Genomic DNA, 57,671 nt, shown 5'->3' with positions numbered 1-57,671 from the left:
GCATCGGGCACGGCCCCTGCCAGCGGGGCGTGGGCGAGGGCCAACGCGGCCAGCTGACTGCCTTCGTCCTCCACACCGACCTGACCGGCGTGGACGGCCGGCAGCAGATCGGGGTTGACGCCGTGCACGCGCAGCGCGTACGGACTCCACAGGCCCATCCGATATTCGGCGTGGTCCGGCAGCTGGTCGATCAGCTCGTCCATGGCGATCAGTCCGGGACGGGCCACGAGGGTGACCGGCGGGGTCGCGTTGTCCGCGGCGAGCATGTCGGGCAGGGCGGCGGGATCGTCGGCGTAGCCGGCCGCACGCCATGCCGCGTCCAGTTCGTCCACGATCCACTCGGGGTGGGAGTACCGCACGGCCAATCGGGCGTGCGGACGGTCCTTGGGTACGCGGGAGACGACCAGCGACTCCCATTCGTGACGGTCGCGGTCGGCGACCTTGTGCATGGCCGCGTTGACGAATCCGGCCCGGCCCCGCCCGTACAGGCGGCGGGCCAGTTCCACGGTCTCGTCGACGGCCGCGTGGGCAGGCACGTCCATGAACAGCGTCTGATAGACGCCGAGCCGCAGCACGACGAGCAGACCGGGGTCGATGTCCTCGATGCGGCGTCGCGCGGCGGCCGCGACGACGGCGTCGAGCAGGCCGCGCCAACGCTGGGTGCCGTACACCAGTTCGGTGACGAATCCTGCGTCGGAGCCGCTCAGCTGTGCGGCCGCCAATGCCTTGGGCAGCAGCAGGTTGGTGAAGCCGTCCTGCTCCTCGACTCGCATGGTCACCTCGTAGGCAAGGCGTCGAGGATTCGCGTGACGCAGGCTAGCGCTGTTCGTCCGTTTGCGGCCGGAGGCGCCGTGATGGTTTTTGGGCTCGCGTCCCTGGGCCGCGCGGTTGCGTCCCTTGGGGCTGGATTTGCCGTTAGGCAAGATGCGCCCCCTCACCGAGTCGTGCACCACGGGCCCAGTCGGCGGCCCTCATGGCCTTCTTGCCCTGCGCCTTGACCTGCGTGAGTTCCAGCACGCCGGTTCCGGTGCCGGCCCAGACGTTCTTCTTGCCGGCGAGCAGCGCTCCGGCTGCCAGCGTTTCGGGTACGCGCGGGTCGTCGGCGGGGGCGGGCGCCGCCTGCAGGATGTGCAGCACGGTCGGCTGGGCGTCATCCTCGGCGACGTACAGTTCGGCCCAGGCTCCCGGTTCGGGGGTGCAGGCACGGATCTGACGGTCCACGGCCTCGAGCGGCGCATGGAAGTCGACGTGGGCGTCGTCGGTGCGGATCTTGTCGGCGATGGTCACGCCTTCGGCCGGCTGGGCGACCGGTTCGGCGGTGCCGTCGGCCACGGCGAGCATGGCCTCGACCAGCAGGGGCGCGCCGAGTTCGGCCATGCGGTTCAGCAGTTCGCCGGAGGTCTCGTGCTCGCCGATCTCGTTGGTCGACTGCAGCAGGATCGGGCCCTCGTCCATGCCGCGGGTGATGCGGAACACCGTGGATCCGGTCTCGCGCTGTCCGGCCCAGACCGCGCGCTGGGCGGGCGCGGCGCCACGCCACTGCGGCAGGCGGGAGAAATGCAGGTTGTACCAGCCCTTCGGCAGGGCGTCGAGCACGTCGACGGAAAGGATCCGACCGTAGGCCACCACGGCGGCGGCCTCGACGTCCAGGGCCTTCAGCCGGTCGATGAATCCCGGGGAACGGGGATCGTCGTCGATCACCTCGATGCCGAGTTCGCCGGCCGCCACCTTCACCGGGCTGGGGGCGAGCCTGCGGCCGCGGCCCTTCGGCGCGTCGGGACGGGTGAGCACGGCCGCCACCTCCAATCCTTCGGTCGAGGCCAGTGCCCTCAGCGAGGGGACGGCCACGTCGGGTGTTCCGGCAAACAGCATGCGCATGGGGTTGAACGCCTTTCCTGATGGTCTGAATGGTCTGTGATCTGAATGATCCGATTGATCTACGGGCTGAATGGTCTGATGGTCTGGATAATCCGGTAGCGATCCGGGCGGTCGCCTGCGGTCCGCCGGTCCGGTGACCGCAGGGTCCGTCGGAGGCCGGCGGATCGTCGGTCTGTCACCGCCTTACTGCTGTGCGGCGGGGATGTTCACGCCGGCGTCGATGAGCAGCTGACGCAGCGCGGTCGGACTGGTGAACTGCACGCCGCGGATGCCCACGGCGTTGCCGCCGGCCACGTTCTCGGACTTGTCGTCCACGAACAGCGCGGTGTCGGCCGTGATGCCGAACTCGTGCAGCGCGTGCTCGAAGATGTCGGCGTGGGGCTTGCGCATGCCGATCGGGCCGGAGATCACCTTGCCGTCGAGCATGTGCAGGATCCGGAACTGATCGTAGGCGGCGGGGAACAGCTCGCCCGACCAGTTCGACAGGCCCCATACGCCGACGCCGGCCTGCTTGAGATCGGCGACCAGCTTGCGCGCGCCGGGCACCACGCCGGCCAGCGAATCCTGGAAGTTCTCGAAGTAGTAGCGGAACACCTCGGCCCAGCGCTCGCCGTGGTGCTCGCGGGCCCAGGCCACCGCCTCCTCGATGCTCGCGCCGCCGTCGGTGAGGTTGCATACGTCGTAGAAGCCGGACTGCTCGTTGTCGAGGAACTCGTCGATGGTCTTCTGCGAATACCGGCTGATCAGCGCGTCCTCCGGATGCCAGTACACGAGCACGTTGCCGAAGTCGAAGATCACGTTGTCGATCGGCTTGCCCGCGGCCGATGCCGCCTCACCGTCGGCGATGATGACGTCCTGTTCCATTTCCGGCTGATCCGGCCAACCCTGCATGGTGGTTCCTTCCGTTCGCACGATCCAACTACCGTCTCCATCGAAACACGCAATCCGGACGAACCGCATGATTCGGGCGAAACGCTACAGCACGTCCTTGGGATTGATCTTGAACCGCAGCTCCCCCGGCTCCCGTCCGGCCACATGCGTCGAGACCGCGATACGCAGCCGCTTCGCCAGCTCCTCCGAGCGCTCCCGCCGCACTCGCACGATGGCGCGCACTCGGTCCTGCGAGCCGTCCAGCGTCCGGCCCGGCCCCGGTTCGGGGGCGATGGGCACCGGACCGAGCACGGCGGGCCACTCCATATCCAAATCAGTGTCCAAATCAGTGTCCGTATCGGCGTCCGGATCGCCCGTATCGTCCATATCGACCGTACCGGGATCGGCACCGGGCATGATGCCGGGGTTCCCGTCGCTGACCGTCATCACCGCCATGTCTCCGGTGAGCGCACCGATCCGGTCGAGCGCGGTCATCACCGCCTTGAGGTCGCCCCACACCGCGGCCGCGGCCACGACCGGCGGCAGTACGGTCTCCTCGCGCTCCGCAAGCTCCCTAGACGCCAGAATCCGCGGATCCCAGACCACCAGCGAGTGGGCGAGCGCCGGATCGGCCTCGCCGACCAGCAGCACCTGTCCACCTCTGGTCCTCGGCGCGCACAGGGCGGCGGCGCGCATCCATGCGGTCAGCGCGTCCACACGCGCGTCGATGCCCGGCGCGTACAGGCTGGTCCACGCGTCGAGGATCACCACCGCCTGATACGCGCTGGACGTGGCGGTGCCGGCTGCCCCGGCGGATTCGCCTGACGGGCCGGGCCGCATGGGCACGACGCGCGGCTCGGCGCCCGGCGTGGCGATCACGATCTGCGGTTTGCCGACCACGTCCTCGATGATGCCGCGGGGCTGATTCGGTGTGGACACCATGATCGGCACGCCGCGGAACAGACCCCTCAGCTCCTGCATCGTGCCTTCGGCGCCGATCCGCACCGCGCGCATCCGGTCGCCGCCGCATTCGCGGCAGGTCCAGTCCACGGCGGCCGCGCCGCACCACCGGCATTGCGCGGCGGCGTCGGGCATGGCGGTGAGCGGTCCGGCGCATTTCGGGCATCGCGCCTGCCGATGGCATCGGGCGCAGGCCAATACGGTGCCGGCACCGCGATACGGAACGGACAGCAGCACCGGTCCGGTCTTCAGGGCGCGGTTGATCACGCTCACCGCCGTGTGCGGCACCCTCGCGCCGATCGCCGGGTCGGCCAGTCGGGCGAGTTCCTCGCGGTTGAGCCACCGGATCCACGGCGTGGCGTCCTTGGCGACCGACGGCAGGGCGTGCAGTTGGACGACGTGGCGGCCGTGATCGGCCTGCCATTGGCTTAGGGGGCTGCGGGCGTGTCCGGCGGCGATGAACACGCCGCCGTGTTCGCGGGCCCGCAGTTCGAGCACGTCCCTCGCGTTCGCGTAGGGCATCAGCCCGTCGGCGTTCTGATAGGCGGCGTCGTCGACGATGGCGAACAGGGCTGGCCCCTCCACCGGCGCATACATGGCGGCCCGTACGCCGATCACGCATCGCACGGCCCCGGTGGCCACGGCCATGTACGAACGGTATCGCAGTTCCGGGGCCATCGAGGCTTCGAGGGCGGCCACGTCGCCCGACCACACCCCGTTGTCGGACGGCTTGTACGGCTTGAGTCCGTAGGCGGCGAGCGAGCGAGCCATGTCGGCGACGTGGCGCATGTCGGGCAGGACCACGACCGCGGATCGGCCGATCATCAGCGTATGGGCCACCGCCCAGGCGAGGTCCTTGGCCCACAGTCTCGGGCCGGGAAGATCATCCCAGATCACGGTGGAGCCGGTCCGGGCGTTCAGGGCGTCACGAAGGTCGCGCGCGCCCGAGTAGCTGGATTCGATGCGGGCGAATCCCTTGAGATCCGGGTCGGCGAGCATGGCCGCGAGCTCGTCGGCCCGACGGCGCACGGCCCTGTCCCCCGCCGTGTACTCCCGATCCACCTTGGCGCTTCGCGGGGGGACGGCGACGCGCAGGATGTTCGCCACGGTGCCGCCAAACGTGTCGGCGATGCGGGTGACGTCCCGGCGCATCTGCTCGGAGAGCACGACGCGCGGCGAGATCACCCGTTCGAGGAAGCGCAGCGAGGAGGAGGGGGTGTCGCTGCGATCGGCCCGCTGCCAGACGAACCCGTCGAGCAGCTTGTGGCCGAACCGGACGCGCACCCGCACGCCGGGCTGCGCGTCCTTACTGGACCGCTCGTCGACGAGATAGTCGAAGGTGCGTCCCAGATGGGTGGCCTGCACGTCGATCATCACGCGGGCGATGGGCAGGTGCTCGGCCGGGGTCTTCTCCGCGGGCGCACGACGGCGGCGCTTGCGCGGGGCCAGCCCGTCAAGCGCCGGTTGCTCGGCATGCGTCCCGCTTCCGCTCATGCGCAATCAGCCGCAATCAGTCGCGATCGGCCGTGGTCAGCCGGCGATCGCCTGCTTGAGCTCGTCGACCTTGTTCGTCCGCTCCCACGGGAACTCGACGTCCTTACGGCCGAAGTGGCCGTAGGCGGCGGTCTTCTCATAGATCGGGCGCAGCAGGTCGAGCTCGTCGATGATGGCGGCCGGGCGCAGGTCGAACACCTTGCGCACCGCGGCGACGATCTGGTCGCGGGTCACGCCGATCTCGGAGTTGAAGGTCTCCACGTTGATGCTCACCGGGTCGGCCACGCCGATGGCGTACGCCACCTGCACCTCGATGCGGTGCGCGAGGCCGGCGGCCACCACGTTCTTGGCCACCCAGCGAGCCGCGTAGGCGGCGGAACGGTCGACCTTCGACGGATCCTTGCCGGAGAACGCGCCGCCGCCGTGGTGGGCAGCGCCACCGTAGGTGTCGACGATGATCTTGCGGCCGGTGAGGCCGGCGTCGGCGGCCGGACCGCCGAGGATGAACGAGCCGGTGGGGTTCACGAGCACGCGGAAGTCGTCGTGCTTGACGCCTTCGGGCAGTTCGGCGTCGAGCACCGGCTTGATCACGTGCTCGGTCAGGTGCTCCTTGAGCCACGCCTGATCGACCTCGGGATCGTGCTGGGTGGAGACGAGCACGGTGTCCACGCGCAGCGGGTTGCGCTTGTCGTCGTATTCGATGGTGACCTGGGTCTTGCCGTCCGGGCGCAGATGCGGCACCTCGCCGCTCTTGCGCACCTCGGTCAGGCGGTAGGCCAGACGGTGGGCCAGCGTGATCGGCAACGGCATGAGCACGTCGGTCTCGTCGGAGGCGTAACCGAACATCACGCCCTGATCGCCGGCGCCCTGCGCCTCGTAGCGCTCCTCGCGGGAGGCCTCGGACTCCTGTTCGGCGTTGAGGCGGGAGACGCCCTGGTTGATCTCGGCGCTCTGCTCGCCGATGGAGACGAGCACGCCGCAGGAATCGGCGTCGAGGCCGATCTTGGAGCTGGTGTAGCCGATGCGGTGCAGGGTATCGCGCACCACGCGCTGGATGTCGACGTACCCGTTGCTGGAGACTTCGCCGAAGACGAAGAACTGGCCCTTGGTGGCGCTGGTCTCCACGGCGACGTGGGAGTGCGGATCCTGGGCGAGCATGTCGTCCAGCACGGCGTCGGAGATCTGGTCGCAGACTTTGTCGGGGTGGCCTTCGGTCACCGATTCCGCGGTGATGAGACGCGGTTCACTCATGACATACCTCTTCTGGTTGCTTGTGTTGGTCTTCAGACCAGCGCCCTATCAGGTGTCAGGCCCTGTGGTCGAAGAGATTGCTTGATTGGATTCAGTTATGGGGTCATGCCCGCGGACGACCTGTGGGAAGTTCCATGGGGGAAGTCTCGTGAGGAAGTTCCGTGGGCACATGTAGGAAAGGCCCGCCGCCAACCGGTTCGGTATGGTGCGAGCCTTTCGTACTGGGTCTAGTTGTATCCGATCGGGCCCGAGCATTCAATGCGTGTTTCGCTCACGGCGACACGATTCGATAACGATTTGATCGCATCGGATGCTCGGCCGGATCGGAGAGTATCGATCGGATCGGAGTCAGCCGGATCGGAAAGTGACCAATCGGCCGGGATCAGTTGCCTTCGTTGACGTCGTCCTCGCCGAGGGTCTCCTCGAGCAGGCCCTCGTTGATCTCGCGGAACGCGATGGACAGCGGCTTCTCCTGATTCTGGTACTCCACCAGCGGGCCGACGTTCTGCAGCAGGCCCTCGTTGAGCTGGGTGAAGTAGGAGTTGATCTGGCGGGCGCGCTTGGCGGCGAAGATGGCGAGCGCGTACTTGGAGTCCGCGTGGTGCATGAGGTCGTCGATAGGAGGATTAGCGAGTCCCTGAGGTTCGGGGCTGGTGCCAAGTGCCATGGTAATGTTCTCCCAACATGTAAGACTGTGAGTTAAGGAATTCCTTCAATCCGAAGTAAGTGTAGTCACATGTTCGGACACTTTCGGACGCCCGGGCATCGCGCACGACGATCGACATGCGCGAATCCCTGTGATTGCTTGGGATCGAGCGCCTGACGACCGTCCTTCCCGACGCCTCCCTACCACCGGAAATGTAAACAAAGCGGAAATTCCACTATTCGGCTATTGACAAATCTCGTGTCCTACGCAAGGGATTGAATAGAGCCATGACTGAAATGCGATCTGCAAAACTCATGAACGGTCGCGTCTTCGCAGGCGCGCGAGCACTGTACCGAGCCGCCGGCGTCGACGGCAAGGACTTCGGCAAGCCGATCATCGCCATTGCCAACTCCTTCGACGAATTCCTCCCCGGCCACGTCCACCTCAACAAGGTCGGCCGCATCGTCTCCGAGGCCATCAAGGAAGCCGGCGGCATCCCGCGCGAGTTCAACACGATGGCCGTGGACGACGGCATCGCCATGGGCCACACCGGCATGCTGTACTCCCTGCCCTCCCGCGACATCATCGCCGACACCGTCGAATACCAGGTCAACGCGCACTGCGCCGACGCCCTGATCTGCATCCCGAACTGCGACAAGGTCGTCCCCGGCATGCTGATGGCCGCCCTGCGACTGAACATCCCGACGATCTTCGTCTCCGGCGGCCCGATGGAGGCCGGCACCACGACCCTCGCCGACGGCACCGTGAAGAAGAACACCGATCTGATCTCGGTGATGTACGCCTCCGCCGACGACAACGTGACCGAAGAGGATCTGCTCAACTACGAGAAGACCGTCTGCCCCACCTGCGGCTCCTGCGCCGGCATGTTCACCGCCAACTCGATGAACTGCCTCACCGAGGCCATCGGTCTGGCCCTGCCCGGCAACGGCACCATCCTCGCCTCGCACGGCTTCCGCAAGGAGCTGTTCCGCAAGGCCGCGCGCGAGATCGTGCACATCGCCAACCGCTACTACCACGAGGACGACGATTCGGTGCTGCCGCGCTCCATCGCCACCAAGCACGCCTTCGAGAACGCCATGACCATGGATGTGGCCATGGGTGGCTCCACCAACACCGTGCTGCACATCCTCGCCATGGCCCAGTCCGCCGACGTGGACTTCACGCTGGACGACATCGAACGCATCAGCCACACCGTGCCGTGCATCTGCAAGGCCAGCCCGTCCGGCAAGTGGGAGATCTCCGACGTGCACCGCGCCGGCGGCATCACCGGCATCCTCGGCGAGCTGGACCGCGCCGGCAAGCTGCACCGCGACGTGCACTCCGTCGACTACCCGTCGCTCGAAGCCAAGCTCGACGCCTGGGACATCATGCGCCCCACCTGCACCGAAGAGGCCAAGACCCTGTTCCACGCGGCTCCGGGCCACATCATCTCCCCCGAACCGTGGACCCATGAGACGCTGTTCGACTCGCTCGACACCGATCGCGTCAACGGCGCCATCCACGACATCAACCACCCGGAGATCCATGAGGGCGGCCTCGCTGTGCTGCGCGGCAACCTCGCCCCCGACGGCTGCGTGGTGAAGACCGCCGGCGTGCCGGAGGAGATCTGGAAGTTCCGCGGACCGGCTCTGGTGGTCGAATCCCAGGAGCAGGCCATCGAGGTGATTCTCAACGACACGCTCAAGCCGGGCATGGCGCTGGTGATCCGCTACGAGGGTCCGAAGGGCGGCCCGGGCATGCAGGAGATGCTGTACCCGACGTCGTTCGTCAAGGGCAAGGGCATCGGCAAGCAGGTGGCCATGCTCACCGACGGCCGCTACTCCGGCGGTTCCTCGGGTCTGGCCATCGGCCACATCGCCCCCGAGGCGGCGAACAAGGGGCCGATCGCCCTGATCAAGAACGGCGACATCATCAACATCGACATCGAGAACCGCGCCGTGAACGTGGAACTCTCCGATGAGGAGCTGGCCCAGCGCCGCGCCGAACTGGAGGCCGGCGACGGCTACGTGGCCCACCGCGACCGCAAGGTTTCGCAGGCCCTGAAGGCCTACGCCGCCTTCGCCCGCAGCGCCGACAAGGGCGCGACCAGGGATCCGGAGCTGATCAACAAGCTCTCCGGTCTCGCCTGATCGACAGCCCGTCCATAAACGACTAATGGCCCGCACATCACATGGTGTGCGGGCCATTATGATGTGCGGGCCATGGTCGCATTCGGATCGGCTAAGTCTTCAGCCGGGCCGATGACTCCCTACCTGATCGGCAGGTAATGCGTGCGGCATCGGTTCGGCGGAAGACGAAGGCGTATTCACATACGTCGAGTCTTCAGCCGGGCCGATGACGCTCCATTACCTGTCGATCTCGAATTCCTTCTTGATGACCTGCCACAGTTTCTCCGCCGCGCGCTCGACGGTGTCGTTGACGATGACGACGTCGAATTCGCTTTCGGCGGCCAGTTCGACCTTGGCGGTCTCCAGACGGCGGACGCGCTGCTCCTCGGTTTCGGTGCCGCGGGAGGCGAGTCGCTTGGCGAGATCGTCGAAGGTGGGCGGGGCGATGAAGACGGTGAGGACGTCGAGACCGAGTTCGGCGGCGCGCTGGCGGACTCGCCGGGCGCCCTGAAGATCGATTTCGAGGATGGTGGGGATGTTCTTGGCCAGATGCTCCTGCACCGGCTTCAGAGGGGTGCCGTAGTGGGCCATGCCGTGGACGACGGCGGTTTCGAGGAATTCGCCGGCGGCTTCCTTGGCCACGAACTCGTCTTCGGTCATGAAGTGGTAGTTGACGCCGTCCACTTCGCCGGGCCGGGGGGCGCGGGTGGTGGCGGAGACGGAGATCCAGATCTGGGGGTGGTCCGCGAGCAGTTTCTTTTCCACGGTACCCTTGCCGACGGCGGTGGGGCCGGACAGGACGATCAGGCGTCGGGTCGATGCGGATGCGGAATGCTGCGTTTCGGCGGTCATGGGCGGAAACCTCTTATGTCGGGTACGGACTCTTCGGTTGCGGAGTCGATATGGTGTCAGATGTTCATGTGGGGACGGCCGTCGGCCAGATTCGCGGCGGACAGGGCCGGGTCGAGGCCGCTGGTGTCGGGCACGTACTTCGCCGCGTTCTCCCGGTCGTTCTCGTCCATCGCGTGGGTAAGCGCCTCGCGCACGTCGAAGGCAATCTCCTCGGTGGCGGCGGACAGATCGGCGATCTGCGGTCCCTTGGTGGAGATGGATCGGGAGACGGTGACCAGCACGTTGCCGCGCGTGCCCTTGAACACGGTTTGCAGATCCTTGGATTCGGCACCCTGCCAGCCGTATCCCGGGGAGAGGATCGGTCCGGTGAACACGGAGGGGTCGACGCCGCTGGTCTTCATCCACTGGCCGATGGTGGCGCCGATGATCAGACCGACGGATCCCATGCCGTCGACGCCTTCGTTGAAGTTCTGGGCGGCGTGGGCGATGCCGTAGGCCACGGTCTGGCCGGGGAAGTCGCCGCGTTGTCGGATGGCGGACTGCAGGGAGATGCCTTCGGTGTTGGAGGTGACGGAGGCGATGAATACGCCGCGGCCGTTCTCCAAGGCCTCGCCGACCAGATTGGTCAGCGAACGGAAGCCGTAGTACGGCAGCAGGGTGATGGCGTCGGCCAGCATCGGCGAATCCGGCTTGAGATATGCGTCGGCGAGAGCGGAGACCGTGGTGGGCAGGCCGCCTCGCAGGCAGTCGACGATGGTGATGACGCCCATCTGACGGGCGGCGTACAGCGCCCGCTCGAGCGCCGCGAATCCCTTGGATCCGTAGCGCTCGAACATGGGCATCTGGAACTTGACCGCAGCCGCCCGGCCCTGTGCGGCCTGCAGCATGCGCATGGCGAACAGTTCGGCGCCCTGGGCGTCGACGTTGTAGCCCCAGTTGGCGAGGATCTTGCGATGGGGGTCGATGCCTACGCACAGAGGCCCATACTGATCCATTGATGCCTTGAGTCGTTTACCGAATTCAGATCGTTGGATGTTGTTGGTCTGAGCCTCTGTGCTGGTGTTCATCGCAATTCACGCCCTTCCAGTTCAAACAGCTGCTGAGCATGTTCCTGAATGCTCAGAATCTGATAGTCCTGCTTCTTGACGGCTTCAATGGCCAGCAGCACCGCGGAGAACTCGGTCATCGTGGTGAACTGCGGCAGATCGGCCGCAATGGCGGCCGCGCGGATGGAGTATCCGTCCGAACGGGAGCCACGAGAATTCGGCGTATTGAGCACCATGTCGATCTTGCCCTCTTCGATGAGCTGAACGACGTTCTTGCCGATGCTTCCTTCGGCATGGCGCACTTCGGCCTGGGAGTCATCGAGATCGACGCGTCCGGTGATCTTGTCCACCACGGTGGATTCGATGCCGTAGCGGCGCAGCACGGAGGCGGTGCCTTCGGTGGCCCAGATCTTGAATCCGAGCTCTTCGAGGCGCACGGCCATCAGGGGCAGCTGGCGCTTGTCGGTGTCGTTGACGGAGATGAAGACGTTACCGCTGGTCGGCAGACCGCCTTCGTAGGCGGCGAGCTGGCTCTTGGCGAAGGCGTGCGGGAAGTCACGGTCGAAGCCCATGACCTCGCCGGTGGAGCGCATTTCCGGTCCGAGCAGGATGTCGACGGTCTTGCCCACCGGGGTGCGGAAGCGCTTGAACGGCAGCACGGACTCCTTGACGGCGACCGGCTGGCCGCGACGCACGTCACCGCCGTCGCCGTGGGGCAGCAGCAGGCCGTTGGCGCGCTGGTCGGCGATGGTCTCCCCCGCCATGATGCGGGCGGCGGCCTTGGCCAGCGGGGTGCCGGTGGCCTTGGAGGCGAACGGCACGGTACGGGAGGCGCGCGGGTTGGCTTCGATCACGTACAGCGTGTTCGACATGAACGCGTACTGCACGTTGATCAGGCCTCGCACGTCGCAGCCCTTGGCGATGGCCAGCGTGGCCTCGCGCAGGCGGCGGATCTGGTCGTCCGAGAGGGTGCTCGGGGGCAGGGTGCAGGCGGCGTCGCCGGAATGCACGCCGGCTTCCTCCACATGCTCCATGATGCCGCCGATGTACAGCTCCTCGCCGTCGAACAGGGCGTCGACGTCGATCTCGATGGCGTCGGACAGGAACTTGTCGATCAGCAGCGGGGAAGGCAGACGTCCGGAGACGACCATGTCGGCCTTGGCCTCGTCGAGGGCACGGCCCACGTACTTCTCAAGCTGGGCGTCGTCGTACACGATCTCCATGCCGCGGCCGCCGAGCACGTAGCTCGGACGCACCAGCACCGGGTAGCCGATGCGGTGGGCGGCCTCCTGGGCCTCCTCCAGCGACAGCGCGGTGCCGTAGCGCGGGGCGTTGAGCTTCTCCTTGCGCAGCACCTCGCCGAACAGCTCGCGGTTCTCGGCCAGATCGATGGCCTCCGGGGTGGTGCCGAGAATCGGCACGCCGGCGGCCTTCAGACGGGCGGCGAGCGACAGCGGGGTCTGGCCGCCGAGCTGGACGATGACGCCCTTGACCGGGCCCATCTCCTTCTCGGCCTCGTAGATCTCCAGCACGTCCTCGAACGTCAGCGGCTCGAAGTACAGGCGATCCGACATGTCGTAATCGGTGGAGACGGTCTCGGGATTGCAGTTCACCATGATGGTGTCGTAATCCTTGCCGAGCTCCTGCACGGCGTGCACGCAGGTGTAGTCGAACTCGATGCCCTGACCGATGCGGTTCGGGCCGGAACCGAGGATGATCACGGCCTCGCGCTCACGCGGGCGCAGCTCGGACTCGTCGGCGTAGCAGCTGTAGTAGTAGGGCGTGACGGCGTCGAACTCGGCGGCGCAGGTGTCGACGGTCTTGTACACCGGGCGCAGGCCGTAGGTCCAGCGAAGCTCGCGGATCGTGTTCTCACCCTCGTCGCCCAGTCCGCGCAGATGCGCGATCTGCACGTCGGACAGGCCGGCCTTCTTGGCCTTCTTCAGCAGCTTCGGGGTGAGCGTCTTGGCGGCCTTCACCTCAAGCGCGGTCTTGTCGATCAGCAGCAGCTGCTCGATGAACCACGGGTCGATCTTCGTGGCGTTGAAGATCTGCTCGGCGGTGGCGCCGCCCCAGATGGCGCGCTGGATCTGCTGGTAGCGATGCTCGGTGGGCACCTTGATCTGCTCGAGCAGATCGGCCACCTCATCGGCGTCGGGCTTCTCGCCGTCCCAGCTGAATCCCATGTGACGCTTGTCGATGGAGCGCATGGCCTTGCCCAGCGACTCCTGGAAGTTGCCGCCAAGGGCCATGGCCTCGCCGACGGACTTCATGGAGGTGGTCAGACGGTGGTCGGCGCCCGGGAACTTCTCGAACGCGAAGCGCGGCACCTTGGTGACCACGTAGTCGATGGTCGGCTCGAAGCTGGCCGGCGTGGACTGGGTGATGTCGTTGCGGATCTCGTCCAGCGTGTAGCCGAGGGCCAGCTTCGTGGCGATCTTGGCGATCGGGAAGCCGGTGGCCTTGGAGGCCAAGGCGGAGGAACGGGAGACTCGCGGGTTCATCTCGATGACGATGATACGGCCGGTCTCGGGGTGCACGGCGAACTGGATGTTGCAGCCGCCGGTGTCGACGCCCACGCCGCGGATGATGGCGATGCCGATGTCACGCAGCTTCTGGTACTCGCGGTCGGTCAGCGTGAAGCAGGGGGCCACGGTGATCGAGTCACCGGTGTGCACGCCCACGGGGTCCACGTTCTCGATCGGGCAGACGACCACGACGTTGTCGTTGCGGTCGCGCATGAGCTCGAGCTCGAATTCCTTCCAGCCCTCGATGCCCTCCTCGAGCAGCACCTCGTCGGTCGGCGAGTAGTGCAGGCCGGCGCCGGCGATGCGGTGCAGCTCCTCCTCGTTGTGCGCGATGCCGGAGCCGAGGCCGCCCATGGTGAAGCTCGGGCGCACGACCAGCGGATAGCCGATCTCCTCGACGATCTTGTCCACTTCCTCCATGGAGTGGGCGATGAAGGATCGGGCGGATTCGGCGCCGGCCTCGTCCACGACCTTCTTGAACAGCTCGCGGTCCTCGCCGCGGTCGATGGCCTCAAGGGAGGCGCCGATCAGCTCGACGTTGTACTTCTTGAGCACGCCGGCCTCGCCCAGCGCCATGGCCGCGTTCAGCGCGGTCTGGCCACCCAGCGTCGGCAGCAGGGCGTCGGGACGCTCCTTGGCGATGATCTTCTCAAGGATCGGCACGGAGATCGGCTCGATGTACGTGGCGTCGGCCATCTCCGGGTCGGTCATGATCGTGGCCGGGTTGGAGTTGACGAGGATGACTCGGATTCCCTCTTCGCGAAGCACTCGGCATGCCTGCGTTCCGGAATAATCGAACTCCGCGGCCTGGCCGATGACGATCGGGCCGGAACCGATGACCATAACGGAGTGAATATCGGTGCGCTTAGGCATTGACACTACCTTCCTTGGAATCCTTGTGGTTGAGCATGAGGTTGACGAAACGGTCGAACAGGTAGGAGGCGTCGTGCGGACCGGCCGCGGCCTCCGGATGGTACTGCACGGAGAAGGCCGGGATGTCGAGGCATTCGAGGCCTTCGACCACGTCGTCGTTGAGATCGACGTGGCTGACGCGGGCCTTGCCGTAGTGACCGTTGTCGTACGGGGTTTCGATGGTCTGGCCGATGGGCGCGTCCACGGCGAAGCCGTGGTTGTGCGCGGTGACCTCCACCTTGCCGGTGGTCAGGTCCTTGACCGGCTGGTTGATGCCGCGGTGGCCGAACTTCAGCTTGTAGGTGCCGAAGCCGAGCGCACGGCCGAGGATCTGGTTGCCGAAGCAGATGCCGAAGAACGGGAAGCCGGCGTCGAGCACGCGACGCAGCAGCGCCACGGTGTCGTCGGCGGTGCCCGGGTCGCCCGGACCGTTGGAGAAGAACACGCCGGTGGGGTTGATCTTCTCGATCTCCTCGAAGGAGATCGTCATCGGCACCACGTACACGCGGCAGCCGCGCTCGGCGAGACGGTGCGGGGTCATGGCCTTGATGCCCAGATCCACGGCCACGACGGTGGCGATCGGATCCTTGCCCTCGAATTCACCGCACGGCTCGACGACGTAGGTCTCCTTGGTGCTCACCTCGGGACCGAGGTTGGCGCCGCTCATCTTCGGGCTGTCCTGGACCTTGGCGAGCAGTTCGCCCACGCTCACCAGGGAACCGTCGTCATGGGTCAGGGCGTCGCCGGAGAAGATGCCAGCGCGCATCACGCCCGCGGAACGCAGGTGGCGCACCAGCTTGCGGGTGTCGATGTCGCAGATGCCGACGATGGACTGGCCTTCGAGCTCGTCGTCCAGGCTGCCGGTGGCGCGCCAGTTGCTCACCACGGGGCTGGGATCGCGAACCACGTATCCGGCCACCCAGATACGGGAGGACTCGGGATCCTCACGGTTCACACCGGTATCGCCGATGTGCGGGAAGGTCTGAACGACGATCTGCCGATCGTAGCTCGGGTCGGTCAGCGTCTCCTGATATCCGGTCATACCGGTGGCGAACACGATCTCTCCGAATGTCTCGCCCACGGAGCCGTACGGCTCACCAATATAAACCTGACCGTCCTCCAACACGAGAACTGCATCATTGACGGAATAGCTGCCCACCTCAGTGGACTCGGACTCGTTCAGGCTCACTCAATCCCCCTTAGCAGCGGATCATTCTTTCTGTCACCATACCTACCGGCTTGGATAACAGATCACGATTAATTGTTGGCTTGTTCAGTGTTTTCAGTGCCGTCCGCGGTGTTTTCCGAATCGGCTCCGGACTGCTCGTCGGCGGTCTCGGATTCCTCGGAATGTTCAGATTCCTCGGCCTGTTCGGATTCCTTGGATGCGGCAAATTCGGCGTCGGCTGCCAGACGGGCCTCGTTCTTTTCGGCCACACCGGTCAGCAGACCGTGGATGAAGCTCGGGGATTCGGCGTCGCACAACGTCTTTGCCTGTGCCAGCGCCTCGTCGATGGCCACCGGGGTGGGGATCTCGTCGTTGTAGACGATCTCCCACACGGCGATGCGCATGATATTGCGATCGACCACCGGCATGCGGGAAACGGCCCAGCTGGTGGAGCTTTCGGCGATCATGCGATCGATGTGCTTGCGATGCTCGGCCACGCCGCGGACGATGTCGATGGCGTAGTCGGGCAGCGGGGTCTGCGCACCGGGGTGGTCGATTCGCTCAGCAAGAAGGGACAGGATGTCCTGTCCCTTCTCGTCGGCTTCATACAGCGTATTCAGAGCCCTCTTGCGGGCGGTGGATCGTGCCATAGTGAAGGTTTCGCGCCTCTCTCGGTTCTCAGTTCTCGCGGCCGAGGTAGGAGCCGTCGCGGGTGTCGACCTTGACCTTCTCGCCCTCGTTGATGAACAGCGGGACCTGGATCTCGGCGCCGGTCTCCACGGTGGCGGGCTTGGTGCCGGCGTTGGAGCGGTTGCCCTGCAGGCCGGGCTCGGTGTGGGTGATCGTCAGGATCACGGAGGCGGGCAGCTCGACGGACAGCGGAGTGCCGTCGTGGAAGGAGACGATGCAGTCGGTGCCTTCGAGCAGGAACTTGGCGTCATCGCCGACCAGGGACTTCGGGATGTAGATCTGGTCGTAGGTGGTCATGTCCATGAACACGAAGTTGTCGCCGTCCTCGTAGGAGTACTGCAGGGTGCGGTTGTCGACGGTCTCGAACTCCATCTTCATGCCGGCGTTGAAGGTCTTGTCGACGATCTTGCCCGACAGGACGTTCTTGATGGTGGTGCGCACGAAGGCGGGGCCCTTGCCCGGCTTGACGTGCTGGAACTTGATCACGGTCCACAGCTGGCCGTCGAGGTTCAGGACGGAACCGTTCTTGATGTCATTGGTAGTCTGTGCCACGTTTACTCACCTTTTCATGATTTCAATTCGGCGAAGCTCAAAATTAGCCTTGTATATTATGCCATACCGTCCCTACAGCGCGAGCCCCGGCGCTTCTCGATGATTTTCGCCCCACTGCGGCGAGCACAGTATAGGCTCCCGCCGGACGAACAGTCCGGTGGACTGTTCGTAGCAGTACGCCCCTACGGGCGTACGTCGCACAAAGCGTCGGGAGCTGGACGGCGATCAGATGTCGACGAGTGCAACACATGCTCCCGCTGGACGAACAGTCCAGTGGACTGTTCGTGGCAGTACGCCCCTACGGGCGTACGTCGCACAAAACGTCGGGAGCTGGACGCCGATTAGGCGGACTGAGGGTGGTCAAACGACACAACACCGCATAACTATCCGTACAAGCCACGTTCAACCACCCCCAGTCAGCTCCGCTGACAGCCCCCGCCGGCGGGGGCCCAATTTATGACGCTCCCGCTGGCGGGAGCTGGACGCCGATTAGGCGGACTGAGGGTGGTTGAACGACACATCAATTGCTACGGCCTAGCCGTCGTTTGACCTCAGCCTCGATGCTTGCGCACACGGCCTCGAAATGGACATCGACATCCGAATTCGCATAGCGAAGCACGGTCAGGCCGAGTCGTTGAAGATCCCGGGTACGACGTTCATCCGCAACCCGTTGCTCCTTCGTATAATGGCCGCCGCCATCAAGCTCGACAATGAGCTTCGCTTTGTCACAATAAAAATCAACGATGTAATCAAGAATGGGTTTTTGCCGTTGCCAACGAACATGATGGGACTGGAGGAAATGCCGCCATAGCCTGCGCTCCCACGGCGTGGCTTGAGCACGAAGTTGTCTGGCAAGAAGAACGTTGGCCTTGTTGTAAGGAAGCATAACGATGCCTTTCTGAGCATGGACATCCGCAGTCTCACCATCATCCCTTTGAGCGTATCAGAGGCTTCGTTGCTTGAGCAAGCGTCGTTTGACCACCCCCAGTCAGCTCCGCTGACAGCCCCCGCCGGCGGGGGCAAGATTATAGTCACGACATCTTGTGCGACGTGCGCCTTCAGGCGCACTGCTACGAATGATCACCGATCGTTCGTCCAGCGGGGGCAAAGTACGGGCTCCCGCCGGCGAAGGATGGGGTGGATATGAAAAAGCCCCGAGCCTGATGGCTCGGGGCTTTTGTTAAGTCGCTAGTTCAAGCGCCTTGATCTCGGGGCTAATGAAATCAGCCGAGGATCTTGGTGACTCGACCTGAACCCACGGTGTGGCCGCCTTCACGAACAGCGAAGGTCAGGCCTTCCTCCATGGCGACGGGCTGGATCAGCTCGACGGTGAAGGTGGCGTGGTCGCCAGGCTGGACCATCTCAACGCCTTCCGGCAGGGTGATCACGCCGGTGACGTCGGTGGTACGGAAGTAGAACTGCGGACGGTAGTTGGAGAAGAACGGCGAGTGACGGCCACCCTCATCCTTGGTCAGCACGTAGACCTCACCCTCGAACTTGGTGTGCGGGGTGACGGAGCCCGGAGCGGCCACAACCTGGCCACGCTCGACATCGGTACGGCCCAGACCACGGAGCAGCAGACCGGTGTTGTCGCCGGCCTCGCAGGCGTCCATCGTCTTGTGGAAGGTCTCGATGGAGGTGACGGTGGTGTTCTGGGTCGGGCGGATGCCGACGATCTCGACCGGGGAGTTGACGGCCAGCTGGCCACGCTCGACACGGCCGGTGACGACGGTACCACGACCGGAGATGGTGAAGACGTCCTCGATCGGCATCAGGAACGGCTTGTCGAGGTCGTGGACCGGGGTCGGGATGTACTCGTCGACGGCGTCCATGAGCTTCTTGATCTGCTCAACCCACTTCTCGTGGTCCGGAGCGTCATCGTGCAGAGCGCCGTAGGCGGACACGCGGATGACCGGGCAGTCACGGTCGAAGCCGTTCTCGTCGAGGAGGTCACGGACCTCTTCCTCAACGAGCTCGATGAGCTCGTCGTCGTCGACCATATCGCACTTGTTCAGGGCGACCAGGATCTTCGGGACGCCGACCTGACGGGCGAGCAGCACGTGCTCGCGGGTCTGGGCCATCGGGCCGTCGGTGGCGGCCACAACGAGGATGGCGCCATCCATCTGGGCAGCACCGGTGATCATGTTCTTCACGAAGTCGGCGTGGCCGGGGCAGTCCACGTGAGCGTAGTGACGCTTGGCGGTCTGGTACTCGATGTGGGCGATGTTGATGGTGATACCGCGGGCGGCCTCTTCCGGAGCGGAGTCGATCTGGTTGAAGTCGTACTCCGGGTTCACGTCCGGGAACTCCTCGTGCAGCACCTTGGAGATGGCTGCGGTCAGGGTCGTCTTGCCGTGATCGACGTGGCCGATGGTACCGATGTTAACGTGCGGCTTAGTACGCTCGTACTTTTCCTTTGCCATGTGTTTTGTCCTCCTGGACGTCTCGTAGTTTGCCTGTGCGAACCACGCACAAGACACTCGCTACATTTTACTGGGTATTGGGGATATTCGCCACTTCCGCGCGTGCCCCATCGCCAGCGAACACCTGAAATCATAGTGTCCGAGGCAGACACGACACCCGCTTGGTGGCGGATCCGTGCGCGGCGCCGGCCGAAACCGACGGCCGCGCACGGATCAAAGCGTGGCTCACTCGCCGCGCTGGGCCTTGATGATCTCGTCGGAGACGCTCTTCGGCACCTCGGCGTAGGAATCCATCTGCATGGTGAACATGGCGCGGCCCTGGGTCTTGGAACGCAGGTCGCCGATGTAGCCGAACATTTCGCTCAGCGGCACCTTGGCGTCGATGACCTTGACGCCGGTGGCGTCGGTCATGGACTGGATGTTGCCACGACGCTGGTTCAGATCGCCGATGACGTCGCCCATGTACTCCTCAGGAGTACGGACCTCGACGGCCATGATCGGCTCGAGGATGACGGGCTTCGCCTTCGGGGCGGCCTCCTTGAAGGCCATGGAGCCGGCGATCTTGAAGGCCATTTCGGAGGAATCGACCGGGTGCATGGCACCGTCGGTGACGGTGGCCTTGACGCCCACGACCGGGAAGCCGGCGAGCACGCCGGATTCCATGGCTTCCTTGACGCCGTCCTCAATCGGCTTGATGAACTCGCCCGAGATGTGGCCGCCGGTGACGGTGTTCTCGAACTCGAAGGTCTCGCCGGCCTCGGTGTCGAGCGGCTCGAAGTTCATCAGGACCTTTGCGAACTGGCCGGAACCACCGGTCTGCTTCTTGTGGGTGTATTCCTGGTTCATGACGGCCTTGCGGATGGTCTCGCGGTAGGCCACCTGCGGCTTGCCCTGGTTGCACTCCACCTTGAACTCGCGACGCATACGGTCGACGATGATGTCGAGCTGGAGCTCGCCCATGCCGGAGATCAGGGTCTGGCCGGACTCTTCGTCGGTCTTGACCTGGAAGGTCGGATCCTCTTCGGAGAGCTTGGCGAGGGCGATGCCCATCTTCTCCTGGTCGGCCTTGGTCTTCGGCTCCACGGCCACCTCGATCACCGGATCGGGGAAGGTCATGGAATCGAGGGTGATCGGAGCGTCGAGGGCGCACAGGGTGTCGCCGGTGGTGACATTCTTCAGGCCAACGAAGGTGTAGATGTTACCGGCGGAGGCGGAATCCATCGGATTCTCCTTGTCGGCGTGCATCTGGAAGATCTTGCCGATGCGCTCCTTCTTCTCGCGGGTGGAGTCGAGCACGGAATCGCCCTGCTTGACCTCACCGGAGTAGACGCGCACGAACACGAGCTTGCCGTAGAACGGGTGGGTGGAGATCTTGAAGACCAGAGCGGAGAACGGATCGCTCTTGGTGGGCTTGCGGTCGATCTCGACGGACTCGTCGCCGGGCTTGAAGCCCTTGATGGCCGGCACGTCCTCGGGGGACGGCAGGTAATCGACGACGGCGTCCAGCATCGGCTGCACACCCTTGTCCTTGAAGGCGGAGCCGCAGAAGACCGGGAAGGCCTCGCGGTTGATGGTGAGCTTGCGCACGGCGGCACGGATCTCGTCCTTGGTGAGCTCCTCGCCACCGAAGTACTTCTCCATCAGCGCGTCGTCGGTCTCGGCCACGGCCTCGATCAGGGCGGTGTGGTACTCCTCGGCCTTGTCCTTGAGGTCCTCAGGAATATCGGTGGTCTCGTACTTGGCGCCGAGGCCCTCGGTGCCGTTCCAGACGTAGGCCTTCATCTCGACCAGGTCCACCACGCCGGCGAAGTCGTTCTCGGCGCCGATCGGCAGCTGCATCACGAGCGGGTTGGCACCCAGCTTGTCCTTGATGGTGTCGACCGAGTAGTAGAAGTTCGCGCCCAGCTTATCCATCTTGTTGATGAAGCAGATACGCGGGACGGAGTACTTGTCGGCCTGACGCCACACGGTCTCGGACTGGGGCTCCACACCTTCCTTGCCGTCGAACACGGCAACGGCGCCATCGAGCACGCGCAGGGAGCGCTCCACCTCGGCCGTGAAGTCCACGTGGCCGGGGGTGTCGATGATGTTGATCTGGAACTTGTCCTTGGTGTCGTGGGTCTGACGGCTCCAGAAGCAGGTGGTTGCCGCGGACTGGATGGTGATACCACGCTCCTGCTCCTGCGCCATGAAGTCCATGGTCGCGGCGCCGTCGTGCACCTCACCGATCTTGTAGTTCACGCCGGTGTAGTAGAGGATACGCTCCGTCGTAGTGGTCTTACCGGCATCGATGTGAGCCATGATGCCGATGTTGCGAACCTTGTTCAGGTCCGAAAGCACGTCTTGTGCCATTGGTATTCCTTAACTCTCTATCCGAACGAAATTACCAGCGGTAATGAGCGAAGGCCTTGTTGGCCTCTGCCATCTTATGAGTATCCTCGCGACGCTTGACAGAAGCGCCGAGGCCGTTGGAGGCATCGAGGATTTCGTTGGCCAGACGCTCGGCCATGGTCTTCTCACGACGGGCGCGGGAGAAGTCGGTCAGCCAGCGCAGGGACAGGGTGTTGGCGCGGTTCGGCTTGACCTCGACCGGCACCTGGTAGGTGGCGCCACCGACACGGCGGGAGCGGACCTCGAGGGACGGACGGATGTTGTCCAGAGCGCGCTTCAGCACGGAAACGGGCTCCTGGTCGGTCTTCTCCTTGACGATGTCGAGAGCGGAGTAGACGATGTCCTCGGCGATCGACTTCTTGCCGTCGAGCAGAATCTTGTTGATGAGCTGGGCAACCACCGTCGAGCCGTAGATCGGATCGGGCAGGAGCTGGTGCTTCTTAGCGGGTCCTTTACGTGACATTTCTCTTACTTCGCCTTCTTTGCTCCGTACAGGGAACGACCCTGCTTGCGGTCCTTGACACCCTGGGTATCGAGCGCGCCACGCACGATGTGGTAACGCACACCAGGAAGATCCTTCACACGGCCGCCGCGCACGAGCACGATGGAGTGCTCCTGCAGGTTGTGGCCTTCGCCCGGAATGTAGGCGGTGACTTCAATGCCCGAGGACAGGCGCACACGGGCGACCTTACGCAGAGCCGAGTTCGGCTTCTTCGGGGTGGTGGTGTAGACACGGGTGCACACGCCGCGACGCAGCGGGCTGCCCTTCAGAGCCAAAGTCTTCGACTTCTTCGGCTTCGGCTTACGTCCCTTGCGGACGAGCTGCTCAATAGTAGGCAATGGAATTCTCCGATTCACATAGTTGCTGTTCCTCGTGGAGCCGCCACACTGCGGCTTCACAGGACGCTGCTTCGAATCGGAAGCGCATCAGCCACAGTCCACCGGCCCGATGGCCCTGCATCCTCACCATGGCCGTTGCCGGCCCGGATCGTTGGAATTCGGGATGTCCCATTCAGACGCAGCCGATCACATATGCCGCGTCAATGGCACACACAAGTATCCATGATACAACAGGGCCGGACAAGCAACACGCCCATCCGGTCCTGTGTCAGAATCCGTCAGCATCCGACATGATCCGTCGGAATCCGTCTACGGTCTATAGCTCGAAGCCCAGCTCCTTGGCGGCGAGGGTGGGGACCGGATCGTCGCACCAGTAGTCCTCGAGGTTGTCGTACGTCGTCAGGCTGCGGATCTCCGCCTTGTCGATGTACAGCTCGCCGGAGAGGTGGTCGGTCTCGTGCTGGAAGATGCGCGCCGGCCAGCCGTGCATGCGCTCCTTGTGGTGCATGCCGGTCTCGTCGTCCCATTCGGCGTCGATGTCGAGCCAGCGGCGGCGCACCGCCTGATAGCCGTCGAAGCTCAGGCAGCCCTCGTAGAAGCTGCGGGTCTCCTCCCCCACCGGCGTGTACACGGGGTTGACGATCACGCGGAACGGCAGTTCGGCAGCCTCGCGCGGATCGTTGTCGTCCTCGGCGCCGACGTGGTCCTCCATGACGGCGAACGCCAGCGAAAGACCGATCTGCGTGGCGGCAAGACCGACGCCGGGGGCCTCGATCATGGTGTGGCGCATCGTTTCGATGAGCTTCCTGAACGTGGCCTTGGTGAGCTGGCCCTGATATTTCGCCGTCTTCTGCCGCAGCACCGGCTCGCCGGCCTGCACGATGGGCAGCAGCCCGTCGTTCTCGGTGCGGGCCTCCTTGAGCATGAGCTCCACCTCGCGGTTGAGCTCCATGTTGATCTTCGTGGACTTGCTGGTTCCGAACATCGTCTTCCTCGTCTTCCTCCGTATCCCCGTACGTGTGTATGGATTGCCGAATCCGAAGCCTGAAGCGACTAGAGCGCGAGCTCGTCGGCGACGACCTTCGCCAGACGCTCGCACACCTCGTCGGCCTGCTCCTGCGTGGCGGCCTCGGCCATCACGCGCACCAGCGGCTCGGTGCCGGAGGGGCGCAGCAGCACGCGGCCGGTGTCGCCCAGCAGCTTCTCCTCGCGCTCCACGGCGGCCTGCACCTTGGCGTTGGTGGGCGCGGCCATCTTGTCGACGTTCGGCACGTTAATGAGCTGCTGCGGCAGCTGCGGGAAGTCGGCGGCCAGCTCCTTGAGGCTCCTGCCGGACTTCACCACCTCGTTGGCCAGGGTCAGCGCGGTGAGCGTGCCGTCGCCGGTGGTGGCGAACTCGCGGTTGATGACGTGGCCGGACTGCTCGCCGCCGAGCGAGTAGTCGCCGCGCAGCATCTCCTCCAGCACGTAGCGGTCGCCGACGTTGGTCTGCACGGTGGTGATGCCCATGTCGCGCAGGGCGAGCTTGAGGCCGAGGTTGCTCATCACGGTCACGACGAGGGTGTCGTGGTTGAGCTTGCCCTCGCGCTTCTTGGCGCGGGCGAGAATGCCCATGATCTGATCGCCGTTGACCATGTTGCCGTCCTCGTCCACGGCGAGACAGCGGTCGGCGTCGCCGTCGAAGGCCACGCCCATCACCGCGTCGGAGGCCTTGACCATGGCCTGCAGCTGCTCGGGGTGGGTCGAGCCGGCATGCTTGTTGATGTTGTAGCCGTCCGGGGAGGCGTTGATCACCACCACGTCGGCGCCAGCACGGCGCAGGGCCTCGGGGGCCACCACCGAAGTGGCGCCGTTGGCGCAGTCGGCCACGATGCGCAGGCCCTTGAGCGGCTTGGGCTGCGGCTTGCCGGATTCCACCGGGGCGATCGAGGAGACCAGATGGTCGATGTACAGCTTCGTGGCGGTGGCGGTGTCATGCGAGATGCGGCCCACGCCAGCGCCAGTCGGACGCTCCCAGTCCTGGCCGAGCAGCGACTCGATCTCGTCCTCCTTGGCATCGGGCAGCTTGAAGCCTCCGCGGGCGAAGAACTTGATGCCGTTGTCGGGCATCGGGTTGTGCGACGCGGAGATCACCGCGCCCATCTCGACGTTGAGCACGGAGGTCAGGTAGGCCACGCCGGGAGTGGGGATGATGCCGGCGTCGATCACGTCGAAGCCGCCGGCGCTCATGCCGGACGACAGCGCGGCTGCCAGAAAGTCGCCGGAGACGCGGGTGTCGCGGCCCACCAGCGCGCGACGACGCCCCTCGCTCTGGTCGTCCCCCAGCGCGCGGACCGCGGCATCGCCCAGATCAAGGGCGAGCTGTGCGGTCAGATCCCGGTTTGCCAATCCACGAACACCATCGGTTCCGAACATACGTGGCATGAGCTTTCATCCTCGCTATCTCAAAGACGCCATTACCGTCAACCATGGTACTCAAGACCGTCCGGCACAGCGCCGATCGCGCGAAATTCCCTCCCGTTTTCCTCGCAATTGACCGACCGGCGAATGAGCGGCCCAAGTGAGAGGAGCCAACGGCCCACCGCACAGGGAACCCAATCCAACCTCATCCGACCGGCATGTGCCGGCCACCTTCCCCTTTGAAAAAGGGAAGGCAAGAGTGGACGGCAGAAGGCAAGGGGGACCATCAGGCTTCCCCCTCGGGGGAAGCTGGCAGCCGGAGGCTGACTGATGAGGGGCAGATAAACCACCTGCCCCCGATCACCGCTCCGGAATCACTGCCCTGAAATCACTGCTCCTGAGCGATGGTGGTGTCGGCGAGCTTATACTCGCCCAGCGTGGTGACCGTGAAGTTCTTCACCTGGTCACGCACCGCGAACAGGCCCGGCTTGTACACCAGCGGGATCTCCGGCGCCTCGTCGGCGATGATCTGCTGCACCTCGGCGTAGTCCTTCAGACGATTGGCCTGGTTGCTGTCGGCCGCGGCCCGCTTGATCAGCGAATCCACCTTCTCGTTCTTGTATCCGGAGTTCACGTTGGCGGTGGACGAGAACATGTACTGCATCCACTCGTCCGGATCGGAGATGTCGTTGGTCATCTCGAACATCGCCACGTCGAAGTCGCCGGCCGTACGGTTCGAGTACACGGTGGTGGAGTCGAGCGTCTGCAGCTGTACGTCGATGCCGAGCTCCTTCCACGACTCCTGCAGGATCTGCGCGAGCATCGACTTCTCCGGGTCGCCGGACTGCACCTGAATGGTGAGCGAGAAATGCTTCGGGGCGCTGGACTTGGCCAGCTCCTCCTTGGCCTTCTTCATGCTGTACTCGAGGTCCTTCACGTCCTTCGAGTATCCCATGAGGTTCTTCGAGAGCATGGAGTTCGCGCTTTCCGCCTGACCGTAGTAGATCGCGCGCACAATGGCGGTCTTGTCGATGGCGTAGGCCATGGCACGGCGCACATGCACGTCGTTGAGCGGCTTCTTGCGGTTGTTGAGGTTCACCCAGATCAGCGACGTGGAGGGGAACGACTCCACATGCACGTTCTTCGTCTTCTTCAGTGACGACACGGAGACGGCCGTCGGGAACTCATCGATCTGCGCCTGACCGGACTGCACCATCTGCGAACGGGTGTTGGCGTCGGAAACGTACTTGAACGTCACGGAGTTGAGCTTTGGCTTGCCCTTCTCCCAGTAGTCGGGGTTCTTCACGAACTTGATGTAGTCGCCCTTCTTCCACTCGCCCAGCTTGTACGGGCCGGTGCCCACCGGGTTGTTGCGGAACTGTGTCTCGGTCTTGCCACCGAAATCCGCCGGCATGATCGCCGAGGCCGACATCGACAGGTCGGACGGCAGCGGCGCCCACGGCTCGGTCAGGTCGAGCCGCACGGTGTAGTCGTCCACGATCGCCACGTTCTTGATCGCGGTGAACAGGAACTGCCACGGCTTGTCGTCGCGGGCGGTGCGGGCGAAGTCGAGAGAGAACTTCACGTCCTTGGCGGTCATGGTCTTGCCGTTGTGGAACTTCACGCCGTGACGCAGCTTGAACGTCCACGACAGTCCGTCCGACGACTGCTTCCACGAGGTCGCCAGTCCCGGCTCGACCCCCGATCCATCGGTCTTGTTGCGCGTCAGCGTCTGATACACCTGCTGGATCGCCCAGATGTCACCGTTGCTGAATCCGGTCTGCGGCAGCATATCGGTGGTCTCCAGCGAACGGGCCACCACCAGATCCTGCGTATCGGCCGCGGTGGACCGCGATCCGCCGCACGCCGCCATCGACAGGGTCATCACCGCGGCCACGGCCACGGCCGCGATCTTCCTGAACGTCTTCATCATGCCTGCTCCTCGGTCTTCTCGTTCTCGCTCTCGGCTGCGGTCTTCTCACCGGTCTCGGCCGTTTCGGCCACGCCGGTCTCCCCGGCGGCCAGCCGCTCCACGTACTTGCTGGACAGCTTCGGGATCGCGTTGATCAGCCGGCGGGTGTAATCGTTCGCCGGGTGGCTGAACACCTGCTCGGTGGGGCCCTCCTCCACCAGATCGCCGTGGTAGATCACGTACGTGCGCTCGCAGATCGACCGCACGATGTTCAGGTCGTGGGAGATGAACAGGATCGACAGATCAAGCCGCTTGTTGAGGTCCATGAGCAGGTTGATGATGCCGGCCTGCACGGAGACGTCGAGCGCGGCGGTCGGCTCGTCGGCGATGAGCAGCCACGGACGGACGGCGAGTGCGCGGGCGATGGCCACGCGCTGACGCTGACCGCCGGACATCTCGGCCGGCAGGGCCTCCAGCAGCTCGACCGGCAGCTCGACGAGGTTCATCAGGTATTCGCAGTAGGCGTCGGCCTGCGTGACCATGACCACGTTGTGGTACAGGATCACCTCGCGCAGCATCTTGCGCACGGTCAGTCGCGGGTCGAGCGAGGCGTACGGATCCTGGAACACCATCTGGATCTCGCGCCACTGTTCGCGGGAGCGCTTGCGGCCCAGCTCCTTGCCATCGAACACGATCCGGCCGCTGTAGTGGTCGTTGAGGCCGACGACCGCGCGGGAGATCGTGGATTTGCCGGAGCCGGACTCGCCGACCAGACCGACGATCTCGGCGAAGTCGACGTGCAGGTTCGCGTCCTTGACGGCCTTGAACTTCGTCTTCCGACCATGCACCTTGGTGGTGAATTCGATATTGAGGTCCTGCACGTCAAGCAGTCGGGTGCGATGCACCTCGGGCTTGGAGTCCTCGCCGAAGGGGTTGACGATGCGCCCCTCCTCGCCGCTTTTCTCGGCCTTGGTCTCAGCGGTGTCGATCATCTCGTTCCATGTGGCCATGGGTCACTCCCCCTTTGCTTCCGACTGGGCCGTTTCCGACTGGGCGGTCTGCGACCGGGCCGTTTCCGACTGGGCCGTTGCGCGGCCGTTACCCGCCGCCTGCTTCGTGGACGCCTTCGCGGCCTTCATGCTGCCCTTGAGATACGGCGTGGAGCTTAAGAGCTGCCGGGTGTAGTCGTCCTGCGGATCGTCGAACACCCGCCGCAGCGTGCCCTCCTCCACGATCGCGCCGTGGTAGATCACGCTCAGCGTCTCGCACAGCTGGGAGACGACCGCCAGATCGTGCGTGACGTACAGCAGCGCGGTGCCGGACTTCGCGATGTCGCGGAAGATCTCGAGGATCTGCTCCTGAATGGTCACGTCGAGGGCGGTGGTCGGCTCGTCGCACAGCAGCACCTTCGGTTTGCAGGCGATGGCCGCGGCGATCATCACGCGCTGGCGCATGCCGCCGGACAGTTCGAACGGGTAGGCGTCGAAACGGTCCTCGGGGTTCGTGATGCCCACGCTGGTCATCAGCTCGATGGCGCGGGCCTTCGCCTCGGCGCGGCTCAGATGCTCCTGCTCGCGCACCGCGTCGACGATCTGCCAGCCGACCTTCATGATCGGGTTGAGCGCCACGGCCGGCTCCTGGAACACCATCGACACGCCCTTGCCGCGCATGGACGGATCGTAGTCGGGGGTGTCGGGGCCGAGCACCTCGTGCCCGCAGATGCGGATGTAGCCGGAACGGTAGTAGGCGCCCTTGGCGAACAGACCCATCACCGCGCGCAGGGTGAGGCTCTTGCCGGAGCCGGACTCGCCGACCAGACCGTGCGATTCGCCGGCCTTGACGCGGATGGTCAGGTTCTTGACGGCCGGCACGCGCTCGCCGTGCTTGTCGACGTCGATGCACAGGTCGACGATCTCGAGGGCGTATTCGGGGTCGGACCGGGTTTCGGGGGTTTCGGGGTTTGCGGTTGCCGCGGGGGTTGCGGTTGCGGTGTTCGCGGTATTTGCTGCGGTGGTCATGATTAGCGCCTCACTTTCAGCACGTTCGCCAGGCCGTCGCCGATGAACGAGAGGGCCAGGGAGATCAGCACGATGACGATGGTGGGGATGACGGTGAGGCTGTAGATGCCTGCGGAGAGGAACTGCTGGCCGTCGTTCATCATCTGTCCCCAGTCGGGTGTGGGCGGCACGATGCCGAGGCCGAAGTAGCTCAGCGTGACGATGATGCCGAGGTTGATCACGATGTCGCTCATCGCGTAGACGATGCCCTGCGAGGCGATGTTCGGGATCACGTGGCGGAACAGCACCCAGCCGTCGGAGAAGCCGCTGGTCTTGCAGCTGGCGATGAATTCGCGGTCGCGCAGCACCAGCGTCTCACCGCGGGAGATTCGGGTGTACGGCACCCAGGAGACCGCGGAGATGGCGATGAAGATGGAGGTGCCGCCGTTGCCGAGCACGAACACCAGCACGATCACCAGCACGTAGAACGGGAAGGAGGAGACCAGATCGGCCAGTCGCATGATGACCACCGGGACCGGGCCGTCGAAGTAGCCGGCGATGGCGCCGAGGATCGTGCCGATGACCAGCGGGGTGAACACGGCCATCACAGCGACGAACAGGTCAATGCGGCCGCCGTAGAGCAGTCGGGCCCAGATGTCGCGGCCGAACTGGTCGGTGCCGAGCGGGTGGTCGGAGGAGAAGCCGAGCATGGCCTCGCGCAGGCTCTGGTGGGTGGGATCGTAGGGGGTGAGCAGCGGGGCCGCGATGATCATCAGCGCGATGATGCCGAGCAGCACGCAGCCGATGACGATTTCGACGTTGGCGTGGATGCGCTTGCGGGGCTTGGAGCCGGTGAGCTTGATCTTGGCGTAGTCCTTGCTGGCCTGCGCGACGGGAATCTGCTTGCTTTCAGGCATGACGTTCCTTTCTCTCTTGGCCGTTCGACTCATCCGCGCTTCGCCGCGCGCGGATCGAGCGCACCGTAGGCGAGATCGGTGATCAGGTAGACCAGTACGACGATGATGCCGAAGATCACGGTGAGGCTCTGCACCACCGGGAAGTCGCGCTTCATCACGGAGTCCATGAGCAGCTGGCCGAGACCGGGGACGGCGAACACGTTCTCCACGACCAGCGTGCCGCCGACGAGGAAGCCGACCTGGATGCCCAGCACGGAGACGGCGGACATCGAGCCGTTGCGCAGGGCGTAGCCGAACAGCACCTTGGCGTAGCTCAGGCCCTTGGCCTTGCCGAAGTTCACGTATTCGGAGGAGACGGAGTCCTTCAGGGACTGGGTGAGGCTGCGGATCAGGATCGGGGCGATGGCGACGGCCACGGCGATGGACGGCAGGACCAGCGCGGCCACGTCCACGCCCCCGGAGACGGAGCCGATGGGGAACCAGCCCAGCTGGATGGCGAAGAACTGGAGCAGCAGCGCGCCGAGGAAGAACGTGGGGAAGCCCTGGGCGACGGCGTTGAGGATGCGCACGAACTCGCCCACCCAGCGCGAGCCGCTGGTGGCGACCCAGATGCTCAGCGGCAGGGCGATGAGCACGGCGAACAGGGCGGCCAGCACCATGATGATCAGAGTGACGGGCAGGCGGGTGGCGATGAGTTCGGCCACCGGGGCCTTGGCCGAGTACGAGGTGCCGAGATTGCCGGTGCACAGGTCGCCGAGGAAGCGCAGGTACTGCTGCCACAGCGGATCGTTGAGGCCCCAGGATTCACGCAGCGCGGCGAGTGCCTGCTTGCTGGCCTTGGGACCGAGCGCTTGCACGGCCGGATCGCCCGGCGTGAGCTTGAGCAGGAAGAAGGTGAGCGTGGCGCACCCCCATACCGTCGGGATCAGCAGCAGCAGCCGCTTGAGAATGTACAGCCATTTCGAATCGCCCATAGCGTCGTAACCTCCCTCTCGCCTGAGTGTGCGGGCCGGCACGGGATTTCACCCGGATCAGGAATGGTCTTCCGGATCGGGGATCGTTTCCCGGACTTGGGATTGTCTCCCTGATCTGGGATGGTTCCCTGATCTGGGATGGCTCCCCGGGCTCGGGATTGTCTCCCGGACTTGGCCCTTCGCTCGTCTACGTAGGGAGTTTTCTCGCAATATGCGCCGCAAACAATGGATAATTCAGCCACTCAATATTTTTGATTGGACGGATTGTCCACAGACGACTTGGTGTAACGAACCAAGGGACGATTGCGGTTTGATGGTTCAACTTCGTTGGAAATCCAACGAATCCCCCTGTTTTCCCCATAGGAGGAACCGATGGGTTCGTAACATTCGACATACACAAGCGGTAACAGAACCTAACGCGAAATTTACAAATCAGGTTCCGCATTCTGCGCGAGAACGGCAGCTCAACCACCCCCAGACCGCATACGGCGGCCAGCTCCCGCCATCCCGTGCGACGCACGCCCAGGTCACGCCCCCGCCGGCGGGGGCTGTCAGTCCGTTTGGCTAGTTCCGTTTGGGGCAGATCCGTCACGCCCCCGCCGGCGGGGGCTGTCAGCAGAGCTGACTGGGGGTGGTTGAGCAAAGCACGGTTGATACGGTAATTGCCGTTGCGGCGTTTGACCACCCTCAGTCCGCCTAATCGGCGGCCAGCTTCCCCTCCAAGGGGAAGCCCCGTCCCGGGAACAGCCGCCCGCGCAACCGACCACACACGCTCTTTCCTCCGGCACGATGGATTGCGACGCATATCGGGCATTTTTGCACTCCAATCCATCGAATATCGGCTGATTCCGATGGATTGGACCGCCAAATCCCGGATTCCGCACTCCAATCCATCGCCGGGAAAAATCGAGGCACCTGAAAACCGCATGATTCCAACAATCCGGAAATCACGGCAATCGGATTTCGATGGATTGGGCTGCATATCGGCGTTTTTGCACTCCGATCCATCGAATATCGGCTGATATCGATGGATCCGACCGTGAAAACGGGCTTTTTGCACTCCAATCCATCAGCATCAAACGGAAACCGGGCACATGACCAAATCACGCTCCCGCCGGCGGGGGGCTGTCAGCGGAGCTGACTGGGGGTGGGGTGGTTGAGTAAAGCACGAGCGGGTGGGATGGACGATGTGCGACCGTAGGCTAGCGGCCGGCTTGCCGGACGCGGGGCCGAACGGCCTTGAGTGTGTCGCACATCGTCCATTCCGGCAGCGTCACATGTCGAAGCGTTTTCACTCTAGCCTCGACACCAAGCCGTCGGGCGGAGACCGGGAGAAAGCACTCTCGGCCAACGCTTCGTCGGATACCTCATCAGACCGCCTGCGGCGGCCAGCTTCCCCTCCAAGGGGAAGCCCCGTCCCGGGAACAGACGCCCACGTCACGCAACCGCCCGCCCCGTCCCGGGAACAGCCGCCCACGTCAGTCGCCCACGTCACACAGCCGTCGGGCCGGAGACCGGGAGGTGCGGTGTCCGACCGTAGGCTAGCGGCCGGCTTGCCGGACGCGGGGCCGAACGGCCTTGAGTGTGTCGGACGCCGCACCGCCCGGTCGACCACACCCCGAAGAAAAGCCCTTTCGGCCAACGCTTCGTCGGATACCTCATCAGACCGCCTGCGGCGGCCAGCTTCCCTCCAAGGGGAAGCCCCGTCCCGGGAACAGCCGGCCCACGCAACCACACCATGCACGCCAACCCGCGGGCCACCCTACTGCCGTAGGAAGGAGCAGGCGATCCAGAGGCGGACGCGGGAGGCTTCGTTGCCGAGGTCGAGGCCGAGCAGGCGTTCGATCTTGTTCAGACGGTTCTCCACGGTGTGCCGGTGCACGTCGAGGCGTTTGGCGGTGGCACCGACGTTGAACGACGTGGCCAAGAGCTCGCGCATGGTGGCTAGCAGCGCCTCGGTCTCCTGCTTCGGCAGCCGGTAGAGGGGCCTGAGCAGCTCGCGCGAATAGACCACGGCGAGGTCGGGTCGGATCAGCTCGTGCACCGACATGTCGGAGAACGACCGGTCGGAGTCGTTGAGACGCCGTAGATGCAGGTCCTGCACGGCTTCGGGGAACCGGTATTCCATCGACTGCCACGACGAGCAGTCGCAGGCGCCGAAGTCGATGTCCTCCATGGTCAGCAGCGTGCCTTCCGCGGCTTCGGCCGCGTCCGCGCCGACCACCAGCCACAGGCGATGATCGTATTCGCCGAACAGGATGCGCCGCGCACCGACCGCGGACTGCGGATCGGCGTCCAATGCCGTGTACAGCCGGTCCACGGCCAGGGTCTCGCCGTCCACGCAGATCAGTCGCAGCGGCGGCTGGGGAATGTCGGGCCACAGTTCATCGGCCATCGGCAGCATCGCGTTGCCGTTGCCTTGGGCGAACGCGCCGATGCATGCGGACCGCAGACGCCGGATATGCCGTTCGCTCACCTTGAGCTGCGGCACCACCACCGACATCACGTCGGCGGCGACCATGGTCACCGATCTCAGCAACATGTCGATCTGATCGGTCTGCGCGGCCGATGCCACGACGATACCGACCAGACGGCCATGCGAGCCGTTGGAGTCGCGTACCACGCTGGCGCAGTAGTCGCGGCCGGCTTCGGAACCGAACAGCGTGGTCATGCCGGGGTTGGACTGTGCCTCCGCGGCCTTGGCGGCCAGTTTCATGGCCCAGTCCTGCGCCTGCTTGCCGAACGTGCGGTTGGAGATGTCGATCACCGTGCCGCTTGCGTCCACGTATGCGGCCCATCCGGAGACCAGTTTGGCGGTGATCGCGATCACGTCGTGGACGGAGTCGCCGCCGGCCGCCGCCTTGAGCACCTGACGCTGCAGCAGCGACGACTGGCGCATTACGTCGTCATGACGGTCGGTCAGGGCCCGGGAGACCGCTTTGGAGATCGGGGTGAACGGGATCTCCAGCGGGATCTCGAAGAGAGGCAGACCGGCCCGGTTGGCCGCGTCGATCAGGGCCATCGGCGTGGTCGGGTGCTTGACCGCCACGCCGAATCCGATGGCCACCACGCCGGCCTGGGCCAGCTGGGCCACGTAGGTGTCGCACCACTGACGGTAGGCCGCCGACGCCGATGAGAATCGGGCCGGCAGTCCCACCGCCTTGCGCGCGTTGACCAGCAGGGCGTGATCGTCTTCGGCGTCCATACCCTCCGTGGGGAAGTTCGCGCCGGTGGTGAGCAGCACCTCACCCGGTTCGCTCCACATGGCGATGTCGAGGATCTCCGCCGGGTGGACCCAGGAGATGCGGCGTTTCAGCGCGCCTTCGGCTCCCGGGCATACCAGACGCAGCTTGAGCGCCGGATCGGCCAGCAGCTGCTCCAGCGTGATGCCTTCGGCGGGGTCGTCGTTGCGGGTGAAGGTGGTGCTCATCGTATGCGGATCATCGTCGTGTACGGATCATCGTCGTGTACGTCGTATGCGGGTCAGCGGCCCTGCTCGGCCGACGCCAGCGACTCGTTGTAGTTCAGCACGGCGAGGGTACGGCGGGAACCGGCGAGGTTCTCCACGACCAGACGCTTGAGCGCCCGGTCGGCGTCCTCGTGCGCGGCCAGCCACTCGTCGCCGGCCTTCACCAGCGCGGCCGGGTCGGCGTAGCCCGGGTACAGGCCGTTGAGCAGCGTTTCCGCCATGTGGTAGGTCTTGTGCTTCCACACCCAGTCCACGGCCGTGAAGTATTCGGCCACGTACGGGTCGGCGAGCTCGCGGCTGTCGGTGCCGGAGAACGCGTAGGCCACGGCCTCCAGCTGCGAGTTGGTCAGCTCGTCGTTGTGCAGGGCCTGATCCCACGCCCAGCGCTTGGCGTCGACGGTGTTGATCGCGGCCTTGGCGCCGAACGCGAACTCACGGTTCTCGGTGGTGTCGCGGCGGGCGAGCTCGGCGTTGATGCCTTCGGCGTCGATCAGCCCCTGATCGGCGAGCGCGTGGACGAGCGACCAGCGCAGGTTGTTGTCGATCGCCAGTCCCGGCAGGGCGATGGAGCCGTCGAGCAGACCGCGCACGTGGGCTTCGAAGTCGGCGTCGTGACCGTAGCCGAGGTAGGCCTTGAGCAGCTGGAACTGGTTGTCGGAGCCGGCCGCGGCCTCGTTCGCGAGCGTCCACAGGCCTTCGGAGACCTGCTTGAGCACGTCGGCGCGGTGCGCGGCGGCCACGTAGTGGTGCGCGGTGGTGCTCATCTGGGCGAGGGCGTAGCGGAACGTGGTGGATTCGGTTTCGGTGGCGAGGGCCCTGAGGCTCACGTCGATGAAGTCCTTGGCGGGCAGTTCGCCGTCGCGGGTCATGTCCCACAGGCTCAGCCACACCGTGGCGCGGGTGAGCGCGTCGGTGAAGTCGGGCAGGTGGTTCAGCGCGAAGTCGAGCGAGGCGGCGTCGAGGCGCAGCTTGGTGTAGGTCAGGTCGTCGTCGTTCACCATGATGAACGCGGGACGCTTGAGGCCCTTGGCTTCGGCGATTTCGGTGAGTTCGCCGTCGACGTCGAGTTCGAAGCGCTTGGTGCGCACGACCTTGCCGGCATCGTCGAGGTCGTAGAAGCCGACGGCGAGGCGGTGCACGCGCAGCACGTCATGCTCGGCCGGGGCGCTCTGGCGCAGGGCGAGGCGTTCGATGGTGTCGTCAGTGGCGTCAGTGCCGTCGCCGTCATCCCCGGAGGCGGCGGTGTCGAGCTCGGTGGCGATGGTGTTGATGCCGGCGGATTCGAGCCACTGTCGGCTCCACGCCTTGAGGTCGCGGCCGCTGGTCTTCTCCAGTTCGCCGAGCAGGTCGGCGAGCGTGGCGTTGCCGTACGCGTGGGAGGTGAGGTAGTTGTGGATGCCCTGGAAGAACTGTTCGCGGCCCACGTAGAACACGAGCTGCTTCAGCACGGAGGCGCCCTTGGCGTAGGTGATGCCGTCGAAGTTCACGTAGGTGTCGTTGAGGTCGTTAATCGGCGCGACGATCGGGTGCGTGGTGGGCAGCTGGTCCTGACGCAGGGCCCAGCTTTTCTCGCCGGCGCAGAACGTGGCCCAGTCGTTCGACCAGTCGGTGGCTTCGGCGGTGGCGAGCGTGGACATGAACTCGGCGAACGACTCGTTGAGCCACAGGTCGTTCCACCACTTCATGGTCACGAGGTCGCCGAACCACATGTGGGCGAGCTCGTGCAACACGGTTTCCACGCGGCGGTTGGCGAGCGCGTCAGTCACTTTGGATTCGAACACGTAGGAGTCGCGGATCGTCACGGTGCCGATGTTCTCCATGGCGCCGGCATTGTATTCGGGCACGAACAGCTGGTCGTACTTGCTGTACGGGTAGGGCACGTCCCACTGCGCGTTGTAGAAGGCGAAGCCCTTCTTGGTGATGTCGAACAGGTAGTCGACGTCCTTGGCCATGGCGTCCTTGAGGGCCTGACGGCAGTAGATGCCCATCGGCACGGTGCGGCCGTCCTCGTTGGCGTATTCGGTGTGCCAGCTGGCGTAGGGACCGGCGACGAGCGCGGTGAGGTAGGAGCTCATGCGCGGGGTGGTGGCGAAGGTCCAGCGCTTGGCGGTTTCGGGTTCGTGGTCGCCCAGCGTGCCGGCGTCGGTGAGTCGGTCGACGTGTTCCACGGACTCGACCACGCCGTTGGAGATCACGTCCCATGACTGCGGCGCGGTGACGCGGAAGTCGAAGGTGGCCTTGATGTCGGGCTGGTCGAACACGGCGAACACGCGGCGGGCGTCCGGCACCTCGAACTGGGTGTAGAGGTACACGTTGCCGTCGGAGGGGTCGACGCTGCGGTGCAGACCCTCTCCGGTGGTGGAGTACAGGCAGTCGGCCTTCACGGTCACGGTGTTGTGATCGGCCAGATCGTCAAGGGCGATGCGGGAGTCGGCCACCACGTCGGCGGGCAGTTCGCGCCCGTTGAGCGTGACGGACGACACGGTATCGGCGATGAGATCAAGGAACGTCGAGGATCCCGCCTCGGCGTCGAAGGTGATCTCGGTAACGGATCCGAAGGTCTTCGCCCCCCGGGTCAGATCGAGATCGATCGTATAGGCGGCGTCGGAGACGATCGCGGACCGCTCCTCGGCCTCCGTCCTCGTAAGATTGGCTCCCGGCATGATGTACTCCCCCTCTGTTTTGGTGTGCGGTATGATATCGCCCCCGCCGGCGGGTGCTGTCTGCCATCAGGCAGACTGGGGGTGGTCGGACTTCCTAGGGATTCGACCACCCCCAGTCACGGCATTCGCCGTGCCAGCCCCCGCCAGCGGGGGCCTAAATTACTGAGTCACGGATGTACTGGATCAGTTTTCGACGTCCTGGGCGATGTCGGCCACGACGGGCACGATCATCGGACGGCGGTGCAGCTTGCGGGACACCCAGCTGCCCAGCGTGCGGCGCATGATCTGCTGCAGCTGGTGGGTGTTCTTGGTGCCGCGGATCATGGCGTCCTCGAGGTTCTCCACGATCTGCGAGTGCACCTGCTCGAATTCGCTTTCGTCCTCGGCCACCGCGTTGAGGTAGATCTTCGGTCCGGAAACGACTTCGGAGGTTTCGGTGTCGACCACGACGAAGCTGGAGACGAAGCCCTCGGTGCCGAGGATGCGGCGCTTCTCGAGCTCCTCGTCGGTCAGCTCGCCGACCGAGTCGCCGTCCACGTACACGTAGTTGCAGGGCACGGAACCGACGATCGCGGCCTGACCGTGGTAGAGGTCGACCACGTCGCCGTCTTCGGCTAGCACCACGTTCTGCGGGTCCACGCCGGTCTTCACGGCCAGCAGGCCGTTGGCCACGAGGTGACGGTTCTCGCCGTGGATCGGCATGGCGCACTTGGGCTTGACGATGTTGTACATGTACAGCAGCTCGCCCTCGTTGCAGTGTCCGGAGACGTGCACGGCCGCGTTGTCGCGGTTGACCACGCGGGCGCCGAGCTGCACGAGCTTGTTGATCACCTTGTATACGCCGTGCTCGTTGCCCGGGATCAGGGAGCTGGCGAGGATCACGGTGTCGAACTCGTTGATCTTGATGTACGGGTGGTTGCCGTCGGCGATGCGGCCGAGCGCGGCCATCGGCTCGCCCTGGGAGCCGGTGCACATGAACACGAGCTTGTCGTCCTGCACGTCGTCGGCCTGCTTCATGTCGATCACGGTGTCCTCCGGAATGTGGAGGTATCCCAGATCGGAGGCGATGCCCATGTTGCGCACCATGGAACGGCCGACGAACACGACCTTGCGGCCATACTTGTGGGCGGCGTCCACGACCTGCTGCACGCGGTGCACGTGGCTGGAGAAGCTGGCGACGATGATCTTGCGGCTGGCTTCGGCGAACACGCGGTCGAGCGCCGGGCCGATCGAGGTTTCGGGCTTGACGAAGCCGGGCACCTCGGCGTTGGTGGAGTCCATCATCAGCAGGTCCACGCCGCGCTCGCCGAGCTTGCCGAATTCGACGAGATCGGTGATCTTGTGGTCGAGCGGCAGCTGGTCGAGCTTGATGTCGCCGGTGTCGATCAGGCTGCCGGCCGGGGTCTGCACGAACACGGCGAGGGCGTCGGGGATCGAGTGGGTGACGGTGACGAACTCGAGGTTGAACGGGCCGACCTTGAGCTTGTCACGGCCTTCGACCTGCACCTTGGTGGGGTTGATGTGGTGTTCCTTGCACTTGGCGTCCACGAAACCGAGCGTGAGTTTGGAGCCGATGAGCGGGATGTCCGGACGCAGCTTGAGCAGGTACGGCACGCCGCCGATGTGGTCCTCGTGGCCGTGGGTGAGCACCAGCGCCTCGACCTTGTCGAGACGGTCCTTGATGTAGTTGAAGTCAGGCAGGATCAGGTCGACGCCCGGCTGCTCCTCCTCGGGGAAGAGCACGCCGCAGTCGATGAGCAGCAGGTGACCGTTGTATTCGATCACGTTCATGTTGCGGCCGATCTCGCCGAGACCGCCCAGCGGGGTGATGCGCATCGAGCCCTTGCGGTACTTCGGAGGCGTTACGAGACGCTTCTCGGTGCTGGTGTTCTGGGCGGCGTTGGGGTTGCGGCGCTGGCCGCCTCGACGGCCGCCGCGGGAGTTTCGTGTATTGCGTTTGCTGTTGTTCTTCTTTTCAGTAGCCATTCTTTTCGTTGTTTCTTATTTCTGTGCCCCCGCCTTTGCGGAGGCGACGATGGTTCGGGAGCTCCCGGCGTTCGCGGGGTTCCCGGTCGGAGGATCCCGTCAGAGCAGTCCCGCGGCGCGCATGCCGGCTTCGGCCTTGGCGAGCTGCTCGGCGTTCGGCCCGATGTTGGGCAGACGCATCGTGGTGTCGGGAATGTAGCCCTTGACCTTGCAGGCGGCCTTGGCCATTACGGCCTGATAGCCGTCGCCATTGAGGGAGTGCACCAGCGGCGCGAGCTGGTTGGCGAGACGGCGGGCGGTGGCGATGTCGCCGGTGTTGAACGCCTCGACCAGCTGACGCATCGGGGAGCTGGCCACATGGGCGATCACCGAGATGATGCCCACGGCGCCGATGGAGAGGAACGGCAGGAACAGGCCGTCGTCGCCGGAGTACCAGGCGAGACCGGTGCGCTGCTGCTTTTCGACGGCCGCGGCGAGATCGCCGGTGGCGTCCTTGACGGCCTTGACGTGATCGAGCTCGGCGAGACGATCATAAGTTTCGATCTTCACCTTCAGTCCGGTACGGCCCGGCACATCGTAGACGATGATCGGCTTCTCGGCCACTTCGTTCACGGCCTTGTAGTGGCCGACGATGCCTTCCTGGCTCGGACGGGAATAGTACGGCATGACGACGAGCACCGCGTCGGCGCCCGCCTCCTGGGTCTGCTCGACCATGCGCACGGTGTGGGCGGTGTCGTTGGAGCCGGCGCCGGAGATCACCGGCACGTCCACGGCCTCCTTGACAGCCTTGACCAGCGCCACCTTCTCGTCCATGTGGGTCACCGGGGATTCGCCCGTGGTGCCGTTGACGACCAGTCCGTCCGCACCGTCGGCCACCAGATGCTTGGCCAGCGTCTGCGCGGCCTCGTAATCCACGTGGCCGTCGGCGGTCATCGGGGTGACCATAGCGGGAAGGATACGCCCGAACGGGGCAGGATCAAGAAGATGCATTTCACCGTCACTCATAGTGTTCAACTTAGCTACCGCCGCAGACGAGCGGAAGACGGTCCGCCGATTCCTTCCGAATGGCGAACACGGCGGATGGATGGAGACACGCATGCTTCGCGACCGGAGGCGGATGAGGTATTGCCATTGCGGGTCTTGACGTCGACGGCATGGCTGCTTCACGGTCTGAGGAGGATGAGGCATGCGCCGCTCAAGACACTCAGGGCCGTTCGGCCTCACTCCGGCGTCTGCACGGCAAGCCTAGCAGACGCCTCCGTTGCCTACGCTTGAGCGGCGCATGCCTCATCCTTGGGCCCGCATGTTGGGCCCAGCACTCCTTGGGCTCATATGGCGGGACGCTTCAGCGGGTAGGGGTTCGACCACCCTCAGTCATGCTCCGCATGACAGCTCCCGCCGGCGGGAGCGAAGGATTTGCCCCGACATCTTGTACGACGTACGCCCGTAGGGGCGTACTGCTACGAACAGTCCACCGGACTGTTCGTCCCGCGGAGGCCAAGACAAGACCTTGCGTTCACGACCTTGCTCCCGCCGGCGGGAGCTGTCCGGCCATGCCGGACTGAGGGTGGCCAAAATCACAGGGTGTCCAAATCCCCAACCTCATCCGTAGTCGGAGCATAACGCGTGCGGCGTCAAGGCGCAGGGAACGAAGGCGTATTCCAATACGTCGAGTTCCCTGCAACGCAGACGACGCTCCCCATAAACCCTACGGTCGTAGGTAGTCGGAGCATAACGCGTGCGGCGTCAAGGCGCGGCAGGCGAAGGCGTATTCCATACGTCGAGTCTGCCGCAACGCAGACGACGCTCCCCATAACCCCACGGTCATAGGTAGTCGGAGCATAACGCGTGCGGCGTCAAGGCGCGGCAGGCGAAGGCGTATCTCATACGTCGAGTCTGCCGCAACGCAGACGACGCTCCGTTATGCTCCGACTACAAATCGAGGAAGGTGTCGAGGCCGATAGTAAGCCCCGCATGCCCGCTGACCTTGCGGACGGCGAGCAGCACGCCGGGCATGAAGGATCCGCGGTCGAAGCAGTCGGAGCGGATGGAGAGCTGTTCGCCGGGGTTGCCGAGGAGGACTTCTTCGTGGGCGTTGAGGCCGCGGAGGCGGACGGCGTGGACGTGGATGCCGTCGACGACCTGGCCGCGGGAGCCGCCGTCGGTTTCGGTGGCGTCGGGGACGGGGCCGAGGCCGGCGGCACGACGGGCGTCGGCGATGGTGTGGGCGGTGTGGATGGCAGTGCCGCTGGGGGCGTCGACTTTGTTCGGGTGGTGCAGTTCGACGACTTCGGCGGATTCGAAGTATTTGGCGGCGAGTCCGGCGAAGTAGTCGGCTAGGACGGCGGAGATCGCGAAGTTCGGGGCGATGAAGACGGCTTGGTCGGCGCGCGGGGCGTTGGCGAGAGCGGCGCGTACCTGGTCGAGTTTGTCGTCGGTCCAGCCGGTGGTGCCGACGACCACGTCGACGCCTTGGGAGATCAGGGTCAGTACGTTGCTGAGGGAGACGCTCGGTACGGTGAATTCCACGACGACGTCGGTGTTGTCGGGGCTGATCTCGGTCAGGTCGTTGCCGGCGTCCAGCGTCAACGCGAGTTCGGTGTCGGCCGCGTCGGTTACGGCTTTCACGACGTTGGCGCCCATGCGTCCTTTGGCACCGACCACCGATACCCTGATCCGTCCTGTCTCGTTCGCCATATCCGCTCCTTACTGTCTTTGTTATCTGAATATCCGATACGGTCTGTCTTCCAACCTACCGCACGCCGTGCCTTGACCGGGGAAATGGTCTTCTGCGTGGACAGATCGTCCGGCCTCCCGTCCCGACAGACCGTACGGCTTTCCGCCTGATCAGATCAGTGGATAATCTTGTGGTTGAAGCGTGGCGCCGCTCGGCCTATCGTGAAATCATGACGAAATCCGCTGCCGCGAACATCCGACCGATCCACGAGCACGGGGCCAATGTGCTTTACCAGCATGGCACGCTCGCCCAGCTGGTGCCCGGACTGCTCGAGGGCACCACCACCATCGGCGATCTGCTCACGCACGGCGACACCGGCATCGGCACGGGCGAAGGACTGGACGGCGAACTGATCATCCTCGATGGCGTGGCCTACAAGATCGGCCAGTCCGGCGTGGCCGAGATCCTGCCCGACGATTTCACCGTCCCGTTCGCCAGCGTGCACCGCGCCGCGTTCCAGTATCAGTGCGAGCGCGCCGACATCGGTCTGGAGGATCTCAACAGGAAGATCGTGGAGGCCAACGGCCGGGCGAATACGTTCTTCGCGGTGATCATGCGCGGTACGTTCAGTTTCATCAAGACCCGCGCGGTCATCAAGCAGCAGGCGCCTTATCCCACGCTGGAGCAGGTGGCCGACCAACAGGCCATGTTCCTCGGCCATGACGTGAAGGGCACGATGCTCGGCTACTTCTCCCCGCTGATGTTCAACGGCGCGGCGGTGGCCGGGTTCCATGAGCATTTCCTTGCCGACGACCGTTCGATCGGCGGCCATGTGCTCGACGCGGTATTGGAGCGCGGCGACATCCTGAGTCAGGTGTTCGACACGCTGGTGCAGCATCTGCCGGTCGACAACCCCGAATACCGCAGCCACGATTTTTCGAACGATCCGATCGCCGAGGCCATCGCCAAGGCCGAATGAGAGTTCCGACCCCGGTCGCCCCACAGTCGGTCACGGTCGGCCCCCGGTTTTTGGCAAATCCAAGCTTGAGGAGCCCGAAAACCGGCCGTTCAAGCTTGGAATGACCAAAAACCGCCGCAACCGCCTCAATCACCGTACGAACTCGCCGGCGGGTTGCCGAGTCGAGGGGTATCGGTTAGGGTCTAGCTGACGCGAAAGCTAAGCCGCCTGCGACGGACGATGAGGGAAGTCCGGAAGTCCGATCGTGGAAAACTTGCCCATCGGATGGAATGCCGGCAGGCAGGTCCATAGGTCCGGGTCCAGCAGGTCCGACCGGCCCACCGATCCGAGCCCACCGATCCGGCCCACGGGTTCCATAGGTCCGGGTCCATAGGTCCGGGTCCGTAGATCCGGGTCCGTAGGTCCATAGGTCCGATGGTGAACCTATCCGCGCGACAGATATCGAGAAGTGAACGACATGAAGAGTGTGCAGCATCAGACCATTCGGAAGACGCCGAACACGAATCGCACCGACCCCCAGACCACCGATCCCCGGAAACGAGCCCACTCACCGTACGTCCTGATCTTCCGGACGCCCGGTGCCAAGGCATTCTCGGCGGCGGCTGCCGTGGCCAGACTGCCCATTTCGATGATGGGTCTCGGCATCGTGCTGGCCCTGAACAACATCTACGACAATTGGACCGTGGCCGGCACCATGAGCGCGGTCTACGTGTTCGCCGCCGCCGTGGTCACCCCGTTCTACGCCCGCCTGTTCGACCGGTTCGGCCAGCGCAAGGTCGGCCGCGTGGCGCTGATCCTGCAGGTCATCGCCATGCTGACGTTTGCGCTGGGGGCCCTGTTGCGCATCCCCATCTCCGCGCTGTTCGTACTGGCCGCGCTCATGGGCGTCACCCAGTTCGCGTTCGGCGCGCTGGTGCGCACCCGCTGGGCGTGGGCGCTGCGCGGCGAAAAGGACGACACGCTACTGAACACCGCCTACGCCTTCGAATCCGCGATCGACGAGACGGTGTTCATCCTCGGCCCGATTCTCGCCGCGTTCCTCGCCACCTCGGTGCACCCGGTCTCCCAGCTGGTCGTGCCGGCCCTGTGCGCACTGGTCGGCGGCATGGTGTTCTTCTCGCTGAAATCCACCCAGCCGCCGGTGGTCGCCACGCTTACCGATGTCGAGGCCGCCGCCGGGACCGACGGCTCAGGCAGCGTGGTGGGCCGGGGCGGCAACGTGCGCGCCGGCGAGGGCTCGCGCAAGATCAGCACCCGTCGCCACGTCCGAAGCGCATTGACGTACCCCGGCATCGCCCTGCTGGTTCTGGTGTTCGTCGCGTTCAACATGAGCTTCTCCGCCTTCGACGTGTCGGTGACCGCCATCACCAAGTCGATGGGGCTGGAGAGGATCGTCGGCCTGCAGCTGGCGCTGTTCGCGGTCGGCTCGCTCATCGGCGCGCTGATCTTCGGCTCGATCAGGCTCAAGGGCTCGCATTGGAGCCATATGGTGATCCTGCTCGCCGCGCTTTCGCTCTGGTACGTCGGATTCCGTCTGAGCGCCGACAATCTCGTCCTGCTGGGCGTGCTCGAGGTGTTCGCCGGCATGTTCGTGGCCCCGTCGTTCGCCACGGGCAATCTCATCGTGAAGAACATCGTTCCCGACGAATCGCTTACCGAGGGACTCTCATGGCTGGGCACCGGCAATTCGATCGGCGTCTCCCTCGGTTCGTCGGTCGCCGGCGTGGTGCTCGACTCGTTCGGCACCCATGCCGGCATGTGGATTCCCTTCGTCGCCACCGCCTGTTCGGTGCCACTCGCCGCAATCGCCTGGCTGCTCGCCCGACGCCGCCGGTGACCGGGGTCTCGATCACAGGGTCCGGGCAGATCACAGGGTCTTGGCCGGAACCGTTTTAGTCGGAACCGTCTTGGCCGGAACCGTCTTGATCCAAGCCGTCACAGGGTCTTGGTCAGGGCGATCAGCAGAATGCCGATGACCACCAAGGTCAGGCCGACCGATACGGAGATCTTCTCCTTGCGCGTCTTGCTCTCGTGGAGGAACACCATGCCGCCGATCGTCGAGATGATCAGTCCCATCTGCGACATCGGGAAGGCGATGGCCACGCCGAGCCGGGCGTCGGAGATCATGAGGATGAGGTTGCCGATGCCCCAGAGCACGCCAGGGATCAGCAGCAGCGCGGTCTGACGGGTGAGCTTGTTCGGTTCGCGGCCGCCGATCACCAGACCGCCGACGAACATGCCGACCGCCTGCGGCAGCATGGCATCGAACGAGTTGATCGCGAAGATCTGGATGATCGCCACATAGCCGACGTAGCCGATCGACGAGATCGTGATGACGGTCAGGCCCGTGATCATGCTGTTCGCCTTCGTGTCGCCGTCATCGACGCCGCCCTCGACGCCTTTCCGCTCCACATATGAGGTGAACGCCACGCCGATGATGAACAGCGCGATCGCGGAGAATCCCACGGTTTTCGCCGGCGTGGACGCCCAGTCGCCGAGGAACAGCACGCCGACCAGACCGGTGCCGACCAGCTGCTCGCCGGTGGAGATGGGCATGGTGCTGGAAACGCCGATCTCCTTGAATCCGCAGATCTGCCCGTAGCAGCCGATGGTCCACAGGATTCCGGACAGGAAGCTGATCAGGACCGTCAGCCAGGTGTAGGAATGCGGCACGAACGGGAAGGCCGCCGCCGCGAATACCAGACATCCCGCGGTGACGCCGAGAATCTGACGCCGTGACGAGCCTCCGATCACCGGCAGGATCAGGGCGTAGATGCCCCAGAGCAACGAAGGCGTGGCGGCCAGTATCAGGTCCATGGTTGTTCTCTCCCCTATTTTGAACGATCTAAACTGATTGATCGACCATCAGTGTACCGTATCCCCGACAGATCCCACCCGAGTTCTCTCCTTCGGAGGCCCCATACGACGGTTTTTGGCAAATCCAAGCTTGAGGAACCCGAAAACCGGCTGTTCAAGCTTGGATTTGCCAAGAAACCGATTTCCTCCTCCAACAACCTCCGACCTCCATACCTCCCCGGATTCGATGTGGATAACGGCACGTTCATGCACATACCCCAGGAACGATGGACACCGAACGGGCCATCACCGTATCGTCGGGTCATGAGACGGAACAGCACCCTTGACGCCATGCTGGATACGGCGGAGGCCAACGGTCTTTGCCTGTGGAGCGGAACCGAAGTCCAACGTCAGATCCTGCGTCGCCGGGTCACCATCGGCGAGCTGACGGCGGTCGGAGCGCAATGCTATGCGCGAACATCATATTGGCAGGCGCTTTCGGCCGAGGACCGGCTCAGACACCTCACCCGGTCACTGACCCTCATGCATCCGAAATGGGTGTTCGGCGGATCCACTGCGGCGACCCTGCTGAACATCTGCGACTCGACCCGACACATGCGCAAACTCCATCGTGTTATCGACGGCAACCGAGTGCCCCGAAGTACCGGCATCATCGTCAACCATTACATCGAGGAGACGGCTCCGATCATTATCGATGGCGCCCGGGTCACTCCGTTGGACAGAACCGCGTTTGACTGCGCCCGGTGGCTCGGCTTCCCCGATGCGATCGCCATCATCGACTCGATATTGCGGCAACGGCTGCGGACCAAATCGCAGTTGGACCGATCGTTCCGACTGACCAATGGCAAATACCGGAACCGTGCTCTGCACGTCCTGAACTGGGCCACCGGACGAACCGACAACGGCGGCGAGTCCTTTTCCTATGGGGTAATCCTCGAGGAGAGGTTCATGCAGCCGCAGCTGCAGGTGGTCATGCCCTGCCATAACGAATACGGCAATCATGACCGCGTCGATTTTCTCTGGAAGACACCTGACGGTCGGATCATCGTCGCCGAGCTTGACGGCAGGATCAAGTATCGAGACGCTTCGATGTACGTGAACGGCAGCCTACCGGAGACGATCATCGCGGAAAAGGAACGGGAGGAGCGGATACGAATGGAGGTCGACGGATTCGTCCGGTTCTCGTTCGCCGAGGCATACCGGCGGACCCCATTGATCCGGAAACTGGAATGGGCCGGAGTCCCCCGTACGACCGATTTCCGATCTCCATAGAGGTCCGACTCCCGGTTTTTGGCAAATCCAAGCTTGAGGAGACCTGAAAACGGCCGTTCAAGCTTGGATTTGCCAAGAAAACGAATCATCAGTTGATATCGACCTCAAATTTCAGTATGAGGGCGAGGCTGAAAGCAACGGCCAGACCCAACAGACAGGAAATCAGATACACGACGAATCCATCACCGACGAAAATCGGCAGGGCCGCGAGACTCGGGAACGCGAAGGCCGAGGCCTGCGCTCCGGAAAATCCGGCGAGCGCGCCACCGATCGCGCCACCTGCACACACCGCGATCATCGGCTTCTTCCGGGGAAGATTCACGCCGAACATGGCGGGCTCGGTAATGCCGAACAACGCCGACAGTCCGGCGGAGGCACAGGTGGAGCGGAATGCCGCGTCATGGCTTTTCACCATGACGGCGAGTGCGGCGCCTGCCTGGGCGAATACCGCCGGTCCCATGAGAGCGAGCACGGTATCATGCCCGGAGACCGCGATATTGTTCATGCCGATGAGAATCAGGCTCCAGTGGAATCCGAAGATCACCATGGGCTGTACCGCTCCGCCGAGCAACAGTCCGGCCACTATGGGAGACAGCGCATACACCCATTCGTACCCTGCTGCCAGCCCATCGCCTACGACCTTGCCGAACGGTCCGAACGCGAACAGCGTCACCATGCTCACGACGACGATCGCGATCATCGGGGTGAGGAATCCGCGCACCATCGCCGGCAGGATGCGGTCCAGTCCACGTTCGACGAACACCAGCAATCCCACGGCCATGATGATGGGAATGACGCTCGACTGGTATTTCACGCCGAGAATCGGAAGCCCCAGAAAAGTCACCGTCGTTCCCGCCGACTGCACTGCCACCAGATTCGGATACAGCATCACTCCGGCCACGACGACCGCGGTGAACGGGTTGGCCCCGAACTGTTTGGCCGCCGTATACGCCAGGAACACGGGAAGGAAGGTGAACAGGCTCGAGGCCATGGCGTCACAGACCAGATAGGTTCCGCTTGCCTGCTCCAGCAATCCCGTACCGCTGAGGATGACCAGCAGTCCCTTCATGATTCCGGCGGCGGACAGCAGGTTTACGATGGGCAGGAAGATACCCGATATGCCGTCGATGATGACGGCGAGCAGCCCCTTGCGCCCGTCGGTCTTCGCCCCTACGACTTCGGAAATGCCCGCGGAGGCCGAATCCGCGGATTCGGCGGAATGCAGGTCGATCGCGGCGCTCATGCCGGCACGACCTCTCGCACGGTATCGAAGGTCTCAGTGACCTCGGTGTTCTTCGCATCGGCAAGATAGCATTGCAACGCACCGACAAGGTTGGCATCGTTCTGGAACTTGCAGGTGACGACCTCGGCCTGCGCGACATGATACGGGCAGTAGGCATACAGTCGGTTGAGATTGGTGCGGATGGCATCGATCAGCGTCGGCTGCGCGGAGATTCCCCCTCCGATGGCGAATCGGTCGGGATCGAGCACATTCTGGATGTTGAAGATCTGAATGGCCACTTCATGGGCGAATTTGTCGAGACATGAGCGCGCATCGGGATCGCCGTCCTCCACTGCCTGGAAGAATCGGATGCCGTCGACCTGTTCGACCGGCAGCCCCTTGATCTTCGCATAGCGATCGCACAGGCTGAGGGTGCTGCACTGATTGCCCCATACGCCTTCGATGCTGGGGTCGACGCTGCGTGACGTGATGATGTAGCTTACCTCGCCGGCGGAGAAATGCTTACCACGGTACAGTTCACGGTCCTTGACGAATCCGCCGCCGACCATGGTGCCGAAGATCAGCGCGAATCCGTTGCGCACATCCTTGAGGCTGCCGACGGTCGCTTCGGCCATGACCGCGCATTTGGCGTCGTTCTCCAGCACGATGCGTACCGGGCAACGCTGATACAGCGCGTGTCGCAGGTAGAAGTCGTCGTTGTACCGCAGGGCACCGCCCATGACGACGTAGCCGTTTTCGGAGTCGATGATGCCGGGAAGGGAAATGGCCATGCCGTCGAGATTGAAGTGCTCTCCTTCTTGTCGATAGAGATCCGCGAGCTTCTCGATAAGCTCGTTACGACTGTTTTGCGGCGTCTCGATCTTTCCTCGGGAAAGAATGATGCCGTCGTCGCTCATGGTGGCATATTTGATGAAGGTGCCGCCGATATCGATGGTAAGAACGTTCATGATAATGCTCCTTTGCATTATGGTTCATAGAGAGAAGCCATCGATGCCGGCCGATCATCACGATGGAAGAAAGGAATCCATGATGGTCCGGTCTCAACATCGATGGCATGTCCGGCCGCCACGCTGCGGCCGGCTGGGTTGTCATGGCATTCGCGATTCGAATGCCATCAGCAGGTGGCCATGGTCTTGCCCGCGCCGGCAAGGCCTTCGAAATCGGCGGTGAAGGCGTCGACCGCCGCATCGATGGCGGCGTTCTTCACCAGTCCGTCGATCACCGAGGAGGCCACGGTGGAGGCGCCTACGCCATGTCTGGCAAGTTCAAGCACCTGCTGGGAGTTCTTGAAGCTGGCCGCGAGCACGTTGCAGTCGAGACCATTGGCCCGGAAGATGTCATGAATGGAACAGGCGACGGCCACGCCGTCATATCCCATATTGTCGATGCGATTGATGTAGGGGGCAGCATATGAGGCTCCTGACTTGGCGGCGATGAACGCCTGCAATGGTGTGTAAACGGCCGTGGCGGTGATGGGCACGCCAGCGGAGGACAGCGTCTTCATGGCTTTGAAGCCTTCGGGAACGCTGGGGACCTTGGCGAAGGTATTCGGACCGAGCTCGCCGACGATGCGTTTGGCATCCTCGATCATGCCGGCGGCGTCGCGGGCGACGACCTGGGCGTGAAGTTCGGCACCGGAACCGATGATGGAGCGAATCTCCCTGAGCGCGTCGAACGGCTGACGCCCGGACTTCGCCAGGATTGAGGGATTGGTGGTCACGCCGTCGATGGGATAGTAGTCGACCAGACGGGTGATGGCGTCCACATCGGCGTCATCGATAAGCAGCTTCATGGTATTTCCTTTCATTACTGCTGGTTTGATGGACCTTGATGAATGGCGTATCGGTTATGCCGACGCTCAGAGCGTCTGCCTCAGAGCGTCTGCTCGGTACGTTCGATGATGTCGTTCTGCGTGGCTCGGGAGAGTACGGTGAAGAACGCGCTGTATCCGGCGACGCGAACGATGAGATCACGATGACGTTCGGGATGCTTCTGCGCGTCGATCAGCGTATCGCGGGAAACCACGTTGTACTGCACGTGATAGCCATGCAGACGGTCGAAGAACGTGCGGGTGGCGAAGGCAAGCTTCCTCCTGTTCTCCGGCTTGGCGAGCACCTGCGGCGTCATCTTCTGGTTGAGCAGCACGCCACCGGTGATGTCCTCCGTCGGCAGTTTGGAAACGCTCTTGAACACGGCGGTGGGACCATACAGATCCGCACCATGCGAGGGGCTGCACCCCTCGGCCAGCGCCTCCCCCGCCTTACGGCCATCGGGAGTGGCGAGGGTGCCGGCGCCTTGCGGCACGTTGGCGGAGATGGAGCTGGTGCCCGCATAGTACACACCGCCGATAGGACCGCGGCCGTATCGGGTGTTGTGATACTTCTTCATCTCATCGATGTAGATGTCGTATGCCTGCCGGATCAGCGAGTCGACGTAGTCGTCGTCATTGCCGTATTTCGGGGCTTGCTGCAGCAGTTGGCGAATCCTCTCGTTGGTCGACCCTTCGAAGTTCGCCTCAAGCGCATCCCAGAGTTCAGCGGGAGTCACGGCCCTGTCCTCGAAGACCACCTTCTTCATCGCAGCGAGACTGTCGGCCAGATTGGCGATGCCCACCTGCAGATCCGAGATGAAATCGTAGACCGAACCACCCTCCTTCATATTGAGGCCGCGTTCGATGCAGTCGTCGGTCAGGGCGGAGCAGAGGATGTCGGCGGTGTCCTGTTCGAGCACCATGTCGCAGGTGGCGTCGATGATCACGCACTGGCGTGCCATTTCACGGATGACCTTGTCCCAGCAGGCCATGACCTGTTCGAAGCTGGTGAAGTCACGGAAGTGTCCGATGCCTTCCACGAGCTTGGTGCCGCTTGCGGGGTCGACGCCGTCATTCATGGCGATGAGCAGCGCCTTCGGGAAGTTCAGGAAGCTCATGCCCGTGCACCGGTAGCCCCACTTGCCGGGGACCGCGGTCTCCACGCATCCGATGGCACTGTAGTTATAGGCGTCCTCCCGCTTCACACCCTTGCTGATGAAGCTGGGGATGATGACCTCGTCGTCGTTGAACGCCGGCATGCCGAACCCGCAACGCACGACCTCGATGCATTCGTTCATGAAGTCGTCGGGAAGATTCGCATGGTAGCGGACGGTGAGGTTCGGCTGAGTCAGGTGGCATTGCGCCACGGTCTTGAGGATCAGCCAGCTCATTGGGTTCGTGGCATCCACGGGATCGCCGTCCACGAGCTTCTGACCGCCGACGGTGACGTTCTGGTAAAGCGGGGAGCCTGCGGAGAACTGCGTGTGGCTCCAAGAGCGGATCTTGTTGATGGTGTAGGTCTTGAGCCACAGGTTGCTCATGAGTTCGGCAGCTTCATCCTCGGTGATGCGACCGGCTTTGAGATCGGCCTCGTAGAACGGATCGAGGTACTGGTCCATACGGCCGTACGATAGGCTATGGCCGTTGGATTCGATCTGCAGCACGAGATGCACCAGCCATACGGACTGTACCGCCTCTCGCAGGGTGCGCGCCGGCTCATAGGGCACGCGGTCGAGTGCCGCGGCCATTTGTTCGAGCTCGCGGGCACGATCCGGCGAGGCGGTTGCCGCCTGCTGCCGGGCCAGTGCGGCGTACCGTCCGGCAAACGTACGCATGGCATCGACCACCATGAGAATCGCACGGTAGAAGTAGCTCTTGTGGATGTTGCGGTAGTCTGTGAGGTCGAGTTCGTCGAGCTTGCGCTTCGCCCGCATCGCGTATCCTTTGAGACCCTGCGACAGCACGCCGGCGTAGTTCACGGCACAGTGGGCATCTCCCGAAGTGATGTTGCCCTCGGACTTGATGATGCCGAGATCATAGAACAGCTTGGAATGCGGAGGAAATGCCGCCAGGCCGCGATCGAGCAGCGTGTTGTGCTCCCAGAACGGCGCGATGGAACGAAGCTTCTCCTTGTTCTCCTCGGTGATGGTGAACCGGTCGCCGTCACGCTTGTCGAACTTGTCGAGTTCGTCGATCACCCAGCTCATGGCGTATTCGGGGAAGATCGGGGCGCCACGGTTGGTGGACGCCTGATTTCCGGCGATCAGCGTTTCGGGCTCGATGAAGATGGTCATCTCCTCAAGCACACGCTTGAGCATGATCGCACGCTTCAGCGCGAGCGGCTGGTCGGCATTGTCGCGGTAGACCTCGGTGGTGATCATCGCACGCTCGACGTCGACCTGAGGCTCGGCGTCGAGAAGCTGGTCGCGTAGCGAGTTCATTCGCGGGGTAAGTCTGCCGAAGTGTTCTTCGTTCATGACCGTCCGTCCTTTCTAATTGCCGTTTACTTCACTGCATTGGGATGCACTCGGCGACATCGTTATCGTTGGTCGTCATCTATGCCGTGCGGCTTTGACAATCATCAATATATCGAAACAAATTTTGATTGTCAATTTTCGTAATAACTTTTACTTTCATTCGAAAGTAAAAAAGAATTTAAATGATCTAAAAGCCAACAAAAGCAACGAATTCCCCCACTCGACCACCGCAGCGACAGACCGATCGGCCGGCGTGTCGGCGGCCACCGCATATGAAAAAAGGCCGGGGCGGAAAACCCGGCCATGTCAGTCCCAGGTCACGTCAGACGGTGACCAGGGCGATCCCCGCGTCGGCAAGCGAACCGGCGACTTTCACACCGACGCTCGCGTCGGTGACGACCATGCAGTCAAGCCCGTTGAAATCCAAAGGAACCGTCGAACGCTTGGAAAACTTCTCGCTTTCCGTCACCACGGCAACCCTGCCGGCGTGCGCGGCCATATCATGAACGGCCTGCGCACGCATATGATCACGATTGGAGAATCCGGACTGCGGGCTGTATCCGTCCGCGCCTACGAACAGCACATCCACATACAGCCCCTTCATGCACTGCTCCAGCATCGGCCCCACCATCACCTGCGAATCCTGCTGATATATGCCACCAAGCAGAATGATCCTCACATTCGATTTGCCACGAATATACCCGGCGATGAACGCGCTGTTGGTGATGATGGTGAGGTCCTTCTTCGTCTCGGCGAGTTCGGCCGCCAGCAACGCGCAGCAGCTGCCACTTTCAATCATCACCACATCGCCATCGGACACGCATTCCGCAGCGCGCTTGGCGATCTTGCGCTTCTCCTCGTAATGGTAGGCGAGGTGCCCCTCCACGTCATCGGCGCTCCTCAGCATCGCATACCCATGCTCACGGCTGATGATGCCACGCCGCTCCAAATCACTGAGATCCTTGCGGACGGTGACCTGCGAGACCCCCAGTTCCTCGGCGAGTCGAACGACTTCGATGCGTTTGCGCTCGGTCAACAGTTCAAGAATGCGATTCTCCCGCTTCATCGTCGCCATGCCATCTCCCAACACCATGAATAAGCCTTTCGCAACCCTAACATAAAGGCGATATACGAAACCCAAACATTCTACGAACACAAGCGTCTGCACCCCAGCCCCTCGCAGGCCCTTTTGCACTCGCCCAAAACACAGCATGCCATCCTTATTTTTTCATTCGTAAGTTGATTTACTTTCGTTCATTAGTTATGATCAAGGTAAAGAAAGGCTTCAATGATGACCACCACAATGACGAATCCTCTGAAAACGACTCCCACATCGAATGCCGCGACGGTCTTCCGCCCATGCACGGACCGGAAAGACAACACCGGGCTCATTTTCAACATCCAGAAATTCTCGACCAACGACGGCCCGGGAATACGGACCACCGTGTTCTTCAAGGGATGTCCATTACACTGCCCGTGGTGCGCCAACCCGGAATCCATCAGTCCTCGCATCGAGACACTGACCGACCCCAGAACCGGCGAAATCACCACCGAGGGAAAATACTACACAATCAATGAGGTCGCGGACATCTGCGAACAGGACAGGGACTTCTACGAGGAATCGGGCGGCGGAGTGACCCTGTCGGGCGGCGAGGCTCTCATGCAGCATCGGTTCTCCATTCCTCTGTTGCGGGAGTTGAGACGACGCGGCATCGCCACGGCCATGGAGACGACCGGTCATGTGGCTCCGCCCATCTTCAACCGGGCGTTGGACGAGCTCGACTATCTGCTCATCGATGTCAAGCATCATGACCGGGATGCGCATAAACGGTGGGTCGGCGGCTACAACGATCTGCCGTTGCGAAACCTCGCCAGTGCCGTCGAACGAGGGATGGAGATCTGCGTGCGCATCCCCGTGATCCCCGGAGTGAACAACACCCTGAAGGACGCCCGCGCCTTCTCGAATCTGCTCCGATCGATGCAGATCAGCGCCGTACAGCTGCTACCGTTCCATCAGTTCGGCGAACGCAAGTACGAGATGCTTGGACGGACCTACGCCATGTCCGGGGTGGACGCACTGCACGAGGAGGATCTGCTCGACTATCGTCAGATCTTCCTTGACAACGACGTACGGGCCTACTTCTGATAGCCAGAGGAACCATCGAACATGGTTTTTGGCAAATCCAAGCTTGAGGAGACCGAAAACCGGCCGCTCAAGCTTGGATTTGCCAAGAACCGAAGAAAATGAGCCCCGAATATGACGATGCCCCGCCGGGTTGGGCGGGGCATCGGTCGGTCAGTCAGATCGGGAACGGATTCCGAGATCAGCGCTGGGAGGCTTCCTCGACGGCGTTGGCACCTTCGCGGGCCACACGGCGGGCGTGGCCTTCGGCCTGCGAGACACCGTAGTAGGCGGCGATGGCGATGTCCTTCATGTCCTCGATCATCGGGATGCGCGGGTTGGCGGGGGTGCACTGGTCCTCGTAGGCGCGCATGCCGATCTGCTCGAGCACGCTCCAGAAGTAGTCCTCGTCAACGCCGGCGGCCTGGAAGGACTTGTCCATGCCGAGCTTGTTGTCGCGGTAGTCCTCGACGGCGCGGGCCAGGTTCTCGACGCCCTCCTCCGGGGTGCGGCCGGGATCGATGCCCAGGTTGCGGGCGATGTCCTGGTAGCGCTGCGGGGCCACGTACTTGTTGTACTTCGGCCAGCTGGTCGGCTCGTCCGGGAGCTGACCGTTGTAGCGGATCACGTACGGCAGCAGGATGGAGTTGGTGCGGCCGTGGGCGATGTGGCACAGGGCGCCGATGGTGTGGGCCATGCCGTGGCACATGCCGAGGAACGCGGAGCCGAAGGCCATGCCGGCCATGGTGGCGGCGTTGTGCATCTTCTCCTGGGCCTGCGGGTTGGCTGCGCCTTCCTTCACGGAGGTCTCGAGGTTCTCCCAGATCAGCTTGGCCGCGTGCAGCGCCATGCCGTCGGTGAAGTCGTTGGCGTACACCGAGACGTAGGCCTCGAAGGAGTGGGTCAGGGCGTCGAAGCCGGAGTCGGAGGCCAGCTTGCGCGGCTGGGTGCGGGCGAGCACCGGGTCGACGATGGCCACGGACGGGGTCAGCGCATAGTCGGTGATCGGGTACTTGTAGCCGGTCTTGTGGTCGGTGATCACGGCGAACGGCGTGACTTCGGAGCCGGTGCCCGAGGAGGTAGGCACGCACACGAGGTGGGCCTTCTTGCCGAGGGCGGGCAGCTTGAACGCGCGCTTGCGGATGTCGAAGAACTTCTCGCGGATGTCGGAGAACTCGATTTCCGGGTGCTCGTAGAGCAGCCACATGATCTTCGCGGCGTCCATCGGGGAGCCGCCGCCGATGGCGATGATGGTGTCGGGCTGGAACTCGTCGCGCATCATGGCGGCGCCGCGCTGCACGGTCTCGACCGAGGGCTCCGGCTCCACGTAGTCGATGATGCGGTAGTCGACGTGGTTCGGGCGCAGGCGCAGCTGCTGGATGGCCTTCTCCACGATGCCGAGGTCGAGCATCACCTTGTCGCACACGAACACGACGCGGTTGACGCCGGCCATGTCGCGCAGGTACTTGATGGCGTTCGGCTCGAAGTAGGTCTTGGCAGGAATCTTGAACCACTGCATGTTGTTGTTCCTCCGGGCAACGCGCTTGATGTTGATGAGGTTGACGGCCTGAACGTTGCCGGAGACCGAGTTGCCGCCGTAGGAGCCGCAGCCCAGGGTGAGCGACGGGGCGATGGCGTTGTAGATGTCGCCGATGCCGCCGAGGGAGCTCGGCTGGTTCCAGATGATGCGGCAGGCGTGCATGCGGGTGCCGTACTCGTCGACCAGATCCTCGTCGTTGGTGTGGATGGCGGCGGTGTGGCCGGCGCCGTGCAGCAGCATCTTCTCGCACATCTCGAAGGCCTGCTCCTGGTTGTCGGCCTTGAGGAAGGCCTGCACCGGGGCGAGCTTCTCCATGGTCAGCGGCTCCATTTCGCCGACTTCCTTGCACTCGGCGGCGAGGATGGTGGCGTCCTCGGGGATCTCGAAGCCGGCGGCCTTGGCGAGGAACTGCGGGGACTTGCCCGGCACCACGGAGTTGAGCTTGGTCTTCTGGCCCTCGTGGTCGTAGGCGGTGACGCCGAACATGTACTGCTCGAGCTTGGCCTTCTCCTCGGCGTTGACGAAGTAGGCCTTACGCTTCTTCATCTCGGCGATCAGCGGGGCGTAGACGGCCTTGTCGGCGATGACGGCCTGCTCGGTGGCGCAGATCATGCCGTAATCGAAGTGCTTGGAGAGCACCAGATCGTTGGCGGTGCGCACGATGTCGGCGTCGGGGGCCACGTAGGCCGGGGCGTTGCCGGCGCCCACGCCGAGGGCGGGCTTGCCGGAGGTGTAGGCGGCCTTGACCATGCCGGGGCCGCCGGTGGCGAGGATGGTGGCCACGCCGGGGTGCTTCATCAGGGCGCCGGTGGCCTCGATGGAGGGGTGCTCGATCCACTGGATGCAGTTGGCGGGGGCGCCGGCCTTGATGGCGGCGTCACGCACGATGCGAGCGGCTTCGACGGAGCACTTCTGGGCGCCGGGGTGGAAGCCGAAGACGATCGGGCAACGGGTCTTCAGGGCGATCAGCGACTTGAAGATGGCAGTGGAGGTGGGGTTGGTGACGGGGGTGACGCCGGCGACCACGCCGACGGGCTCGGCGATCTCGGTGATGCCTTCGACGTCGTCCTCGTGGATGATGCCCACCGTGCGCTGCTTGGCGAGGTGGTTGGTGATGTGCTCACACGCGAAGATGTTCTTGGTGGCCTTGTCCTCCACGAGACCACGGCCGGTTTCCTCGACGGCCAGCTTGGCGAGCACGAGGTGCTTGTTCAGTGCGGCGACGGAGGCCTTGGCCACGATGTGGTCGACCTGCTCCTGGTTGAGCTTCTCGAATTCGTCGAGGGCGACCAGAGCCTTCTTGACCAGATTGTCGACTTCCTGCTCGGCGGGGCTCACCTCGGGAACCACGGGCTCCACGGGAGCCTTCTCCTCCGCCTGCTTCTTAGCTGCGACCACAGTGTCCTCCTTGGGATCGGTCCAAAATCTATCTGGCTCGGTCGCGAAGCGCTCCTCGCTCACGACCCGGATTCCTGTTGCTAGACGCATCGTTGTTGATGTGACCTTGATCACAATAACGCAGAAGGCAAGTCTTGGCAAAACCGCGACCGATCTTTTATAAAAGACCTTTTCAAAAGTACCGTCCGACACCGGGGAACAGTCGGCACGGGCAGAGACCACGATCGGCAAAGACAGAGACCGCGATCGGCACATCGGCACGGACCAAGACCACGATCGATCGGCAAACCCAACGATTAACGAACCCGACAATCAGCCGGAAACCCACCCGCCGATCACCGCCCCCATCACCGGCCAATCACCATCCCCCAACCAACCGATCCCCCAG

41 protein-coding genes (1 of these 41 running past the window's edge) are annotated in these 57,671 nt (G+C 63.8%); 5 read left to right on the top strand and 36 right to left on the bottom strand.

Annotated elements, in window-relative coordinates:
• From CSQ87_RS00205 to rpoZ, 6 genes are all read right to left on the bottom strand, one after another.
• Positions 1-923: the 5' portion of an RsmB/NOP family class I SAM-dependent RNA methyltransferase gene (locus tag CSQ87_RS00205; RefSeq protein WP_243388764.1), read on the bottom strand. It extends 628 nt beyond the left edge of the window; 923 of the gene's 1,551 nt are visible here — the first part of the coding sequence; its start codon is at positions 921-923; the stop codon falls past the left edge of the window.
• Complete coding sequence (gene fmt, locus CSQ87_RS00200) at positions 916-1,878, bottom strand: methionyl-tRNA formyltransferase (protein ID WP_100511843.1); 963 nt, start codon at positions 1,876-1,878, stop codon at positions 916-918. Before fmt ends, CSQ87_RS00205 begins: the two co-directional genes overlap by 8 nt.
• A gap of 183 nt (positions 1,879-2,061) precedes the next feature.
• Positions 2,062-2,769 (bottom strand): HAD family hydrolase, encoded by a 708-nt coding sequence (locus CSQ87_RS00195; RefSeq protein ID WP_100511842.1) that lies wholly within the window; start codon positions 2,767-2,769, stop codon positions 2,062-2,064.
• 84 nt (positions 2,770-2,853) lie between these two features.
• The gene (locus CSQ87_RS00190; RefSeq protein WP_100511841.1) at positions 2,854-5,202 is read right to left on the bottom strand and encodes a primosomal protein N'; all 2,349 of its coding nucleotides are present in this window, start codon (positions 5,200-5,202) and stop codon (positions 2,854-2,856) included.
• Between the two features lie 36 nt (positions 5,203-5,238).
• On the bottom strand, positions 5,239-6,453 hold the full coding sequence (gene metK, locus CSQ87_RS00185; protein ID WP_100511840.1) for a methionine adenosyltransferase: 1,215 nt from the start codon (positions 6,451-6,453) through the stop codon (positions 5,239-5,241).
• Between the two features lie 382 nt (positions 6,454-6,835).
• Positions 6,836-7,120, bottom strand: a complete 285-nt coding sequence (gene rpoZ / locus CSQ87_RS00180) for a DNA-directed RNA polymerase subunit omega (RefSeq protein WP_100511839.1) — start codon at positions 7,118-7,120, stop codon at positions 6,836-6,838.
• A gap of 266 nt (positions 7,121-7,386) precedes the next feature.
• Here rpoZ and ilvD point away from each other — a divergent pair, with 266 nt between their 5' ends.
• Positions 7,387-9,249 carry a dihydroxy-acid dehydratase gene (ilvD, locus tag CSQ87_RS00175; RefSeq protein ID WP_100511838.1) on the top strand — a complete coding sequence of 621 codons (1,863 nt, stop codon included), beginning with the start codon at positions 7,387-7,389 and terminating at the stop codon, positions 9,247-9,249.
• 216 nt (positions 9,250-9,465) lie between these two features.
• Here the strand turns inward: ilvD and gmk are convergent, their stop codons facing one another.
• The 23 genes from gmk to dapB all read right to left on the bottom strand — a co-directional run bounded on the left by gmk (position 9,466) and on the right by dapB (position 41,645).
• Entirely contained in the window at positions 9,466-10,080 is a 615-nt protein-coding gene (gene gmk / locus CSQ87_RS00170; RefSeq protein WP_100511837.1) for a guanylate kinase, read from the bottom strand.
• Positions 10,081-10,136: 56 nt separating this feature from the next.
• The gene (pyrF, locus tag CSQ87_RS00165) at positions 10,137-11,147 is read right to left on the bottom strand and encodes an orotidine-5'-phosphate decarboxylase (RefSeq protein WP_100511836.1); all 1,011 of its coding nucleotides are present in this window, start codon (positions 11,145-11,147) and stop codon (positions 10,137-10,139) included.
• On the bottom strand, positions 11,144-14,527 hold the full coding sequence (carB, locus tag CSQ87_RS00160) for a carbamoyl-phosphate synthase large subunit (RefSeq protein ID WP_100511835.1): 3,384 nt from the start codon (positions 14,525-14,527) through the stop codon (positions 11,144-11,146). Before carB ends, pyrF begins: the two co-directional genes overlap by 4 nt.
• Positions 14,520-15,755, bottom strand: a complete 1,236-nt coding sequence (gene carA, locus CSQ87_RS00155; RefSeq protein ID WP_420868060.1) for a glutamine-hydrolyzing carbamoyl-phosphate synthase small subunit — start codon at positions 15,753-15,755, stop codon at positions 14,520-14,522. The genes carB and carA overlap by 8 nt, the downstream gene beginning before the upstream one ends.
• A 68-nt stretch (positions 15,756-15,823) precedes the next feature.
• Positions 15,824-16,384 carry a transcription antitermination factor NusB gene (gene nusB, locus CSQ87_RS00150; protein ID WP_100511834.1) on the bottom strand — a complete coding sequence of 187 codons (561 nt, stop codon included), beginning with the start codon at positions 16,382-16,384 and terminating at the stop codon, positions 15,824-15,826.
• Positions 16,385-16,412: 28 nt separating this feature from the next.
• Positions 16,413-16,976 (bottom strand): elongation factor P, encoded by a 564-nt coding sequence (gene efp / locus CSQ87_RS00145; protein ID WP_100511833.1) that lies wholly within the window; start codon positions 16,974-16,976, stop codon positions 16,413-16,415.
• A gap of 520 nt (positions 16,977-17,496) precedes the next feature.
• On the bottom strand, positions 17,497-17,862 hold the full coding sequence (locus tag CSQ87_RS00140) for an endonuclease domain-containing protein (protein ID WP_100511832.1): 366 nt from the start codon (positions 17,860-17,862) through the stop codon (positions 17,497-17,499).
• Positions 17,863-18,199: 337 nt separating this feature from the next.
• Entirely contained in the window at positions 18,200-19,399 is a 1,200-nt protein-coding gene (gene tuf / locus CSQ87_RS00135; protein WP_100511831.1) for an elongation factor Tu, read from the bottom strand.
• Between the two features lie 225 nt (positions 19,400-19,624).
• A complete protein-coding gene (gene fusA / locus CSQ87_RS00130) occupies positions 19,625-21,751 on the bottom strand; it encodes an elongation factor G (protein ID WP_100511830.1) in 2,127 nt (708 codons plus the stop codon).
• 31 nt (positions 21,752-21,782) lie between these two features.
• Entirely contained in the window at positions 21,783-22,253 is a 471-nt protein-coding gene (rpsG, locus tag CSQ87_RS00125; protein WP_100511829.1) for a 30S ribosomal protein S7, read from the bottom strand.
• A 5-nt stretch (positions 22,254-22,258) separates the two neighbouring features.
• The gene (gene rpsL, locus CSQ87_RS00120; protein ID WP_100510868.1) at positions 22,259-22,630 is read right to left on the bottom strand and encodes a 30S ribosomal protein S12; all 372 of its coding nucleotides are present in this window, start codon (positions 22,628-22,630) and stop codon (positions 22,259-22,261) included.
• Between the two features lie 316 nt (positions 22,631-22,946).
• Complete coding sequence (locus CSQ87_RS00115) at positions 22,947-23,615, bottom strand: peptide deformylase (RefSeq protein ID WP_100511828.1); 669 nt, start codon at positions 23,613-23,615, stop codon at positions 22,947-22,949.
• Between the two features lie 68 nt (positions 23,616-23,683).
• Complete coding sequence (gene glmM, locus CSQ87_RS00110) at positions 23,684-25,054, bottom strand: phosphoglucosamine mutase (RefSeq protein WP_100511827.1); 1,371 nt, start codon at positions 25,052-25,054, stop codon at positions 23,684-23,686.
• A 364-nt stretch (positions 25,055-25,418) separates the two neighbouring features.
• Positions 25,419-26,963: an ABC transporter substrate-binding protein gene (locus tag CSQ87_RS00105; protein WP_100511826.1), complete on the bottom strand. Its 1,545-nt coding sequence runs from the start codon at positions 26,961-26,963 to the stop codon at positions 25,419-25,421.
• The gene (locus tag CSQ87_RS00100) at positions 26,960-27,952 is read right to left on the bottom strand and encodes an ABC transporter ATP-binding protein (RefSeq protein ID WP_100511825.1); all 993 of its coding nucleotides are present in this window, start codon (positions 27,950-27,952) and stop codon (positions 26,960-26,962) included. Before CSQ87_RS00100 ends, CSQ87_RS00105 begins: the two co-directional genes overlap by 4 nt.
• 3 nt (positions 27,953-27,955) lie before the next feature.
• Complete coding sequence (locus CSQ87_RS00095) at positions 27,956-28,960, bottom strand: ABC transporter ATP-binding protein (RefSeq protein ID WP_100511824.1); 1,005 nt, start codon at positions 28,958-28,960, stop codon at positions 27,956-27,958.
• 2 nt (positions 28,961-28,962) lie between these two features.
• Complete coding sequence (locus CSQ87_RS00090) at positions 28,963-29,856, bottom strand: ABC transporter permease (RefSeq protein ID WP_165776660.1); 894 nt, start codon at positions 29,854-29,856, stop codon at positions 28,963-28,965.
• Positions 29,857-29,885: 29 nt separating this feature from the next.
• On the bottom strand, positions 29,886-30,830 hold the full coding sequence (locus tag CSQ87_RS00085; protein ID WP_100511822.1) for an ABC transporter permease: 945 nt from the start codon (positions 30,828-30,830) through the stop codon (positions 29,886-29,888).
• A gap of 1,762 nt (positions 30,831-32,592) precedes the next feature.
• The gene (locus CSQ87_RS00080) at positions 32,593-34,260 is read right to left on the bottom strand and encodes a PucR family transcriptional regulator (RefSeq protein ID WP_100511821.1); all 1,668 of its coding nucleotides are present in this window, start codon (positions 34,258-34,260) and stop codon (positions 32,593-32,595) included.
• A gap of 53 nt (positions 34,261-34,313) precedes the next feature.
• Positions 34,314-36,962: an aminopeptidase N gene (gene pepN / locus CSQ87_RS00075; protein ID WP_100511820.1), complete on the bottom strand. Its 2,649-nt coding sequence runs from the start codon at positions 36,960-36,962 to the stop codon at positions 34,314-34,316.
• Between the two features lie 183 nt (positions 36,963-37,145).
• Entirely contained in the window at positions 37,146-38,948 is a 1,803-nt protein-coding gene (locus CSQ87_RS00070; RefSeq protein ID WP_100511819.1) for a ribonuclease J, read from the bottom strand.
• 99 nt (positions 38,949-39,047) lie between these two features.
• Positions 39,048-39,953 (bottom strand): 4-hydroxy-tetrahydrodipicolinate synthase, encoded by a 906-nt coding sequence (dapA, locus tag CSQ87_RS00065; RefSeq protein ID WP_100511818.1) that lies wholly within the window; start codon positions 39,951-39,953, stop codon positions 39,048-39,050.
• A 927-nt stretch (positions 39,954-40,880) separates the two neighbouring features.
• Positions 40,881-41,645, bottom strand: a complete 765-nt coding sequence (dapB, locus tag CSQ87_RS00060) for a 4-hydroxy-tetrahydrodipicolinate reductase (RefSeq protein ID WP_100511817.1) — start codon at positions 41,643-41,645, stop codon at positions 40,881-40,883.
• A gap of 209 nt (positions 41,646-41,854) precedes the next feature.
• Between dapB and budA the strand changes: the two genes are divergently transcribed.
• Positions 41,855-42,604 (top strand): acetolactate decarboxylase, encoded by a 750-nt coding sequence (gene budA / locus CSQ87_RS00055; RefSeq protein ID WP_100511816.1) that lies wholly within the window; start codon positions 41,855-41,857, stop codon positions 42,602-42,604.
• A 457-nt stretch (positions 42,605-43,061) separates the two neighbouring features.
• Positions 43,062-44,441 (top strand): MFS transporter, encoded by a 1,380-nt coding sequence (locus CSQ87_RS00050; RefSeq protein WP_100512186.1) that lies wholly within the window; start codon positions 43,062-43,064, stop codon positions 44,439-44,441.
• A gap of 98 nt (positions 44,442-44,539) precedes the next feature.
• Here CSQ87_RS00050 and CSQ87_RS00045 read toward each other — a convergent pair whose 3' ends face one another.
• The gene (locus tag CSQ87_RS00045) at positions 44,540-45,421 is read right to left on the bottom strand and encodes a GRP family sugar transporter (RefSeq protein ID WP_100511815.1); all 882 of its coding nucleotides are present in this window, start codon (positions 45,419-45,421) and stop codon (positions 44,540-44,542) included.
• 51 nt (positions 45,422-45,472) lie between these two features.
• Here CSQ87_RS00045 and CSQ87_RS00040 point away from each other — a divergent pair, with 51 nt between their 5' ends.
• Positions 45,473-46,693 carry a hypothetical protein gene (locus CSQ87_RS00040; RefSeq protein ID WP_133122302.1) on the top strand — a complete coding sequence of 407 codons (1,221 nt, stop codon included), beginning with the start codon at positions 45,473-45,475 and terminating at the stop codon, positions 46,691-46,693.
• A gap of 88 nt (positions 46,694-46,781) precedes the next feature.
• On the opposite strand, the gene CSQ87_RS00035 is transcribed toward CSQ87_RS00040, so the two are convergent.
• The 5 genes from CSQ87_RS00035 to CSQ87_RS00015 all read right to left on the bottom strand — a co-directional run bounded on the left by CSQ87_RS00035 (position 46,782) and on the right by CSQ87_RS00015 (position 53,436).
• Complete coding sequence (locus CSQ87_RS00035; RefSeq protein WP_100511813.1) at positions 46,782-47,936, bottom strand: PTS transporter subunit EIIC; 1,155 nt, start codon at positions 47,934-47,936, stop codon at positions 46,782-46,784.
• Positions 47,933-48,883 (bottom strand): ROK family protein, encoded by a 951-nt coding sequence (locus tag CSQ87_RS00030; protein ID WP_100511812.1) that lies wholly within the window; start codon positions 48,881-48,883, stop codon positions 47,933-47,935. Before CSQ87_RS00030 ends, CSQ87_RS00035 begins: the two co-directional genes overlap by 4 nt.
• A gap of 167 nt (positions 48,884-49,050) precedes the next feature.
• Complete coding sequence (locus tag CSQ87_RS00025; RefSeq protein ID WP_100511811.1) at positions 49,051-49,728, bottom strand: transaldolase family protein; 678 nt, start codon at positions 49,726-49,728, stop codon at positions 49,051-49,053.
• An 80-nt stretch (positions 49,729-49,808) separates the two neighbouring features.
• Complete coding sequence (locus CSQ87_RS00020; RefSeq protein WP_100511810.1) at positions 49,809-52,223, bottom strand: glycyl radical protein; 2,415 nt, start codon at positions 52,221-52,223, stop codon at positions 49,809-49,811.
• Between the two features lie 322 nt (positions 52,224-52,545).
• Positions 52,546-53,436, bottom strand: coding sequence for a DeoR/GlpR family DNA-binding transcription regulator (locus CSQ87_RS00015; protein ID WP_207761059.1), 891 nt, complete (start codon positions 53,434-53,436; stop codon positions 52,546-52,548).
• A 75-nt stretch (positions 53,437-53,511) separates the two neighbouring features.
• On the opposite strand from CSQ87_RS00015, the gene CSQ87_RS00010 reads away from it, so the two are divergent.
• Positions 53,512-54,369 carry a glycyl-radical enzyme activating protein gene (locus tag CSQ87_RS00010; RefSeq protein ID WP_207761058.1) on the top strand — a complete coding sequence of 286 codons (858 nt, stop codon included), beginning with the start codon at positions 53,512-53,514 and terminating at the stop codon, positions 54,367-54,369.
• Between the two features lie 178 nt (positions 54,370-54,547).
• Here the strand turns inward: CSQ87_RS00010 and adhE are convergent, their stop codons facing one another.
• Positions 54,548-57,244: a bifunctional acetaldehyde-CoA/alcohol dehydrogenase gene (adhE, locus tag CSQ87_RS00005; protein ID WP_243388789.1), complete on the bottom strand. Its 2,697-nt coding sequence runs from the start codon at positions 57,242-57,244 to the stop codon at positions 54,548-54,550.
• Positions 57,245-57,671 lie beyond the last annotated feature (427 nt).

The sequence above is a fragment of the Bifidobacterium simiarum genome (assembly GCF_002802905.1).
Classification (GTDB): domain Bacteria; phylum Actinomycetota; class Actinomycetes; order Actinomycetales; family Bifidobacteriaceae; genus Galliscardovia; species Galliscardovia simiarum.
The sequence above is the reverse complement of the archived record's forward strand: the minus strand, read 5'-3'. Positions and strand labels throughout refer to the sequence as shown.

Bases quoted from the DNA above. Each gene is read 5' to 3' on its own strand.
- dapA (WP_100511818.1), bottom strand. From the start codon at position 39,953: ATGAGTGACGGTGAAATGCATCTTCTTGATCCTGCCCCGTTCGGGCGT.
- CSQ87_RS00105 (WP_100511826.1), bottom strand. From the start codon at position 26,963: ATGATGAAGACGTTCAGGAAGATCGCGGCCGTGGCCGTGGCCGCGGTG.
- rpsG (WP_100511829.1), bottom strand. From the start codon at position 22,253: ATGTCACGTAAAGGACCCGCTAAGAAGCACCAGCTCCTGCCCGATCCG.
- CSQ87_RS00030 (WP_100511812.1), bottom strand. From the start codon at position 48,883: ATGAACGTTCTTACCATCGATATCGGCGGCACCTTCATCAAATATGCC.
- CSQ87_RS00190 (WP_100511841.1), bottom strand. From the start codon at position 5,202: ATGAGCGGAAGCGGGACGCATGCCGAGCAACCGGCGCTTGACGGGCTG.
- pepN (WP_100511820.1), bottom strand. From the start codon at position 36,962: ATGCCGGGAGCCAATCTTACGAGGACGGAGGCCGAGGAGCGGTCCGCG.
- CSQ87_RS00080 (WP_100511821.1), bottom strand. From the start codon at position 34,260: ATGAGCACCACCTTCACCCGCAACGACGACCCCGCCGAAGGCATCACG.
- CSQ87_RS00070 (WP_100511819.1), bottom strand. From the start codon at position 38,948: ATGGCTACTGAAAAGAAGAACAACAGCAAACGCAATACACGAAACTCC.
- gmk (WP_100511837.1), bottom strand. From the start codon at position 10,080: ATGACCGCCGAAACGCAGCATTCCGCATCCGCATCGACCCGACGCCTG.
- CSQ87_RS00100 (WP_100511825.1), bottom strand. From the start codon at position 27,952: ATGGCCACATGGAACGAGATGATCGACACCGCTGAGACCAAGGCCGAG.
- dapB (WP_100511817.1), bottom strand. From the start codon at position 41,645: ATGGCGAACGAGACAGGACGGATCAGGGTATCGGTGGTCGGTGCCAAA.
- glmM (WP_100511827.1), bottom strand. From the start codon at position 25,054: ATGCCACGTATGTTCGGAACCGATGGTGTTCGTGGATTGGCAAACCGG.
- carB (WP_100511835.1), bottom strand. From the start codon at position 14,527: ATGCCTAAGCGCACCGATATTCACTCCGTTATGGTCATCGGTTCCGGC.
- CSQ87_RS00095 (WP_100511824.1), bottom strand. From the start codon at position 28,960: ATGACCACCGCAGCAAATACCGCGAACACCGCAACCGCAACCCCCGCG.
- budA (WP_100511816.1), top strand. From the start codon at position 41,855: ATGACGAAATCCGCTGCCGCGAACATCCGACCGATCCACGAGCACGGG.
- fmt (WP_100511843.1), bottom strand. From the start codon at position 1,878: ATGCGCATGCTGTTTGCCGGAACACCCGACGTGGCCGTCCCCTCGCTG.
- CSQ87_RS00035 (WP_100511813.1), bottom strand. From the start codon at position 47,936: ATGAGCGCCGCGATCGACCTGCATTCCGCCGAATCCGCGGATTCGGCC.
- fusA (WP_100511830.1), bottom strand. From the start codon at position 21,751: ATGGCACAAGACGTGCTTTCGGACCTGAACAAGGTTCGCAACATCGGC.
- CSQ87_RS00050 (WP_100512186.1), top strand. From the start codon at position 43,062: ATGAAGAGTGTGCAGCATCAGACCATTCGGAAGACGCCGAACACGAAT.
- ilvD (WP_100511838.1), top strand. From the start codon at position 7,387: ATGACTGAAATGCGATCTGCAAAACTCATGAACGGTCGCGTCTTCGCA.
- CSQ87_RS00140 (WP_100511832.1), bottom strand. From the start codon at position 17,862: ATGCTTCCTTACAACAAGGCCAACGTTCTTCTTGCCAGACAACTTCGT.
- CSQ87_RS00020 (WP_100511810.1), bottom strand. From the start codon at position 52,223: ATGAACGAAGAACACTTCGGCAGACTTACCCCGCGAATGAACTCGCTA.
- nusB (WP_100511834.1), bottom strand. From the start codon at position 16,384: ATGGCACGATCCACCGCCCGCAAGAGGGCTCTGAATACGCTGTATGAA.
- metK (WP_100511840.1), bottom strand. From the start codon at position 6,453: ATGAGTGAACCGCGTCTCATCACCGCGGAATCGGTGACCGAAGGCCAC.
- pyrF (WP_100511836.1), bottom strand. From the start codon at position 11,147: ATGAACACCAGCACAGAGGCTCAGACCAACAACATCCAACGATCTGAA.
- rpoZ (WP_100511839.1), bottom strand. From the start codon at position 7,120: ATGGCACTTGGCACCAGCCCCGAACCTCAGGGACTCGCTAATCCTCCT.
- CSQ87_RS00090 (WP_165776660.1), bottom strand. From the start codon at position 29,856: ATGCCTGAAAGCAAGCAGATTCCCGTCGCGCAGGCCAGCAAGGACTAC.
- CSQ87_RS00015 (WP_207761059.1), bottom strand. From the start codon at position 53,436: ATGCTGTGTTTTGGGCGAGTGCAAAAGGGCCTGCGAGGGGCTGGGGTG.
- CSQ87_RS00045 (WP_100511815.1), bottom strand. From the start codon at position 45,421: ATGGACCTGATACTGGCCGCCACGCCTTCGTTGCTCTGGGGCATCTAC.
- tuf (WP_100511831.1), bottom strand. From the start codon at position 19,399: ATGGCAAAGGAAAAGTACGAGCGTACTAAGCCGCACGTTAACATCGGT.
- CSQ87_RS00025 (WP_100511811.1), bottom strand. From the start codon at position 49,728: ATGAAGCTGCTTATCGATGACGCCGATGTGGACGCCATCACCCGTCTG.
- CSQ87_RS00195 (WP_100511842.1), bottom strand. From the start codon at position 2,769: ATGCAGGGTTGGCCGGATCAGCCGGAAATGGAACAGGACGTCATCATC.
- CSQ87_RS00115 (WP_100511828.1), bottom strand. From the start codon at position 23,615: ATGTTCGGAACCAGCAAGTCCACGAAGATCAACATGGAGCTCAACCGC.
- CSQ87_RS00085 (WP_100511822.1), bottom strand. From the start codon at position 30,830: ATGGGCGATTCGAAATGGCTGTACATTCTCAAGCGGCTGCTGCTGCTG.
- CSQ87_RS00010 (WP_207761058.1), top strand. From the start codon at position 53,512: ATGATGACCACCACAATGACGAATCCTCTGAAAACGACTCCCACATCG.